Here is a 56,335-nt window from a genome sequence, read left to right as displayed (position 1 = left end):
GCGGGGGCACGAACTTCGCTGTCTTCATTCTCATTCAGGCGATTACGTTTGCTGCTGGTGTGTACATTATTTTAGCAGGGGTACGGATGGCCATTGGCGAGATCGTGCCTGCTTTCAAGGGGATTGCCGATCGATTCGTGAAGGGAGCAAAGCCGGCACTTGATGCGCCAACCGTTTTTCCATTTGCGCCAAATGCGGTCATTATTGGTTTTTTATGCAGCTTTGCAGGAGGCATCGTATCCATTTTTCTTTTACCTTTGTTTGGTTTAACTGTCATTGTCCCTGGTCTTGTCCCGCACTTTTTTTGCGGTGCTACAGCAGGAGTGTATGGCAATGCAACAGGAGGGGTAAGAGGTGCTGTCGCTGGGTCCTTTGTAAATGGGTTGCTTCTTTCCTTTTTACCTGCTTGTTTATTACCTGTGCTCGGAACCCTCGGCTTTGAAGGGACAACGTTTGGAGATACAGACTTTGGTATCATCGGAATCTTAATTGGATTGATCAAGTTTTTATTTCAGCTGTAAAAAGGAGGAGACTGAGATTGACAGCCACTTTTTCACCTTCACTGATGTGCATGGATCTCACGCATTTCCGTGAACAAATTCATCTTCTCAACACGAGAGCAGACCGGTACCATGTCGATGTGATGGATGGGCATTATGTGAAGAATATGACGTTATCACCCTTTTTCATTGAACAGCTTCGGAAACTGACAAATTTACCGATTGATGTTCATCTAATGGCTGAACACCCCCAAGAATTTTTAATCGATGCATGTATTGATGCAGGCGCAACGATGATTTGTTTACACCCAGAAGTCGTGCAGAAAGATGCCTTTCGAATCATACGGCATATTCACCAAAGAAAATGTGAGGTTGGCTTTGTTTTAAACCCCGTCACACCAGTTGCAGCATTAGAGTCCTTTATTCATTTAATAGACCGAGTGACGATCATGACGATCGATCCAGGCTTTGCCGGACAGCCATTTATTAAAGAAATGCTTCAGAAAATTAAACAGGTGAAAGATATCAAAAAACACGGAGGATACTCGTTTTCAATTGAAGTAGACGGCTCTTGTAATGAGAGCACGTTCCGGCTGCTTGCTGAGGCTGGAAATGAGATCTACATCATCGGCACCTCAGGTTTATTTGGACTTCATAAACAACTCGACACTGCTTGGGAAACAATGAAGCAAATATTTTCAAAAGAAACAGCTTCAATCGAATCGCGTTAGTAAAAGAGAGGATGAAACCCATCCTCTTTTTTACGCAATTTTTACTAAAATGATATTTACTCACCAAAACTTACCCAAAAACAAAATAAAAATCGCAAATCTATAATTGAAAGCGCTTTATTAATATGTTATCCTTCAAATATCTTTAGTAAATATTTAGTTAAATAACGATGAGGAGTTTGCCTATGACCACACTCAAAGATATTGCTCATGATGCAAAAGTGTCCGTTTCCACTGTATCCCGTGTGTTAAATGGCGATCAAACACTTGCCGTTTCACACGCAACGAGACAAAACATCCTCGACATTGCAAAGAAGTTAAACTATACCCCAGTGAGAGCAAGAAAAGCCGATCAAGCAGAAGAAAAAAGCCAATCTGAATCCCCAGTCATCGGTATCGTTGTCGCTCAATCCATTGACGAAGAATTAAATGATCCCTTTTTTTCATCGATTCGAAAAGGAATTGAAAAAGAATATGCCAAACAAGGCCTGTCCACTCTCCATACCTTTCGCCTAAGAAGCATGGATAAAGGGGCGATGCTAAAGGATATTGACGGCTTGATCGTCATTGGACGAATCAGCCCCGATACAGTTGAAAAAATGACAAATCGAATGGAACACATTGTTTTTATCAATCATTATGCAGATGAAGATTTGTATGATTGTGTACATGTGGATTTTGTCAGAGCGGCAGATCGCGCCATTCGTCATCTGCAATCACTCGGCTATACACATCTAGGCTATATTGGCGGGAAAGAGCGGGAGCATTATTTCGAAGGCAACGCTGTGATTGAGGACGAAAGACAAACCACGTTTATGAAAAGAATGCAGGAAGCGGGCGCTCTTCATATGGAAGACATCCACATTGGTGAATACTCCATGCAAGAAGGCTATTCGCTTATGCAGCAAGCTATCAAAAAAGGAAAACTGCCGCAGGCCTTTTTCATTGGAAGTGACTCTATGGCCATCGGGGCAATGCGCGCTCTCCATGAAGCCGGTCTACACGTTCCTTCAGATGTATCCATTGTTGGATTTAATGACATTGAAGCCGCATCATTTTCAAGCCCGCCGCTTACGACTGTCAAAGTATATACAGAAGAAATGGGGGAAGTCGGTCTGAAGCTTTTGCTTGAGAGAATAAACGGAAGAAAACTTCCTCTAAAAGTCGTCGTGCCAACAACACTCATCGAGCGAGGCAGTACATGTCTCATCCATGAAAGGGGGTGAACCATCGATTTCAGCAAACAAAAAAGAGACAAAAAAGCAGAAAGCAAGCTGCTTAGCATGATGGCCAGATCATGCTAAGAACAAGGCAGCCTGCCGGTATGCTCTCTTATCTCTTTGAAAAGAATAGAATTCCAGTATAATGGACTTCTTTTGTTTCCGCAACTGCATGAATTCTACCGAGTATCGTCTGAATTTTCAGTGATCAAAAGGAGGAAACCATGAATAAAAAAATCATGCTGCTGACTGCAGCCATATTCTTGACCATGATTTTGTCTGCTTGCGGTAATAACGGTTCTTCTGAAGCAAATGGAAAGGTCACCTTGACGCTATTTTCAACGATGAGCAACAGCGGGGAAAGAAAAGCGTTTGAAGAAGTGATTCGTGAGTTTGAAAAGGAGCATCAACACATTCGAATCGATGCCAATTTCCCAGGCAACAGCTATGAAGATATGATCCGCGTCAAAATGGGGGCAAACGATATGCCAGACCTTTTTGATACACATGGTTGGGCCAAACTACGCTATAGCGAATATGTGGCTGATTTAAAAGAGATGGATTGGGTCAAACAGCTTGATCCTTCACTCGACCAGATTTTAAAAGACCAAGATGGCAAAGTGTACGCCTATCCGCTGAATCAAGCAAAAGACGGGCTTAGCTTTAATGCCAATCTATTAAAAGAATATGGCGTCGAAGTCCCAAAAACACTTGATGAATTAAAATCGGCGTTGCTGACAGTGAAAGAAAAAAGCAAAGGAGATGTTGTGCCGCTCTGGATACCAGGAGGAGATAACTCAAATATTGCCCAAGTCTTTGATGAACTGGCGACGCCTTTATTAATCACCGATCAAAAACATCAATACGGAAAGGAACTTGAAAACGGATCATTTGATTGGTCTCTCTATACACCGCTTGCACAATTCATGAAAGATCTGAAGGATCAAGACCTTTTAAACAAAGATGTCCTGACAGCGAAACTCTCTCAAGCACCGGAACTCATGGCGCAAAACAAAATCGCCTTCACCTTTGTCGGAGGATCGTTAGGACCTGAAGCAACAGAGCTGAATCCATCAATCAAAGTAGGCACGATGCCTGTTCCAGCCATCCATGAAGGAGATAAACAAAGCTGGATTGGCGGAGAACGGTTTACTGTCGCTGCTTGGAAGGATTCTAAGCATTTAAAAGAAGCAAAGCAATTCATCGATTTTTTAGCAAAGCCTGAAAACGCCAAAAAAATCGCAGAGGGCACATCCTCTGAAACAGCTCTAAAACAAGTGAAAGCGAAAAACTATTACTCTACATTTTACGATCAATACGAACAGGTGAAGATTGAACCGTATTTCGATCGAAAATACTTACCAAGCGGAATGTGGGCGGTCATGGCAACAACGGGTCAAGAATTATTAGCAGGCTCGATCACACCAGAACAGTTGTCAAAGAAAATGGAAGAGGAGTATAAGCGTCTGAAAAAACAATAGCCGATGGATGCTGAAACAGGAGTGAAGCCAATGAATGACATCACAAAAGCAAAGCAGCCAGCCGCATTCACCTCTTTACCAAAACAAAAGATACAAAAACGCCACAATTCATCACTTTGGTGGATGTACATGCCAGCTGTTCTCGTCGTCAGTACCTTTATCATTTATCCTTTTTTGAACGGCATTCAGCTTTCTTTTACGAATTGGAACGGTTTCTCACAAACTTATCAATGGATTGGTCTTAAGCAATATGATCGGCTGCTTCAGGATCAAGCGACATGGCTTGTAGTCAAAAACACGCTTCTCTACGGAATTGGGAGCACCATCTTACAAAATATCATCGGACTTGGATATGCGCTCTTATTAAATCAAAGCTTAAAGATGAAAGCCATCACAAGAACGGTCATCTATTTACCTGTCATGATCAGCCCGATTGCGATGGGCTATATTTGGTATTTTGTGTTTGCTTACCAAGGCGGTGCCTTAAATGATGTGGTGACGCTTTTTGGATTTGATCAAATAAATGCGCTCGGCAACCCGCAATTCAACACATGGATCATTGTGCTTGTCAACACATATCAATTCGTCGGGATTGCGATGATCATTTATTTAGCAGGACTTCAAAGTATCCCTAAGGATTATTACGAAGCGGCACAATTAGACGGCGCATCGAGCTTTCAACAATTCAGGCGGATTACATTGCCGCTGCTTATGCCGTCGATCACCATTAATGTTGTGCTGAATGTCATTGGCGGGCTCAAGCTCTTTGATGTCATTGTGGCACTCACGGGCGGCGGACCTGGAGATTCCTCGCAATCCATGTCGACCTTTATGTATGATCTGTATTTCAAACGTCAGGATGCAGGCTATGCAGCGACGCAAGGGGTGTTCATGGCGGTCATCATCCTTATCATTAGTGTCGCAGCGCTGATTTATTTCAAACGAAAGGAGACCGAGGTGTGATGGATAACGCCTATAAACGCAAGAAAAGATGGTACTCCTTCCTCGCACTATTGATTACATTGCTACACCTCATTCCATTTTATATTTTGGTGACGACTTCATTAAAAGGGATAGGAGATTTTAGTTCAAAATGGCTGTTTCCAAAAGCGCTGCACCTTGAAAACTTCCGCACAGCATGGACAGAGGCTCAGCTTGGCCAGTCCTTTTTGAATACAGTGATCATTACGTTCAGCTCCGCTGTATTGCTCATTATATTTGGATCTCTTGCAGCCTATCCGCTTGCAAGAAGGAACACCAAGCTAAATAAAGCAGTCTATGTTTTATTTATTGCCATTATGGTCATTCCACCGCTCACAGCCCTTGTCCCGCTCTATAAAATGGTCGTTCAAATCGGGATGATGAACACCTATCAAATTGCTATTTTAAATAATGTGGCTGCTTTTTTGCCGCTGACGATTTTCTTATACGCAGGCTTTATCAGGTCGACCATTCCAAAGGAGCTTGAAGAAGCTGCCCGTATTGATGGAGCAGGGACACTCAGAGTTTTTTTCACTGTCGTTTTTCCGCTTCTAAAGCCCATTACCGCTTCTGTATTAATCATTGCCTGCGTGTATATTTGGAACGACTATCAATTTGCTATCTTCTTTTTGCAAGATAAAGAGATGCATACACTCACGGTCGCCTTATCCCATTTTTTTGGTCAAAATCAGCATCAGCTCCAGCTCGTTGGTGCAGCTGCCCTCATTGCGATGGTGCCAATGGTTACGATGTTTTTACTTTTACAAAAATATTTTATCGCAGGGCTTTCACAAGGCTCTGTCAAAGGCTAGCCCAATATGGATGTAAAAAGGAGAGTCGTCTATGTCTAAAATTACATTTATCGGTGCAGGGAGTACCGTGTTTGCTAAAAATATATTAGGAGATTGTCTGTTTGTTCCTGCCCTTGCAGGCTTTGAATTCGCATTATATGATATCGACCTCAACCGGCTGAAAGAATCAGAAACGATGCTACGGCATTTAAAAGCAAATTACGGTGCAAATGTGACCATCCAATCCTATCAAAACCGGAAAGAAGCCTTACAGGATGCGAAATATGTCATCAATGCCATCCAAGTTGGAGGCTATCGGCCAAGTACAATCATTGATTTTGAAATACCTAAAAAATATGGATTAAGACAAACGATTGCAGATACGGTAGGGATCGGCGGCATCTTCCGTTCCCTTCGAACCATTCCGGTCATGCTTGACTTTGCAAAGGATATGGAAGAGGTTTGCCCAAGTGCTTTATTGTTAAATTACACAAACCCTATGGCCACATTGACAAGTGCAATGCTGCGCTATACTCAGATTCAAACAGTTGGCCTTTGTCATAGTGTGCAAGTGTGTACAAAGGACCTATTTGAATCTCTTGAAATGGAACATGAAGGCATTGAAGAAAAAATCGCCGGCATTAACCATATGGCATGGTTATTAGAGGTGAAACGGGATGGTAAAGACTTGTATCCAGAAATCAAAAGACGAGCAAAAGAAAAGCAGCAATCGCGGCATCATGATATGGTTCGTTTTGAACTGATGGATAAATTCGGCTACTATGTCACAGAATCCTCAGAGCACAATGCCGAATACCATCCATATTTCATTAAATCACGGTACCCTGAACTAATCGGTCAGTTTAACATTCCGCTCGACGAATACCCAAGGCGCTGCGAGGAACAAATCAACAATTGGAATACAATGAAGCATGACCTTGTAGGAAACACACAGATCACACATACCCGCTCTAAAGAATATGGTTCACGTATCATTGAAGCGATCGAAACGAACGTTCCCTTTAAATTTGGCGGAAATGTTCTGAACACTGGCGGGCTCATTGACAACCTGCCTGAAAAAGCCTGTGTAGAAGTACCATGTGTGGCAGATCGAAGCGGCATCATGCCATGCTATGTCGGAGAGATCCCTGAACAATTGGCTGGACTCAACAGAAGCAATATCAGCTCCCAGCTGATGACAATAGAAGCAGCCATCAGCGGAAAAAAAGAGCACATTTATCAAGCTGCTTTACTTGATCCACACACAAGCGCTGAACTATCAATCGATGACACCATTAAATTATGTGATGAACTCATTGAAGCACATGGAGAGATGCTGCCAAATTATATTGAACCGAATCAATATGCAGGATCAACCAAATAATATCAATGAACCAGCCTCTACCTGATGTGCCGCGCATCAGGTATTTCTTATGAAGCAAAAAGAGGATTGACTGAGGGTCATTTTCATATTATGATTTTTCTGAAGTTAACCAACAGTTAACCAAAAATACATCATGGATTTTTGGCATTCTCGTGTCATATGTCACAAACAAACCAGATGATCACAACGTAAACCAAAACTGCCGTTTGATTTGACAAAGAGTGTATACAGATGAATGCCCGTTAGATGAGACAATGACGATACATACACACCCTTTAAGCATGACATTCTTTAACAAAGAGGAGAGAGGGAACATGACCAAAACAGATGTACAAATGTTGAAAAATTATATTGGCGGACAATGGATTGAGGCAGAAACAAGTCAAACAGAATCAGTGTATAACCCAGCTACTGGCGAAATCATCGCGGAAGTGCCGCTTTCAACAAAAACAGATGTTGAACGTGCGGTACAAGCAGCACAGGAAGCGTTTACTACTTGGTCTAAAACTGCTGTTCCCCGGCGTGCACGCATTTTATTTAAATACCAGCAGTTACTCGTTGAGAACTGGGATGAGCTGGCTGAACTCGTAACGATTGAAAACGGAAAAAGTGTAACAGAGGCAAAAGGAGAAGTGCAGCGCGGGATTGAATGTGTGGAATTTGCTGCGGGCGCACCGACGTTAATGATGGGAAAACAGCTGCCAGATATTGCGACTGGACTTGAATCAGGCATGTACCGCTATCCAATTGGCGTCATCGGCGGCATTACGCCATTTAACTTTCCAATGATGGTTCCATGCTGGATGTTCCCGCTTGCCATTGCCTGCGGAAATACGTTTGTTTTAAAACCTTCAGAACGAACACCTATTCTTGCGGCACGGTTAGCTGAGCTGTTTGAAGAAGCGGGTCTTCCAAAAGGTGTTCTCAACATCGTCAATGGAGCTCACGATGTCGTCAACGGACTGCTTGAACATCAAAAGGTCAAAGCCATATCATTTGTCGGCTCTCAGCCAGTCGCTGAATATGTCTATAAAAAAGGAACGGAGCATGGCAAACGTGTCCAAGCACTTGCAGGCGCAAAGAATCACTCCATTGTCCTCAAAGATGCGGATTTAGACGCGGCAACGAAACAAATCATCGGGGCTGCCTTTGGATCAGCGGGAGAGCGCTGCATGGCTGCAGCCGTTGTCGCAGTGGAAGAAGAAGTGGCTGATGAGTTGATTCAAAAATTAGTGGATGAATCAAACGAGCTCGTCATTGGAAACGGAATTAATGAAGAGGTCTTTCTTGGGCCAGTCATTCGAAAGGAACATAAAGAACGAACGCTTCAATACATCCAGTCAGGGATTGAAGAAGGAGCAAGCCTCATTCGTGATGGCCGGCAAGACCACGAAACAAATGGAGAAGGGTATTTCATCGGACCGACGATCTTTGATCATGTCACAAATCAAATGAAAATTTGGCAGGACGAGATTTTCGCCCCAGTCTTATCAATTGTCCGTGTTTCCTCATTAGCAGAAGCCATCGACCTGTCCAATCAATCAAAATTTGCGAATGGTGCCTGCCTGTATACGGACAGCGCTTCAAGCATAAGAGAATTTCGTGAAAACATCGAAGCGGGCATGCTCGGTGTAAACATCGGTGTACCTGCACCAATGGCATTCTTCCCGTTTTCCGGCTGGAAGGATTCTTTCTACGGAGACTTGCATGCCAATGGAACAGACGGAGTGGAGTTTTACACAAGAAAGAAAATGGTCACCGCTCGTTATATGTAAGCTATATGCAATGAATCATAAGAAGAAAAAATGCAGCCCCAGCATAGGAGACTGCATTTTTTTGTTGTCTTCTAGTCAAAAAGTAAGGGTTTTCAACGTGATTCCAGCAAGGATTTACACTAGAAATCATTCTTTATATTCATTCTTCATCAGTACCTCTCAACATATTTTGAAATTGGGCCTAAACCCCAATATTAGGAAGATGAAAACAGGAGGAAATGAAACGATGAGGACGAGGATGAAGTGCGGCGTTGGTTTATTGATTCTTGCTTTGGTACTGAGCTTTTTACCGGTATATGATGCGAGTGCGGCAAGCACAACAATTGCAAAACGTGTAGGAAATGCCAACCCGCTCATAGACCACCACTTGGGCGCTGATCCATTTGCGCTCACCTATAACGGAAGAGTGTACATTTATATGTCGAGTGATGACTATGAATATCACAGCAACGGAACGATTAAGGATAATTCTTTTGCCAATTTGAATAGGGTCTTTGTCATCTCTTCAGCAGATATGGTGAACTGGACAGATCATGGCGCGATTCCAGTAGCTGGGGCAAATGGCGCAAATGGCGGCAAAGGAATTGCCAAATGGGCAGGTGCTTCCTGGGCTCCATCAGCAGCGGTGAAAAAAATCAATGGGAAGGATAAATTTTTCCTTTATTTCGCGAACAGCGGCGGAGGGATTGGCGTTCTGACATCAGACTCCCCCATCGGTCCATGGACAGATCCTATCGGAAAAGCACTCGTCACGCCAAATACACCAGGGATGTCCGGGGTTGTATGGCTTTTTGATCCTGCCGTTTTTGTAGATGATGACGGCACTGGTTATCTATATGCCGGCGGAGGTGTTCCAGGCGGTTCTAATCCAACGCAGGGACAATGGGCGAATCCTAAAACAGCAAGAGTTCTAAAACTAGGACCTGATATGACAAGTGTGGTAGGCAGCGCATCAACCATTGATGCTCCTTTTATGTTTGAAGATTCGGGGATGCATAAGTATAACGGAACCTATTACTATTCCTATTGCATCAACTTTGGCGGCTCCCACCCAGCAGATAAACCACCTGGTGAGATCGGTTATATGACGAGCTCAAGTCCGATGGGTCCCTTTACGTATAGAGGGCACTTCCTGAAAAATCCGGGTGCATTTTTCGGGGGAGGCGGTAATAACCATCATGCTGTGTTCAATTTTAAAAACGAGTGGTATGTCGTGTATCATACCCAAACGGTCAGCTCTGCTTTATACGGAGCAGGAAAAGGCTACAGATCTCCGCATATTAATAAGCTTGTGCATAATGCTGACGGTTCTCTTCGAGAAGTCGCAGCCAATTTTGAAGGGGTTAAACAGCTTTCCAATTTGAATCCTTATCAGCGGGTAGAAGCTGAAACATTTGCTTGGAATGGACGCATTTTAACAGAGGCATCTTCAGCTCCAGGCGGACCGTTCAATAACCAGCATGTCACAAACATTCAAAACGGAGATTGGGTGGCTGCCAGTAACGTCGATTTCGGATCAAACGGCGCGAGAACATTTAAAGCGAATGTAGCGTCAAATGCAGGTGGGAAGATAGAAGTACGCCTCGGAAGTCCTGACGGCAGACTCGTCGGAACACTGAATGTCCCTTCCACAGGGGGAGCAAATAACTGGCGAGAAGTAGAAACGACAGTAAACGGAGCAGCAGGCGTACACAACGTATTTTTTGTTTTTACTGGAACAGGTGCAAACCTATTTCAATTTGATTCCTGGCAGTTTACTCAAAGGTAACGAAGAAAGACAAGATGATAGGAGAGTGGAAGAATTTGATGTCAATGATCAAAAAACCAATCTGCACTTTATTGATCTGCTTCACCATGCTGTCTGTCATGTTCATCGGACCTGGCGTGACTGAGGTTTCAGCAGCAGATGCCAATATTAATATCAATGCGGAAAGACAAGTGATTCGCGGCTTTGGCGGAATGAACCATCCGGCTTGGATTGGTGATTTGACCGCACCTCAAAGGGAAACCGCCTTTGGCAATGGGCAGAATCAATTAGGATTTTCCATTCTAAGAATTTTTGTAGATGAGAACAGAAATAATTGGCACAGAGAGGTCGCTACTGCCAAAAGAGCAATAGAGCATGGAGCTTTGGTGATCGCTTCACCTTGGAATCCTCCAAGCAATATGGTAGAGACCTTCAACCGGAATGGTACATCTGCAAAGCGACTCAGATACAATCAATACGCCGCATATGCTCAGCATCTGAACGATTTTGTGACGTATATGAAAAATAATGGCGTCAATCTCTATGCTATATCTGTACAAAATGAGCCCGATTATGCACACGAATGGACATGGTGGACTCCTCAGGAAATCCTGCGTTTCATGAGAGAAAATGCTGGCTCCATTAATGCTCGCGTGATCGCACCAGAATCCTTTCAATACCTTAAAAATATATCAGATCCTATCCTAAACGATCCGCAGGCGCTTGGAAACATGGACATTCTCGGAGCCCATTTGTACGGAACCCAAATCAGCCAGCTTCCGTATCCACTTTTCAAACAAAAGGGCGGGGGAAAGGAGCTTTGGATGACAGAGGTCTACTACCCGAATAGCGATAACAATTCAGCGGACCGCTGGCCTGAGGCATTAGGGGTTTCAGAGCATATTCACCATTCGATGGTAGAAGGGGACTTTCAGGCATATGTTTGGTGGTACATCCGCAGATCCTACGGCCCTATGAAGGAAGATGGCCTGATCAGTAAACGCGGTTACAACATGGCGCATTTCTCCAAGTTTGTACGCCCAGGATACATCAGAATTGATGCAACGAAAAGTCCTGAACCGAATGTTTTCGTATCAGCCTATAAAGGAAACAATCAGGTCGTCATTGTCGCGATTAACAAAAACAATACAGGAGTCAATCAGCACTTTGTGATGCAAAACGGAACTGCTTCACAAGCGTCAAGATGGATCACAAGCAGCAACAGCAACCTTCAGCCTGGTACAGACTTAAATATATCAGGTAATCAATTTTGGGCTCATCTCCCGGCTCAAAGTGTGACAACATTTGTGGTCAAACGCTAGAATGAATTGAATCACCAAAAGCCAATTTTCTCATTTCAAAAGAAAATTGGCTTTTTTTATGCAAATAGGAAGTTGATTTTTTCACTATGTACTTACATTGGGTATAATAATGGCAATGACTTCAGGAGAGTGATCAATGTATGCCAAAGCTTCAAAGCAAAGTATTAATGATCGATGACGAAAAAGAAATCTTGGAATTAATTAACACTGTATTAACAAGGGAAGGCATTGATCGCGTCATCACTGCTTCAACTGCCCGTGATGGGCTTGCAAAATTTCATCAAGAACAACCCGATCTTGTCATACTTGATATTATGCTGCCAGACGGTGAAGGCTATGATATTTGCAGACAAATCAGAGAGACCTCCCATGTTCCGATTATCTTTTTATCAGCAAAGGGAGAAGAATCCGACAAAATTGTAGGACTTGCCATCGGCGGAGATGACTACATTACAAAACCATTCAGTCCAAAGGAAGTCGCCTACCGGGTGAAAGCGCAGCTGAGAAGGATCTCATACTTGCAGTCAACTCAAGCCGATCCCGTGATCAAAAAAGGGCCGTTTGAGTTAAACGAGCAGCAAGCAGAACTGACTAAAAATGGAGCGGTCATTGAGCTCACGCCGAAAGAGCTTCTGCTGATGACCTACTTCTTGCAGCATCCGAACCGCGTCATCAGTAAAGAAACGCTTTATCAAACCGTTTGGGGGGAAGACTTCTTCGGTTCTGACAATACGGTAATGGTTCACATCCGAAGACTACGGGAAAAAATAGAGGATTCCCCGTCAACACCAGAGTTTCTCGTCACTGTCAAAGGGCTTGGTTATAAATTTGTTGTAAAGGATGCGTAAAGATGAAATGGCGATTAACAGGCAGATATATGGTCTCTGTCATTATCGTGACCATTATCACGGTCTTTATCAACTTATTCGGATTTATGATTTGGCTCGTACTTCAGGCAAACAGCCAGCATAACGAGGAAAATACACCCGAAACCTTCACAAGATCATTTGAACAATACGTCTCTTTTTCTGATCAAGGCATTACCGTAAACAAAGAAGGGCAGAAAGCCTTAAAACAACAGAATGCATGGATTCAAATTTTAGACGAAAATGGCCAAAACGTGTATCATGCGCAGGCACCTAAAGGACTAAAGAACAAATATACACCGATAGAAATCGTGAACTTACATAAATATAAAGATAAGCAATTATTATCGACCATTTATGCTGGCGGAAAAAAAGTAAAGGGCAAAGAATACAGTTACTTTATCGGATTTAAAGACCCTTCCATTGGAAAGTACCTATTCTCGTTTGACACGAAGGACTTAGTAACAAGATTCAATATCGGGACGATGATTTTATTATCAATTGATGCCATCATAGCGTTACTCATTGGTTACTTATTCAGCCGGCAGCTCACAAAACCGCTTGCCCGTGTCATTCATAGCATCCAGCGGCTGGCAAACGGCGATTACACGACAAATCTGCCTGCTAAAGGAATTTATAAAGATGTCTTCTATAATGTCAATCACTTATCAGAGCAGCTCGCTTCAAGCAAAAAAGAAAAAGACAAACTAGAGCAAATGCGGGAAGAATGGATCAGCCATATTTCTCATGATATTAAAACGCCGCTAGCTTCTATTCAAGGCTATGCAGAAATCATGAAAGACCAAAAGTATCCTCTTTCAAACCAGGACATTAGACATTACGCGGGCATCATTGAGAATAAATCATTGTATATCAAAGATGTCATGGAGGATCTGAATTTAACAACAAGGCTGAAAAATAACGGCGTCATGCTAAATAAAGAGCTGGTCAACATTGTGTCACTGTTGCGGGAAACGTTAATTGATATTTTAAACGATTCAAGATATGCCGATCAGACGATTGAGCTTCAAACGAATGAAGACAAGCTCATGCTGAATATTGATAAAATCCTCATTCGAAGAGCGGTCACCAATCTGATTTTAAATGCCCTCGTTCACAATGATCCTGATGTGACGATTATTGTACAGCTTGAACAAAAAGAAAGAACCCATATTACGATTCAAGACAACGGCAGAGGAATAGAAGAGGCAGAGCTGGAAAAAGTGTTTGACCGCTATTACAGAGGGACGAATACAGGAGTTTCGCATGCAGGCTCTGGTCTTGGGATGGCTATTGCAAAGGATATTATCGTCAAGCACGGCGGGGATATCACGATCCGTAGCAGTGTAGGAAAAGGAACAACAATTGACATCCAACTACCAGCATGAAAACATACAAAAAAAAAACGGTTCTGATCAACAACAGAACCGTTTTTTCATCTATTATTTATTCTGAAAACACTTTGATGCCTTTCACAATGTTCCAAATGAAGAAGTAGATAGCAACAAGGAATGTTACTGCATATGTCGCAATTAAGAAAGGCCCCGCATGGCTGATATCTTTCATACCAAGTAAACCTGAACCAAGGATGCCAATACCAAAAATCAAATAAGGAATAATATGCGTCCATAATGATTTTTTCGCATGATATTTCACGTCGTCCTGACCTAAGAAATAGACGATAATTGGGAACAAAAATGGTGCAAAAAAGATACTAAAGTAACATAATGAAGACAAGATTTTATTTTCTCTCAAAACGTTTCACCTCTATGATTTATTCACTACAAACCCATTGTACTACCTGAACCTTAACCTGTATTAATCCGAACCTTACAGCAACCTTAAACTTATTTACCTTTTAAAATAATTTATAAACGACATACTATAATATAGGTATTTAAATCTATCTTACCGAAAAAAATAGTTGACTTTGGTTTATCCTGTGTTTACAATAAAATCGTAACCGATGCAGGAGTGTTACTGATATCATCAGGCACCACCAAGTCAGGTAAACATGTTGTACATTTGTACGTTGTTTGCTGAGATTTTGGTGTTTTTTTATGCTTTTTTTAGCAGTTTTAGGTAAGGTGGGATGAAGATGTTCACCGTCGTTAAAGTTTTAAACAATAATATCGTATTGGCTCTAACAGACACTCAAAATGAAGTAGTTGTTTTTGGTACAGGAATAGGCTTTAAGAAGAAAAAAGGTGATACTCTTGATGAGAGCGCTGTCAGTAAGACATTTTATTCTGATCAGACGTCTCCATTAGAATCTCAACTTGCCGCTATCCCAACTGATATTCTTTTATTAACTGAAAAAATCATTCATATGGGCGAAGAGATATTGAATAAAAAATTAGGTTCCAGCATGCTGTTTTCGCTATCTGATCATCTTACCTTTTCAATTCAAAGGCATCAAGAAAAAATGGAATATGAAAACCCTATCGTATGGGAAATTCCACATCTATATTTTCAAGAATATCAAATTGGGAAAAAAGCACTTAAAATTATTCAAAAAATGATGGGAATTTCCTTTGAAGATACAGAAGCTTCACTCATTGCCCTTCATTTTGTAAACGCTCAAATAGATGGTCAGTCTATGGGAGATACGATCAAAATGACCCATCTCACGAAGGAAATCGTTAAGATTATTCAAAACATTTTCGAGATGGTATTAGATAAATCATCGATAGATTATTCGAGGTTTATCACTCATTTGAGATATTTTATTGTCAGACAAGAAACAAATCAACCGCCTCAGCAGATGGATGATTCATTAAAAGAATTAATTCAGGATCGTTATATGAAGAGCTATGCATGCGGTTTGATTATTAAAGAAATGTTAAAGCGTGAATTTAATTGGAATGTCACAGAAGACGAACTTGTTTTTCTAGTCATTCATATTGAAAGAATCACAAAGAAACATCAACAGAATACATGATTTCTTTTAGGCGTGTTATGAAAAAGCATTAACCTAAACAAATCTCCATTTAGAAGAATGGTCTTTCTAATGGTGGATTTTGTTTAGGTTTTTTTTGTGAAAATGAAGGGGTGAAGACATGAACAACAAAGAATTGGCGCAAGAAATTATCAAATTAATCGGCGGAACAGGCAATATATCTCAAAGTTGGCATTGTATTACGAGGCTGAGATTTAATATCAACGATGAAAAACAGGTAAAAGTAGATGAACTGAAAACAGTAGATGGAGTGCTCGGAGCGCAATTCCAAAGCGGACAATTCCAAGTCATTATTGGAGCAAAAGTTGCAGAAGTCTATGAGGAAATCGACCATCTGATTGGTGACAGCAGCAATGATTCTTCTCCTGCTAAACATACGTCAAAGATGAATCCAATCGAAGTCGTATTCGATGTCATTAGCGGAATTTTCACACCGATTTTGCCGGCGATTGTTGGTAGTGGATTGATTAAAGGGATCATGGCTTTGTTCGTTAGTTTAGGCTGGCTGACGGAAAAAAGCTCTACCTATGCTGTACTACAAATCTTTTCAAATGCTGTCTTTTACTTTTTACCTTTCCTCATTGCTTATTCTGCAGCGAAGAAATTTAAAACACGAGAATCTCTCGCGATGGCACTCGCTGGGATTTTATTGTATCCCACGATGGTGGAAGGGGCAGCAAAAGGGGCAGATCCACTTAGTTTTTTAGGATTGAGTATTCCATTAAATAATTATACTTCTTCCGTTTTACCGATTATTTTAGGAGTACTGCTACTTAGCTTTATCGATAAGTGGATAACGAAAGTCATTCCAAAATCTTTAAGCATCGTATTTACACCGGTACTGAGCTTAATGATCACAGCGCCTCTTACACTAGCTTTCATAGCGCCTATTGGAAACGTTTTCGGTCAGTATTTAGAGATCTTCTTCACTTCTTTATTCCATTTTGCTGGACCGATTGCAGGTTTATTAATGGGAGGCCTCATGCCTTTAATTGTGCTAACTGGAATGCATTACGCATTCTTCCCAAGCACGTTTGCCAGCTTTGAAAAAGTTGGATACGATGTCATGCTGCTTCCGATGAACTTTATTGCCAATATGGCACAAGCAGGCGCCGTTTTAGGAGTCATCATTCGCACAAAACGAGTAGAAACAAGGTCTTTGGCATTATCAACATTGCTTCCGAGTTTCTTTGGTATCACAGAACCAGCCATTTATGGAGTCACACTGAGATTGAAAAAGCCTTTCTATGCTTCATTAATTGGCGGGGCAGTTGGCGGATGTTTTTATGGTTTATTTTCAGTCAAAACGACAGCATTTTCAATTCCAGGTATTACATCTCTGCCAACTTACATTATGAAAGGCACAAACAATTTCCAGCTCGCTTTAATTGGAATAGCGCTGAGCTTTTTGGTCTCACTGCTTGTCACTATGTTCCTTGGTTTTAAAGAACCTGCCACAAAAGAAGAAGGTCAGCCGCTAAAACAAGGAAAGTCATCTAAAGATTCAGAGCATGCAGTCAATCAACAAGCTGCCAGACAAGTAAATCCTTATGAAGTACAAGCACCTATAACTGGTCAGGTCGTTCCTTTATCTGAAGTCAATGATGCCGTCTTCTCAAGCGAAATGATGGGCAAGGGAGTAGCGATTATGCCTGATAAGGGGGTGGTACAAGCACCGTTTTCCGGAAAAGTAGTGACCGTTACACCTACTAAACATGCAATAGGTTTGGTTTCAGATGATGGGATTGAATTATTAATACATGTAGGGATTGATACCGTCAGCCTAAATGGTCAATTCTTTGAGGTATTGGTGGAAGAAGGAGATGAAATCAACATCGGGGATCATTTATTATCATTTGATATAGAAGGAATTCAATCAAAAGAATTAAATGTTGTGACACCTATTATCGTCACTAATTCCTCGAAGTACCTAGATGTCATCCATACAGGTGACTCTTATGTCAACGCAGGAGAAAATAAACTCTTAATGCTCATTCATTAATCATAAATAGAAGGGATGATTGAAATGAAAGAATTAAAAAAAGGTTTTTCAGATAATTTCCTATGGGGTGGCGCAACAGCTGCCAATCAAATAGAGGGCGCATATTTAGAAGGCGGGAAAGGGCTGTCAACTTCAGACTACGCGGCATATAAAGATCCCTATGCACAAGGAAAAGTAAACAACTTTACATTCGATGTTAGTTCAGCTGAACTAAACAAATACAAGGAAAATCCTGATGCATTTGATTTCCCAAAAAGACGCGGAATTGATTTTTATCATCGTTATGAAGAAGATATCGCACTGTTTGCAGAAATGGGATTTAAAGTCTTTCGTTTGTCCATCTCATGGGCAAGAATCTTTCCAACAGGTTTAGAGGATAAGCCGAATGAAGAAGGATTGGCTTTTTACGATAAAGTATTTGATGAATGTGCGAAATATGGAATTGAACCGCTAGTAACGATGTCTCATTATGAAATGCCGATTACCTTAACAGAGAAATATAATGGATGGATGAGTAGAGAGCTTGTCCCATTGTTCGAAAAATACGCACGGGCGATTTTAGAAAGATATAAAAACAAAGTGAAATATTGGATTACATTTAATGAAATGAATATGAACCTCAATAGTCTTTATACAGGTGCTGGCATTTTAGAGGATTTAGTAGACCATAAATTACAGGCTGCTTACCAAGCATCTCACCATCAATTTGTGGCAAGTGCATTAACAGTGAAGGCAGCGAAGGAAATCATTCCAGATGTCCAAATTGGCTGTATGATTAACCAAATCGAAGCCTATGCAAAAACAACAAAACCAGAGGATCAGCTGCAGGCAGTCAAATCGAATCAATTGAATATGTTCTATCCTGATGTTCAAGCTAGAGGCGAATATCCAACATACATGGTGAAATATTTTGCTGATAATCAAATCAAGCTGGATATTGAAGAGCAGGATGAACAAATTTTGAAAGAGGGCACTGTTGACTTTGTTGCGATCAGCTACTATATGTCACACGTAGCAGAAGCGCGTGAAGATGCCGCTGAGCTAGCGGGTACGTTTGACAGCCCAATTAAAAATGAACACTTGGAATTATCACAATGGGATTGGCCGATCGATCCAATGGGTCTGCGCATTTCATTAATTAAACTGTATGACAGATACCAAAAGCCTTTATTTGTTTGTGAAAATGGACTTGGCGCAAGAGATACATTGACACAAGATGGAAAAATCCACGATGATTATCGAATTGATTATTTGAAAAAACATATTGAACAGATGAAAGAAGCAGTAAAAGAAGGTGTTGACTTAATGGGATACACACCTTGGGGCTGTATTGACTTAATCAGCTGCGGAACATCTCAAATGACTAAACGCTATGGTTTGATCTATGTGGATCAAGACGACCTAGGAAATGGTACACTGAATCGTTACCGGAAAGACTCATTTTTCTGGTACAAAAATGTAATTGCATCAAATGGAGAAGACCTATAAAAGCAGATTGAATGATGAAAAACACCATCTCAGGGCGCCTTAACCGGCTGCATGCGATGGTGTTTTATTTTTCACGAAAACATCTCTTGACCTTGAAGTATAGTTCAACCTTTATAATGTAATTATAGTAAAACAAAATCACAAAAAAGGAGTAACAATGGAGTTGATGACTAGAGGTGAACTGGCCAAACAAACTGGAATAAGCCCTGCCGCAATTCGTTACTATGAAGAACACAACATTTTACCTGTCCCGAGACGCCGTTCGAACGGTTATAGACTATACACAGAAGATTATATTGTGAAAATTCAATTGATCAAAGATGCCAAGTCATTAGGTTATTCACTAAAGGAAATAAAAGAAATATTGGAAATGCTGAGTCAAGACATAGAACTAGATACTTTAAAAAGAATTGTAAAACATAAACATGAAGAAATTGAAAAGAAAATCAAAAGCCTGCGCCTCATTCAAGACCTTTTATCTAACTTATTAAAGACTCCTGAGAAAGAAGTACAAGTGTATCTCAAATCATTTCGTGTGATGAATGAGGATGACGAATAAACATATCTGCTTAAAGGAGAGAAAATACAATGAGTGTCGAAATTTTTAACGGAGAACGTTCTGAAGAAAGTATTCAATTTGAAACATTATTCACGTCCCAAAGTAATAAAGAGAGTTTTGCTAGTGTCGAAAAAACCAAAAACTTTCTATCTCAAATAGAAAATATGAAGCCTTATGCAATCGGAGACGATGTAAAATTAGTGAGTGAAATAAAGGAGCAAATTTTCGAAGGAATGCAGGTTTTCACATTGAATGACCAAATGTCGAAAAAGCAAAAGGTGATTCTCTATATACATGGTGGCGCTTGGGTAAACCAGCCTCTTAATTTCCATTGGTGGTACATGGATAAAATGGCTCAATCCCTTAATGCCAAAGTGGTCGCTCCTATATATCCTAAATTACCTCATTATAGCTACCAAGATACTTATCCAAAAATCTTAAATCTATATAAAGAAATACTAAAAACGGTTGAGAGTACCGATCAATTAACGATTATGGGAGATTCAGCGGGCGGAAATATCTCACTTGGCCTGGCGCATCTCTTAAAGATGGAAAGTCTGCCACAGCCGAAGGATATTATTTTATTATCTGCATGTGTTGATATGAGTTTAAGCAATCCTCTTATATCTGAATATGCCGATAAAGATCCCATTCTAGCGCCAGAAGGAATAGATGTCATTACAAAAATGTGGGCAGCAGATAAAAAGGTAACTGACCCATTAATCAGTCCAATTCACGGAGACTTTCATGGTCTTGGGAAGATCACTCATTTTATTGGAACACATGATATTTTATATCCAGATGCACTAAAGCTTGATGAAAAGCTGACAGAACAAGGAATTAACATGAAAACCTTTGTTTATCCAGAAATGCTGCATGTGTTTGTCGTCATGCCAATCCCTGAGGCACAAGATGCTCAGGAAAAAATCATTCAGGTGATAAATAGTTAGGTCTTTTTCACACATCAAAATGCTCTGACTTAAATATTCGAAAAAATAGGCTGCTTACTGAAAGCAGTCTTTTTCCATTCAACATGAAATACATTTAGATTGTCAATTCACCTCAGATTAAAAATTCCTTAAATTCCAATTTTTGTTTACAACGCACGAATTTCCTATTAATATGATACATATTCGGTTCTTCACCCGTTCATAAAGGAGAGTGACATGATGAGTGTTTTCTTTCTTCATCCTATGGCGCTGATCTTATTTACATTGCCTTTGTTATCTTTGATTTGGGGGATTGTTGGCTACTGCATCTTTAAGCGAGTTTATATCGTTCTTATTATCACATTTGCCATCTCCACTATTTTCATATTTGCCTATACTGGGTTTGACATGTCAAATATGTATTGGGTCGTGTTGATGACCTTTTTATGCATGTGTACCTCTGTCATCACAAAAATCATTCGCTATATGTATGCCCGCTATAAAAGAGCATAACGAAAAAGCTGATATTCACAAAAATCAGCTTTTTCCATATAGAAATACATGGCGAACTAGTCAAAGTGAAAATAGGGGAACTGATTCCACTCAAATATACTCGAAGTTGATGTACGACCTAAACTTAGCAGGAAGAGGGACGCATCAAGCGTTCTCTTCGTTACATTCCAGATAACTGAAAAATCGCTCCACATAATCAGCCCCATGTATTTTCTCCATATGCGCCGTGTTAAAAATATATTGTTCCATATGCTCAAGCTTGCGCATGCTGCGTACTAGTACTTTCCGATCCTCGTCAGAAAGGTGAGGGTCATGATTTATCTTCAGCAATGCCTGTTTGACACGCGCGGAGACCTTTTCAACATATAGATGGTTTTTGGAAGCTGGCGGAATACATTGCGACAGGTCACAGCCTGTAAAGCGAACACCGTCAAGAATGCAGTTTTCAAAGTTGGCGATCAGCTTTTGTTTACCATTTCCCTCAAACGTTATATCCACTAGCTTACCTGTAAAAGTGCAATGAACAATATTCGCTGCTTGTAAAATGCGGTCATTAAACCTACATTGATAAAATGTACAGTTGATAAACACAGCATTCTCCAATGTCATTCCTCCCATATCACAGGAGGAAAATTCGCAATTCGTAAAAACAGCCTCGCCTTTAGCAATCCCAACAGAGCGCAAATCGGAACGAATAAAAGTACAATGCTCAATCGTACTACCTGCAAAAAATCTCGCATTCGTCAGATCACACGTATTAAATACAAGATGACGCAGCTGACAGCTCCAAAATATAGGTGAATGAACATTCGAGTTGCTAATCGTCGATCCGCTTATCGTTTCGTGTTCATACCTGACAATATCAGAAAATATTTCATTGTCTACTGACATACCAGACTCAAGCCTTCTCATTGTGATCACCTATCATTTCTTCAGAATCTTTTACAAGGATGAATACCTTCCAAAAGTTCATTTCTGTTTCACTAAACGGCTGGCATTGACAAGTTATTATATCATAAAGCTCGAAACATAAAGAGAGCGGTCATCATTTTGAGAGCGCTTATCTTGCAATGTGTCTTTCACACTCACTTTAAATCATAAGGGGGACAAAAGAATGAAAAGATATGACGCATTCCCAGAACCAATCGGCGGTTATACTGCCGGACGCACACAGAAAGTCTATCATACGATGGCGTGGACTTAATTAAGAAAACGAGCAGAAAGTGATCTAAAATGAAAAAAGCCTTGAGAATTAGGCTTTTTTTGTTTCTCCATAGTATATATCCGTGACGATTTTTAAAAAAGCCTTCAAAGCACGTGTTTTATATCGACCTTTCTTCACGACAATGCCAATTTTCCAGGGAATATATTGACTACTAATTGGTTTTACACAAATGTCCTCTTTATACATGTCCGTTAAAGGACTTGGAATGATCGCAACTCCTAATTCATCACGAACTAATGTCAAAAGCAAATCCCATTGTGTTGTGCTGTACGCGACATCGGGAACAAAATGTTCCTTACGGCAGCTTTCTAAAATCACTTGACTTAACGCAAATGAAGAATCAAACAATATCCAGTTATCCTCTTTAAGCTGTTCAAGCGAGAGCTGTTGTTCATCTTTTAAAGCGTGATTTTTTGGTAAACAAGCCACAAACGGCGCTTCAAAAATGAGTTGTTCTTCTAATTCATGACTTTGGGCAGGTATGACAATAAAGGCCGCATCTACTTCGCCTTTCTCAACGAGTTTTTCTACATGTAAGCCGCCCTCCTCAATCATTTCGAGCGTCACATCTGGATGCTTTTGAGTAAAAGCTTTTGCCACTTTCGAAAAGAAAAAGGTACCAATTATTTGCGGCAGACCGATCTTTAAATGGCCGCGAATATGCGTGTCGGTATCACCCAGCTCCATTTGCAATTCATTCATTTGCTGCAGTACCGCAATCGCTTTTTCATATACAAGCTGTCCTTCATCCGTTAACTTGAAAATTCGATTTGACCGATCGAAAAGGATGACACCCAGTTTTTTCTCTAATTTTTGAATGGTTTTAGAGAGGGAAGGCTGGGCGATAAAAAGCTTTTCACTTGCTCTTGAAAAACTTCCACAATCCGCAATCGTTTTAAATATTTCAAAGTCCCGTATGTTCATGTTATCCTCCCATTATTCCAAATAGGCATACTTATTATGATCATTATATATTGTACATTATAAATATTTATTTTTACACTTTGATTAAGGAGGGGTTAAGATGTCTACATGTAAAGTTGCTGTTGTTCAAGCTGCTTCTGTCATTATGGATAAAGAAGCAAGTACTGAAAAAGCCATTTCGTTAACACTTGAGGCCGGAGAAAAAGGAGCCAATATTGTTGTGTTTCCTGAAGCTTTTATACCAGCTTATCCAAGAGGACTAGCTTTTGGCGCCACAGTAGGAAGCCGTTCTCCAGAAGGAAGAAAGGACTGGCTTCGTTACTTAGAAAATTCAGTTCCAGTTCCAAGTAGAACGACTGACAGATTAGGAGAAGCAGCCCGCAAAGCTGGTGTCTACCTCGTCATCGGTGTCATTGAAAGAGATGACGAATCAAGTCGCGGGACTTTATATTGTTCCGTATTGTTTTTCGGACCAGATGGAACCTTACTTGGAAAGCACCGTAAACTAAAGCCGACAGGTTCCGAGCGACTCATATGGGGAGAGGGGGATGGCAGCACACTGCCGGTTTTCGATACACCGTACGGTAAAATAGGCGCTTTAATTTGCTGGGAAAACTATATGCCATTAGCTAGAGCAGCGATGTATGCAAAAGGCGTCCAAATCTATATAGCCCCTACGGCAGATTCCAGGGAACTATGGCAATCTACGATTCGCCATATTGCCGCAGAAGGCCGATGCTTCGTTCTATCTTGTAATCAATATGTGAATAAAGAGATGTATCCTAAAGATTTAGCCTGCTATGATGAATTAGCATCTTCTCCTGATGAGATGTGCCGAGGGGGGAGTGCAATAGTCGGTCCTTTAGGCGAATATATAAAAGAACCTGTCTATGGGCAGGAAGAGATACTGCTGGCAGATCTTGATTTGCGTGATATTTCTTCTAGTCAATTCGACTTCGATGTAGTGGGGCATTATTCAAGACCTGATATCTTCCAACTTGTCGTCAATGAAGAGAAAAAAGAAAATGTAAAGTGGATGAATCGATGAAATCACACGAAAAAAAGAGCAGCCATCAGCCGCTCTTTTTTTCGTGTGTCAACCTTGATGAGTTTTTAATGGACCTTTTGTGATATGAGTAAGAGGAGCATTTATGTTAAAGATTTTAGCGTTGATGTCTGTTATTCCAAAGCTAGTGATTCTTTTAGAATGCATCTCAAGATAGTTTTCAGCTGCTTCTTTTGTTTCGAATAAGTAGATTCCGCCAGCCTCATTCTTCTCCGGATTCTCCGTCCATATTTTCCATATGAATCCGTCTTCCTCATTTATACTTTTCGCTAAATCAGCAAACTCTTTTGCCATTTCATCGCCGAAAGGGCCTTTCATCTTAAAATCCACCTGTAATAAATGTGCCATCGTCATTCTCCTTATGTTGAAGTTGTAAAATACAGTTCCCCCAGCACTTCTTTCATTTGATACTGCTGCTGCGGAAGTTCTTTCTTCATAAAAGACCGTACATCTGATTGGTCAACATCGTACATCACTTCAATTTCTTTAGAAAATAGAAGTTTTTCTTTTTCGAGCAGGGTAGAAACAGCTGGGCGTTTTTTCGGTTCAAGTTCTTCAGTGTTTAAAGCTTGCTTTAATCCTTCAACATAGACTTCAAATGAGCGGCCACCCGTGATTTTGACTCCTTTATTTTCTTCGTTGACGAAGATGATCGTTGGGAAACCTCGAGCACCAAGGTCTCGAACTAGAGTAAAATCTTGATTTAATAATTCCTGGCCGCTTGGCAGCTCCGCTTCATGTACAATCACTTCTCCGTTAAGTCCAAGATCGTTGACGATGTCAATTAACACCGTGATATCCGATATATTTTGATTGAATGCAAATAGCGCTTCTCTCGCACGGCGTAAAAAAGTATAGGCTAGTGCATCATCATGATGTTTTTGAATTACTTTGAACACGCGAGAGGGCGGGTAGGAAGATTGAACAGGATTGTCAATCATTAAGGACCCATCAATTGGCATGCGGGAATGTTCACCAACCTCTCTCCAGTGACCAGCCACATCAGCAGGTTTGTAAATTCCGTTTGCAGGATCAATTGGACCGCCATGCCATTTCTCTAACAGTCCACCCAACACAGTCTGGAAATGAAAATAATGTCCATATTGCTCTTTAAATCGACGCAGCACAGGTTCAATTGCCCAGCAATGCGAACAAATCGGATCTGTTACATAATAGAGCGTTATTGTTTTTTTAGGTTGCTGAAAATCAATGACCTGAATATCCTCTTCTTCACCTACACCACATACACCTGTTTCTATATCACAAAACATCTCATTGTTTTTCAATTTCATTTACCTCCTTAAATTTTGTAGGAACGCTATTCCCTATCAGTTTGTTTGAATCAAGCAATGATTTACTTTACAATTAAATCTTAAGACACAATGAGTGAGACCAACACCAATAATTTCTTCAATTTGTTGTTTATCCAACAGATTGATAGATGTGTTGAAAAAGGAGGAGGGATAAGATGCCACAGCCAAAGACAGACCCTCGGGTCCTAAGAACGCGTAAGTTAATCATGGAGTCATTTATTAAACTTTCATCGAAAAAGGAATTTAAGGATATTACGATCAAAGATGTCACGGCAGAAGCCATGATCAACCGCGCGACGTTTTATTATCATTTTGAGGATAAATACGATTTGCTGGATAAAACACTATCAGAAGTATTATCGATTAATTTAGAAAGTATAAATTTCAATCATCGTAAACTAGATGAAGATACGATTATCAATATTTTTAAAGCACTAACGAATTTCCAACAATCTCTGCATAACCGCTGCCAAGTAGAATATGAAACTGAACTTGCTCCTATTGTGAGGGAGCAGCTTGAAATTATTTTTTATCAATTGTTAATCAATCAATATACAAATGTCGAAAAGCAAATTCTGAAGGTCACAGCTGTTTTTTTAAGTTGGGGAATTCACGGAGCTTCTGTTGAGTGGAGAAAAAATAGTTCGCACTTATCCTCAGAGGAGTTTATCAAATCAGCAGTGCCATATATCTTGTCAGGGATTGATTTTAAGCAAGCAGATGGATGATTTGACAATTTTCAAATGCTCCACTAATATAAATGCTATAGCATATAAATTTCATAGAGGGTGTTTATATGGATTTACAAGATTTAATAGGTTATCTCGTTCATCGTACCGATCTCAAAATGACAAATTATTTTACGAACAGGTTAAAGCCTTATGGCGTCACGCCTGAACAATGGAGTATTATTAGCATCCTGAGTAGTGAAAAGGGGACAACTCAAAAAGAATTGGCAGAAGGAATTGATAAAAATCAAACCACTGTCGTCAGAATGATCCAGTCTATGGAACGAAAAGGGCTTGTCAAAAAGATCTATAATGAACAAGACAGGCGCTCACATCACCTGCTTTTAACGGAAAAAGGGGACGAGGTCAAAAAGGCCATTCTTCCTGTCGTCATGGATGCACATCAAACGGTGACAAAGCAATTAAACGATGAAGAGATTCAACAATTAAAATTACTTCTAAACAAATTATTTCATTCACACTATGAATCTTGAAATGTCTAATCTGTAACGAACTGTTTATGTCCGATATATGCTATGACATATAAATTGTATCAGCTGAAATTTTGTCCATTTGGACTTGAGTGTTTCAGTCAAATAACTTAGAAAGATGTGATCACGATTTTCATACTTATTCTGCAAATGATATTGGCTGCTTTCTTTTTTGTAACAGGATCGAAAATTATATCAGGGAAAATGGCAGAAGAGTTCAAACGATTTGGTTTACCTGCTTTTTTTAATGTTTTAACCGGAGCCTTTGAGCTCATAGGCGCAGCTGGAATGCTAATTGGCATATGGATGCCAACAATCGCAATATTATCAGGCTTATTGTTAGGAGGCACGATGCTGGCAGCTGCACTTACTCTGATCGTATTGGCCAAAGATCCCTTTAAAAAAGCAATCCCGGCACTTGTGTTATTCGCTCTCAGTATTGGGATCAGCTTGTACCACATTCTTTAAGTTCATATCAAGGTAAGTCACAAAACCTAAACAAATCTCCACTATTCTAATGGTGGATGATGTTTAGGTTTTTTAGCGATTGAATTGTTTTCGAAGAACTAAGCATGAGACAGCAAATACTGCAAAAGCGCCCGCTGATCCAGCAGCAAACACGAGCTCAGCTTGTTCTAGTTTGGACTTGAATAACAAAGGGACAGAAAGAATGAGAGCGGCACCACTAAAGCTCAATCCTAATATCAACATTGCTAGTAATTTATTCATCGAAACACCTCTTACACTCATAATGAAAACAATCGAAAAGAATCATATTTGGAGTGTATCATATAGTGACGGGCGAGTGCTTTCTTTTCATTAAAGCACTCGTAAAATAAACTTTTTTAAACGAACACTGTTCTTAACGAACGGTGTTCGTTATAATATAAATGAGATGTGACTTTAAACGATTTTCATAAAGAAGAGGAGATGCATACGATGACGGCATTATCTAAGGATCAAAAGCAAATCGCTATCATTGGAGGAGGACCTGGGGGGTTAACGCTCGCCTTAATACTGCAAAATTACGGTATACAAACAACCATCTATGAACGAGAGGTGCATGACAAGAGTCTTGAAAGAGGGGGCTCACTGGATATTCACGAAGAAACAGGCCAAAAAGCTTTAAAAGAAGCGGGAATTTATGAGGAATTTCAAAGGAACGCCCGCTATGAAGGAGAAGATTTCCGATTACTTGATAAGTCAGGAAAAATTTATTTAGATGAAGAAACGGAACCAGATCAAAAAGGCACCCGCCCAGAAATTGACCGTGGTGTTTTGTGCGAACTGCTGTTAGATCAAATTGATGCTGAGAACATCAAATATGGTTATAAACTAGAAAGTTGCGTTTCACTAGAAAACGGCATGACGGAGCTTCATTTTGAAAACGGAGTTGTCGAGACAGTTGATCTTTTAATTGGAGCAGATGGTGCTTTTTCTCGTGTGCGTCCTCTGTTAACAGATATTGATATTGAATACGCCGGACTCACGATGCTGGAACTGAATATCCTCAACGTAGAGGTGAATCACCCTGATTTAGCTGCATTTAATAAACGCGGGAAGATGTTTGCTTTAGCAGACCATAAAGGACTGATTGGTCAGTTAAACGGGGATGGACGAATAAAAGTGTATGCAAGCCTTATGGTAGAACGTAACTGGATTGAGGCTTGTGGTATTCCTTTTCATCAAGCGAAAGAAGCAAAAGAACAATTATTAGAGTTATTTAGTGATTGGGACGATCAGCTGAAAAATTATATTCGTTATGCAGAAGATGCCATCATTCCAAGACGGATTTATACGCTTCCTGTCGGTTTTAAATGGAACCGCCATAAAGGAGTAACGCTTATCGGTGATGCAGCTCATGTCATGTCACCATTCGCAGGGGAGGGCGTAAACATGGCGATGTTTGATGCAATGGAACTCGCACTTGCGATTGTCCGAAATCCTCATCATATCGAAAAGGCTATAGAAGAATACGAAGACATGATGTACGAATATTCATCGGAGAAAGCTCATGAATCAGAAAAAAGTTTAAAACTGTGTTTTTCAAAAAATGCTGCGGTCAAGCTTGCAGATATGATGAATTCTTTTCAAGAAAACGGAGATTGATGCTCAATTTACTATTTGACTTTGACATGTTATAAAGAGAGTATGAACAATTCAAATCGTCGTATTATCAGTCGTCGGTCTCAGCCGGCTAAAGAGCCTTTAAGCCGTGAACTCATTGTGAAAACTGCCTTTGACCTTCTTAAGGAGCAAGGGTTAGAGGGCATGAGTATGCGTAAGGTGGCTAAAGCATTAGATACAGGACCTGCATCCTTGTATGTCTACGTGAACAATTTTCAAGAACTAAGTGCTTACGTATTAGATTATGGTCTCGGCCAAATGGTTTATCCAAATTCAGCGGGTGGCACATGGAAAGAACAGTTATTTGACATATTGCATACTTATTTCCTGCTGCTATACGAAAAGCCAGGTCTTGCTGAAATTTCTCTTTCCACCATCCCGCAAGGAACGAACTTTTTACAGTTGACCGAACATCTTCTCGCTGCACTGCATGAAGGCGGAATCAAATCTACATCCGCTGCATGGGGAGTAGACCTGTTACTGTTATACGTATCTTCCGTAGCATACGAAAAGGTCTCTTGGAAGAAACAAGGCTCTTCGCAAATTTCAGATACAAAAAAAACATTTCATGATGCAGACAAAACGCGGTTTCCTTTTATCCATAGCCTGAAAAAAGAAATGTTTGCAGGTGATACCGTATCACTGGAACGGTTCAGGTGGGGAATTGACGTCATTTTGTCAGGGATCCAGCAAAAAATCAATTAGAAAGGAGCAAAAAAAGCAGTCAAAGGCTGCTTTTTTATATTTTCTCCACTTTTTCAAAACGTATAAAAAAATCTATATATTGTTTTTGCATATAAAAAATTATATAATCTAGTGGAATAAACAAATGAGGTGCTTAGGCATGGAACATATAAAGAATTTATTACAGAGCTATATTCCTTTAGCAAAATCTACTGCAAAAATGTTTGGACCAAATTGTGAAGTCGTGATTCATGATTTAACGAACCCTCAAGCATCTGTCATGTTTACAGTCAATCATCATGTGACGGGAAGAAAAATTGGTCAATCATTTGATCATTTGGTAAAGACTGTTTTACAATCAGAAGATTTTAAAGAAGATTATCTCGCTGGGTATACATTTAAAACCGAAGACAACCGTACCATTCGTTCTTCGACTTCATTAATTCGTGATTCCGAGCAAAAGGTGATTGGTGCATTCTGTATCAATTTTGATGTTGAAGCATTGAATCAAATGCAGCAATTTATGGATACTTTTCTTTCTACAAAAGTTGAAGTTCAAGAGAATGAAACAACAACAACAAATGATGATCTTGAAAATGTGGAAGAAATCGTAGATCAATTGATTCAACAGATCATTCAAAATAGTGTTCACCCAGTCATGAAACGCCATGAAAAAATTGAATTAATAAGGTTCATGGATGAAAAGGGTATTTTTTTAATGAAAGGATCTGTTGAGAAGGTCGCATCTATGTTAGGTATTTCTAAAGTCACCGTCTATAGCTATTTGGATGAGATCAAACATAAAGCGAATGAAGGAGAAAAGAAATGAAAAGCATCCTTGAGGTAGGGAATCTAAAAGCCAACGGACACTATGCATTCGCAACCATTCATCAAAACACGGTCTATGTTTCAGGACAATTTGCCATCAATCCTGAAACGAGAGAAAAAGAATTCGGCCCCATTGAAGAAGAGACATTACAAGCGCTTAAAAATGTCGAGATGATTGTAGAAGCGGCTGGAAGTAAAAAAGAAAAAATTTTGCGTATGACATTATACATTTCTGATATTGAACTATGGGACAAGGTAGATGCGGTTTACACTGAATTTTTCGGTGAACACCAACCAGCACGTACTGTTGTACCAACGAATGAATTACATTTCGGTTTCAAAATTGAAATTGATGCTATTTCTTATATTTAGAATATTTTTTTGCTTATGATATATAAAAAAGTATAATTCGTATAAAAAATTATTCTTATTCGAAGGGGATGATGATCGATGAATCAATTGATTTGTAACGATTGCGGGAAAAAGTATGAGATGACACCAACTCTATGGAAATGTGATTGTAACGGAGTATTAAACCTGGTGAAAGATACCCCTAAAATAGATATAGCGGCTTGGGATCACTATCCAAACTCATTATGGCGTTATGTAGAAACCATGCCATTTTCAAAGGGTTCTAAGACTTGGGAATCTGTGACAATGGGTGAAGGTCAAACTCCGTTAATCCTTTTAGATCCGAATGAGCCAAATACTTATGTAAAAGTTGACTATATGATGCCTACACTCTCCTTTAAAGATCGAGGAGCTGCCGTTTTAATGACAAAGGCAAAGGAATTAGGGGTATCAAAAGTCATTGCGGATAGCAGCGGGAATGCAGGAACAGCGATTGCCGCTTATGCAGCTCGTTGCGAGATTGCATGTGACATCTATTTAAGCGATGAAACTTCACCTAAAAAGGTCGCTCAAATAAAAGCCCATGGAGCAACGATTAAAGAAATTCGTGGTACACGCGAGGACATTGCCGCTGCAGCCCAAAAAGCAGTAGACGACGAAAACGTTTTTTATGCAAGCCATGTGTATCATCCTTATTTTTTTGAGGGAACAAAAACATACGCATATGAAATCTATGAACAAATAAAAGGAGCACCAGATGCTGTAATCATTCCGGTTGGAAACGGCACTCTCCTTCTAGGAGCATATTATGGCTTTAAAGAGTTATTTGAAAATGGTTTGATTCATAAAACACCGAAAATCATTGCCATACAAGCGAAAAACTGTGCACCTCTTGTGAAAGCTTATCAAAACGGGGAGGAATCAGCATCGCTTGTTACGAATACAGGGACCTTAGCAGAAGGGATAGCCATCGCTGCCCCGGCGCGCTCCAAACAAATTCTAGAAGCTGTACAAGATACCAATGGTACATTTATAGATATTGAAGAAAATGAAATATTGAATGCACGCTCTAAACTAAGTGAAAAAGGATTTTATGTGGAAGTGACATCTGCAGTCAATTTTGCCGGCTACTTGAAATATAAAAAGGAATCAAAAGAAACCATCGTCATACCTCTTTGCGGGGCAGGGATTAAGTCAAAATAACCCGTAGAATACAACTTGAAAGATGACATCATCCCATTGCTGGAACAATCCGATTCTGATAGTTACTTATCACCAGAGGTTTGTCAGACCGTTGCTGCGAGATTGCGTCAACTGATCCGCCATTGGCTAGTAGATGATGACATAGATAAAATGAACGCTCTCTATCTAGCAGAAGGTATGGAACTAGCGCATGAACAAAATGAGGTATTGGGATTTATATAGGAAGAGGTCGAAAAATAGTTGTTTCATTATCATTCTAAGAGTATCTCAAGAGAGATGCTCTTTTTCTTGCCTGAATGCACAATCTCTTTTGCCCAAAAGTACAATTTCACTCAACTTCTAACTATTTTTTCATTTGTTCTTCTCCCCAATAACAAATTGCATCTAATACAGGTATCAATGATAATCCCTTTTCCGATAAACTATATTCTACTTTTGGAGGCACTTGAGGATATTCTTTACGATTAATTAATTGATCCGCTTCAAGTTCTTTTAGTGTATTGGTTAATGTTTTAAAAGAGATAGTCCCGAGCATTCGTTTTAACTGATTATAGCGAATAGGACCATTGTTTGCATATAAAGCATACAGTACCGTCATCTTATATTTCCCACCAATTAAAGATAAAGTGTACCCAAATCCAGTTTCTTTTAGGTCAACATTAGCTGGAAAGGATTCTTTCGTCATTTCACACTCTCCTTTAGGTTAGTATCGCACTTTAATTACCGTACTTGTAGTACGTTATAGCATACAATAAAATGAATGTACATCAAAATATGATGAAAATAACAAAAAAGGGTGAATGAATAATGAAAACGATTGTCTATGCACATCCTTGGGACGGAAGCTATAATCATGCCATTTTAACCTCCATTACAGAAAATCTAGAAACAAAGAGAGAACCATTTCAAGTGATCGATTTATATAAAGATGGGTTTAATCCCGTTTTTTCAGCTGAAGAATTGAAGTATTTTATTAAAGGCGAAACACCTTATCAATTAGTTAAGGATTATCAAAAGAAATTAAGTCAGGCAACTGAATTAATATTTATATTTCCTGTCTGGTGGTGGGATTTACCTGCAATTTTAAAAGGATTTATTGATAAAGTCATGTTAAGAGGTTTCGCATTCTTAGAAGATAAAAACACTGGGGCTTTAAAAGGTTTATTGACAAATATTAAAAAAACAACTGTGATCTCAACATCTACAACAGATAAGGATTATATAGAATCTGAAGGCGGGAATGCAATTCAAGGCGTTTTTATTAACAGAACTCTTGCTGACTTGGGACTTAAAAATGAAGACACCCAATGGATTCATTTTTCGAGAGTTAACTTAACAACAGATGAAAAGAGGAAAGTATTTTTAAACGAAATAGCCCAAAGTATTTAATTAACTGTTGCAGCCAATAAGGAAAGGCACAACCTTTACGACCAATCTAATTTATTGAAAAGGTGGTAGAGGTTGTGAAATTAAATATCGATCGATGTATTCTCATTTATTAGTTTACATAATATATATTCTAGGAAGTTAAACAACAAACGAATTTCCTTTGTCTCAAAACTAAGTATACTTATCTTATTGAGACAAAAAAGAAAAAATCAATTTTAAATTGATTCATCTAAATGCTTTGATGATATTCTGACGATTTCATGGCCATAAACATTTCGCTGCAACGTTTTTGTCACAACAACGCCAGATGCTATGAGCTTTGTATCAAGCGTTCATTATAGCTCCAGTTGATGTTCGATTGTGTGTTTACCAAATCAATGCTTTTTTCGTTCTAATATGTCAAAACATCTAGTCCAACATTACACTTGAAACATGCTCATTAATCATTGTGTATCCATCAATTTCACCTCTCACCAATAGAAATTTCTTTTGACTAACATTTTTTCATTACGTTCCTCCCTCCTGTTATTTACGAATCAGCAAGTCTCATTTATAATCGAGTAGATTTGTTCAATAACATATATATCTTTAAATGTGAGGGATTAGATGGAATTAAAGTGGTATAAAGCAATTATTGTGATCTTTACGATGTCTGGAATCTCCATTTCTACATGGTTTTCGCGGACACCGGAAGTTAGAGATTTATTACAAGCAAACACAGGAACAATGGGACTTATTTTACTCGGTTTATCTGTTGGCTCAATTGTTGGGCTTGTTCTTTCAAATGTATTCGTCCGCAAAAAAGGCGGCCGATTGGCGATTGTGATCAGTGCTTTTTTGATGTTCCTTGGATTCACTACTCTTGCCATTGGTTCCACGCTCTCTTCTATCTTTGTCGTCACTTCTGGTCTTTTTCTTTTTGGAGCAGGCTCTGGCATGTGTAATGTAGCGATGAACTTAGAAGGAACAGAGATTGAGTACAGCATCAAGAAAACCATTCTGCCTATATTGCACGCTTCCTTTAGCATTGGGACGTTAATTGGAGCAGGTGCTGGTATTCTTTTTATCCATCTAGGGGTTTCTGTATTGATACACCTTCTCGTTATTGCCCTTCTATTCTTCCTCAGCATATTGATTTGTACACGGTTTATCCCGCATGGGACAGGAAAAGATCAGCATGAGAAGCAGTCAGATACAGTTGAGCCTGCTCAAACAGCATGGCTGAACAAACGTACGATATCTCTTGCGATGATTGCCTTATGTCTTGCGTTTGTCGAAGGCTCGGCCAATGATTGGATTCCACTTGCAATGGTGGATGGCTATCAAGTTTCACATTCCATGAGTACGGTCATCTATGCTTTGTTTTTGTGCGGCATGATTAGCGGCAGACTGATCAGCGGACGATTGATTGATCGCTTTGGCAGAGTGTTATTGCTAAGAGTGGCCATTTTATCAGCAGCTGCCGGACTATTCTTAGTCATTTTAAAGATTTCACTTGTTGTATGTATGATATCGATCTTTTTATGGGGACTTGGCGCATCTTTAGGCTTTCCGCTGACCATTTCTGCAGCTGGCGATGATAGCCGGTACGCTGTCAAACGCGTCAGTATTGTGACCTTATCTGGTTACACAGCCTCCCTTTCCGGCCCTCCTATTTTAGGGCTGCTTGCTAATCAAGTTGGACTGCTTCATGCCTTTATCTTTGTTCTATTTGCCATATGTATTGCAGGAATCTTTACTAAAGCTGTAGCAAAACCACATTCATTACAAGCTCACTAAACGTGTCTGATCCTTGATCATGGCACTTTTTTTAAATTTAAAAAATAAAATTGAAACCTTTCATGAAGTGAAACAGTCCTATAGATGTCCTGATGTTTATCGTTTTTTTAAAGAGGGAAAGTAAAAAAATAAGACTTTTCAAATAACTGAAAACGTGGTAAGATCATGAAAATAACCAGGAAGGGGTGAGAAAAATGAAAAAAAATATGCTATTAAAATTAGGTGTTTTATGTATAGCACTTGCAAGTTTTCATTTGTTCTCAATGCCTCATTCCGTTCAGGTATACCATCATGCGAAGGTGGTTGCCGATCAAGAATCACATGAAATGAAAATCGTCCAGACAATGGGCGATGAAAAGAAACAAAAACATGTGAGCGCAGTATTTGCCGCATTTACAGCACTGCTGATTATTGGCAGTATGACAGCTGGATTTGCGCGCATCACTCATACTGATCGATTTGACCGGAAAAAGAAGCATTTACTTGCAGTGTTCTATCAATCTTCTTATTTCCGACAAGCTCGTGTTTAACCCAACCATCTAAATCAAAACAAAAATTGGGAGGTTTTACACGATGTTATTTTTCTTAAGAATTTTCATTCTAGGTCTATTCTCTGTCACTTCACTTTCTCTTTTCGTTTACCAAGGAATTGAAGTAGTGCACGCCATTACAAGCATGTTTGGCAACCACGAGAGCTAATTGACCTGTATATAAAAAGAACCCCCCTGCCAATCGCAGGGGGTTTTCGTTTGCTTATTTATTGTCATCTGGTGCACGTTCAGGAGTCAGAAGGACATGAGTCACTTCTCCCTGCTCTTCCTCATCTACAATAAATGACCCATTGCTATAGCGGTCATTCGCTCTTAAAGTAGAAATATCTAGTGGAATTGTTGTGCCTTTTTCGGTATCTATCTCAAGTGTATCGTGCAGCGCTGCAGCGATCACAGCCACAATACGGTGCGGGTTTTTCTTTAACTCTCTCAGCATAAGAACTCCGCGTTTCGCTCTTGATGTTTTATCAAATTCAGAGAGGTTCATTCGCTTTACAGCCCCTCTTTGTGTCGTGAGCACAAGGACATCGTTCTTCGGATCAATGATCTGGCCAGAGACTACCTCGTCCCCTTCCTTCAAATTGATTCCTTTGACACCTGCCGCTCTCGGTCCAACAACACTTACTTCTTCTTCATCAAACCATAAACCGTAACCATTTTTCGTTGCAATAAACAATTCCTGCTGTCCTGTTGTGACATGAACATCTACGAGTTCATCGTCACCTTTTAGATTCAAGGCGACAAGCGGTTTCGAATAACGCTGCGCTTTATATTGAAGAAGCTCTGTTTTCTTCACCATTCCACCTTTCGTAAAGAATAAAAGATATGACGTTTCATCAAATTCTTTTATTGGAATGGCTTTTTGGATTGATTCCTCGCGATCAATTGAAATGATGTTTGTAATATGCTGCCCCATGTCTTTCCAGCGTATATCTGGCAGCTGGTGAACAGGACAATAAATGTAGCTTCCTTTATTCGTAAACAGCAGAAGAACATCCGTTGTATTCATTTCAAACTGATGAATCAAACGGTCAGTATCTTTCATGCCAAAGTCTTTACCGTTAGAGGCAGCATAAGAGCGCTGGCTTGTTCGTTTAATGTAACCATCTTTCGTGACTGTCACGTAAACATCCTCTGATGCGATCATCACTTCAAGGTTAATCTTAATTTCTTCGATTTTTTCCTCAATGACGGATCTTCTCTCATCAGCATATGTCTTTTTGAGCTTTTTCAGGCTGTTTGTAATGACCTTCAGTAGCTTTTTCTCGTTCGCTAAAATGTCTTCAAGCTCTGCGATGCGCACATCAAGCTCTCTTGCTTCGTCTCTTAATTGCGTAATATCTGTATTCGTTAAACGATATAACTGGAGTGAAACAATCGCTTCTGATTGTGCTTCTGTAAAATCATATTTCGCCATCAAGTTGTTCTTGGCATCTCGCTTATCATTAGAGGAGCGGATTGTGGCAATGACTTCATCTAAGATGGAAAGTGCCTTAATTAAACCGTCGACAATATGGTGGCGTTCCTTCGCTTTTCGAAGCTCGTACGCTGAGCGGTTCGTCACCACTTCTTTTTGATGGGCAATATATGCATCTAGTACAGTTGTGAGCGTCATTAAGGTAGGTCTTCGATTATGTATCGCTACCATATTAAAGTTATACGGGATTTGCAGATCTGAGTTTTTATATAAGAAATTCAGCACACCATTTGCATCTGCTTCTTTTTTCAGCTCTACTACGATTCGAAGCCCAGTACGGTCTGTTTCATCTCGGACCTCTGAAATACCTTCTACTTTTCTTTCAATTCGAAACTCGTCCATCTTTTTGACAAGGTTGGCTTTATTCACTTCGTAAGGAATTTCTGTGATCACGATTTGCTGGCGTCCGCCGCGGATGGTTTCAATCTCCGCTTTTCCGCGAATCATGATCTTCCCTTTTCCTGTTTCATACGCTTTCTTAATACCGTCTACACCTTGAATGATACCGCCCGTTGGGAAATCCGGCCCTTTGATGACTGTCATTAAATCCTCAACCGTACAATGCGGCTGTTCAATTCGCTTAATGACGCCATCAATGACCTCTCCAAGATGATGCGGCGGGATATCTGTCGCATAACCAGCTGAAATCCCTGTTGATCCATTCACGAGAAGATTTGGGAACATTGCTGGTAATACAACTGGCTCTTTGCTTGTATCATCAAAGTTTGCAACAAATTCGACCGTTTCCTTGTCTAGGTCCTTTAAAAGCTCCGAAGCAATGGCAGACAGTCTTGCTTCCGTATAACGCATGGCAGCAGGCGGATCTCCATCAATACTCCCGTTATTTCCGTGCATCTCAATCAGCACATTTCGTACTTTCCATTCCTGACTCATTCTTACCATCGCTTCATAAACAGATGAGTCCCCGTGCGGATGGTAGTTACCAATCACGTTACCGACTGTTTTAGCGGCTTTACGGAAGTTTTTATCCTGCGTATTTCCTTCTGCGTACATCGCATATAAAATTCTTCGTTGTACGGGTTTTAGACCATCACGTGCATCTGGAAGCGCACGGTCTTGGATAATATATTTACTATAGCGCCCAAACCGGTCGCCGATTACTTCTTCTAATGGTAAATCATGAAATCGTTCTTGTTGTGCCATGTTTAAACCTCCTCAGCTAGCGACAAGTTTTCATTTTCAAGAATGTTGCTTTCCTCATCAAGTCCAAAGGCGACATTCTTTTCAATCCATTTACGGCGTGGTTCTACTTTGTCACCCATTAAAGTTGTGACGCGGCGTTCCACACGTGCAGCATCATCAATTTTGACCCTGACAAGTGTTCTCGATTCTGGATTCATTGTCGTTTCCCATAGCTGGTCGGCATTCATTTCACCTAACCCTTTGTAGCGCTGAATCGTGTACCCTTTTCCAACTTTCTTCAGTACGTCATCCATTTCTTCATCAGACCATGCGTACTCAATAATCTCTTTTTTCCCTGAGCCTTTGCTGACTTTATATAAAGGCGGAAGTGCAATAAACACTTTGCCATGCTCAATCAGCGGCTTCATATAGCGGTAGAAGAATGTTAAGAGAAGCACTTGAATATGCGCTCCATCCGTATCCGCATCTGTCATGATGACGATTTTGTCATAATTGATGTCTTCCACATTAAAATCGACACCGACGCCTCCACCAATTGCATGAATAATGGTGTTGATTTCTTCGTTTTTGAAAATATCAGCAAGCTTTGCTTTTTCAGTATTGATGACCTTTCCGCGCAGCGGCAGAACCGCTTGGAATTTACGGTCACGTCCCTGTTTAGCTGACCCGCCCGCTGAGTCACCCTCTACTAGATATAGTTCGTTTCTTGCTGGGTTTCTAGATTGGGCAGGTGTTAATTTTCCGCTCAGCGTTGCTTCAGACTTTTTCCGTTTCTTGCCGCTCCTCGCTTCTTCACGGGCTTTTCTAGCAGCTTCTCTTGCCTGCTGCGCTTTAATCGCTTTTTTCACAAGAAGAGTGGCTGTTTCCCGGTTTTCTTCAAGGAAATACGCAAGTTTTTCAGAAATAACAGCATCAACAGCTGAACGAGCCTCACTTGTCCCAAGCTTTCCTTTTGTCTGCCCTTCAAATTGAAGCAGCTCTTCAGGAATTCTAACAGAAATAATAGCAGACAGTCCTTCGCGAATATCAGTGCCTTCTAAATTTTTGTCTTTTTCTTTTAAAAGGGCCACTTTGCGTGCATATTCGTTAAAGGCTCTCGTCATGGCCGTTTTGGCACCAGACTCATGTGTTCCGCCATCTTTTGTTCTGACGTTATTGACGAAGGAAAGGATATTCTCCGAGTAGCCATCGTTAAATTGAAAAGCAAAATCTACTTCAATGGACTGATGCTCTCCTTCAAATGAGACGACTTCACTTAGAACATCTTTTTCTTCATTTAGATAAGCAACAAAGGCTTCAATGCCTGTCTCATAATAAAACGTTTCTTGTACATCATGCCGTTCATCGATCAGCTCTATTTTTAATCCTTTTAATAAAAAGGCAGATTCTCTTAAACGCTCTGATAATGTATCGAAATTATAGGTCGTAACACTGAACATGGTTGGGTCCGGCTTAAAATGAATTAGTGTTCCCGTTTTTTTCGATTTTCCGACTTTTTCAAGTGATGTGACAGGTTTACCGCCGTTTTCAAAGCGCTGATGATAAATAAATCCGTCCCGTTCAATCGTGACAGTAAGCCATTCTGACAGCGCGTTCACAACCGATGCCCCAACTCCGTGAAGTCCACCACTTGTTTTATATCCACCTTGACCAAATTTTCCGCCTGCGTGCAGGACCGTTAAAATGATCTCAGGTGTCGGTTTTCCAAGCTTATGCATACCAGTAGGCATTCCTCGCCCTTTATCTTGGACGGAAATGCTGTTATCTTTATGTATTTTGACAATGATATGATCTCCATGGCCAGCGAGCACTTCATCGACAGAGTTGTCTACAATCTCATAGACAAGGTGATGAAGACCGCGGGAATCCGTAGATCCAATATACATCCCTGGACGTTTACGGACCGCTTCAAGCCCCTCTAGCACCTGAATAGAATCATCGTTATAATCTACTTGCTGCTTTTTAACCAAATGCTTAATCCCCTTTCACTAACAAACATAACCGGCTAATCATCAAATGATCTCTCTAGATTTTAATGATGATCATGCTGCTCATTACTGTCCACTTTAATAAGCTGCATCATCACCATGCATGTGGGATTGACCAATACATGCTCTTTTGCACAGCTATGAGAATCATTCTACATTCTGCAATCAGAACTAGAAGTCCATTATAAACAAGACTGTTTCATAAGCCAAATGCAATCATATGATGGTTTTAGCAAAACAGAACAAATGTTCTATATTTATCTTATCGCTCTTTTTCTCGATATGCAAGGCCGCCGATATGTCCCTGTCGCCTTATTTTATCGCTTTCTTCTAGAATCGCAAATATATTTCTGCAACAAAAAAGCAAAAATCCTTGAAAAACCAAGGATTTTTGACGAATTAATGAGTTTTTGTCAACGCATGAGCCACCTTGATACATAAATCCATGATGGCGACCTTGCCATTTTCCTCAATCAGCCTTTTCGCTTCATCGTGATATATGCCTTGCTGCGCCCAAAAAACAGGTGCGTCTATTTGGAGAAACTCTTCTGCCACCTCTGGCAAAAACTCTGAACGTCTAAAGACATTGACGATATCAACAGGCTCTTTTATGTCTTTTAAAGAAGCGACTGCTTTCACACCGAGTGCTTCATCGATCGTTGGATTCACTGGGATAATCTCATACCCGGCATCCTGCATCGCTTTAGACACCATATAAGACGTCCGGTGCGGCTGATCTGATAATCCAACAACAGCAATTCGTTTACTGCTCTTTAATATACGGCCGATTTCTTCTTTCGTAGGATTGTTCATCAAGACACTCCTTTTCCTCTATTTTAGCGAATTTCTGCTTAAAAACAAAGCTGAATCCATCTGCTTTGGATTTTTTCAAAAAAAGTTCCCCATGTTTTTCACAAGATCATGTTAAAATGTAAGACAAGAGGGAGAATATAAAGGAGTTATGCAGATGTTAATTGCTTTGATGTTTATTTTGGCTTATCTTCTCGGCAGTATTCCATCCGGTCTCATTGTCGGGAAAGCTGCAAAGGGTATCGATATCCGTGAACATGGCAGCGGAAACCTGGGTGCGACGAATGCATTTCGTACACTTGGCGTAAAAGCAGGGTCTATTGTGATTACTGCTGATATCCTAAAAGGGACGCTTGCTTCAGCTTTACCGTTTTTCATGCAGCTGGACATCCATCCCTTATTAGCAGGAGTTGCTGCTGTTATCGGTCACAGCTTTCCTGTCTTTGCAAAATTTAAAGGGGGAAAGGCAGTCGCTACATCAGGCGGTGTGCTGCTATTTTACGCCCCATTCCTATTTATCACGATGATCGCTGCTTTTTTCTTATTTTTATACATTAGTAAATATGTTTCACTATCATCTATGCTGACTGGGATCTATACATTCATTTACAGCATATTCACCAAAGACCTATTCTTAATCATTGTTGTTGCCGTTCTTGCTGGCTTTGTGATTTACAGACACATCGCCAACCTCAAACGAATTCTCAACAAAACTGAACCGAAAATCAAATGGCTCTAGCCGTTTCATCCATTTAAATATGTGGTAAAAGTAAAGAAAAGCTGTTTTTGCATCCTGCATTTTAAAAACAGCATGACTTCAAAAAGGGGCGATCACATTGAAATTAACAATAAAAGAAGATGCACTCAATTGGTACAAGGATGAATTAGATTTAGAAAAAGGTGATCAAGTTCGCTTTTTTGTGAGATATGGCGGGTGCAGTAATGTACAAAAAGGCTTTTCTCTCGGCGTCGCAAAAGATGAACCTCAAAATGCCGGCGCAACTGCTGAAATAGAAGGTATTACTTTCTTTATTGAGGAAAGTGATATTTGGTACTTTGACAACCATGATCTGCATATTGATTATAACGAGTCCGTGAAAGAACCAGAATTTCATTATGAATAAACAAAAAAGATACCTCATCCCTCGGGTATCTTTTTTGTTTTAAATCTCAATATACAGCCCATACTCTTGAATGTTTCCTAAAGACCGTTCCTTTTGCAGAATTCTTTTTTGCGGCTCACCGATCAAGTCAAAATGAGGAAACCCTTCGCGGTCATGAATCCATTCTTTTTTTAGTCCATGTCTTTCTCCCCACTCAACTAAACGCTTCATATCCTGACAGGCTGCTTTTGTGACGGTATTGGCATTTGGAAAACGGTCATCGAGCCAGTAGTGTGTTAAAAAAGCAACTTTTCCTTCATGGACAGCTGTTTTCCAAGCGTTTAAATCGCTTCGTTTAATACCAAAAGCCATAAATTAAACCTGCTTCTTCGACTGTTCATATACTTTATGCCAAGCAGGAAAGGCTTTTCTAAATTGAATAGGTCTAAAGGTGTCTTTATCTACACAAATATGTGAGGTTGTCCCTGTAATCGCTGTTTGTCCATCAGGTTTTTGAATTTCATAGCCATACACCGTTTTGACACCATTATATTCTTCAATCCATGTATGAACGGTTGCTGTTTCACCATACAGCAATGGTTTTTTATATTGAACCTGCAAGTCTATAACAGGTGCAAGAGCACCGTCTGCTTCTAGCTGCGCATAGGAAAACCCTAATTCTTTAATCAATGCTGTTCTGCCGACTTCCATCCAGATTAAATAATTGGCATGATATACGATGCCCATTTGATCTGTTTCTGCATAACGGACTTCTATTTCTTTTTTGGATACATACACGTTTTCATCGCTCTCCTATCAAAACCTAAGGTCTGTCTCTGCCATTTTACCACATTCCAAATGGTTCTTCTAAAAAGAGGCAATAAAATAAACCAGGAATCCCTGGTTTATTCAGTATAGCCATTCTTTCTTGCTGCTTCTTCGTCCTTTATCTCAGAACGCATCGCGTCAATACTCATTTTGCGGTTTTCGTTTTTTTGTTTGATCATTTGCTTTTCTGTCTCAGTCGAAACGGACATCGCTGCTTCAGATTCATCGATATTGTCAAGTGTGTTCTCGATCATATCTTGCAGCTTTTCAACATTATCAGATCGATCATCTGGATTGGATTGATATGACTCGTTATTCATGATGATTCCCCTCCTTATTCGCCCTTTGTCTGTATCACATCTGGCTGTTCATTTGATTTATTATGCATCTTTTTACCTTTATTCCGTTTGTATGCTACAGGTTTTGTCCCTAAATGGTCTGGTGTAAACTGCGCTTGTTTATCATGCTCTCTACCCATTATTCATCCCTCCCTCTCCTTTAGGATGAACGAAAACGGATAATTCATGACTTATTTTTGTCTAAATCGTTCTTCCAACTTTTCTTCGAGCTGGTTTAAAAATTCCTCATTGCTTAATAATTCTTTTTTATTTTCAAGCACAAGCTCTTCAAATGTGCGTCGTTTTCTTCTTCTCATTCCACTCACCTCCATATATGTATGATTACATTTTCGCCAAAACATTTGGAAAATAAGCAAAAAGAGCTGAATCATTATAGATCCAGCTCTTTTTCAATTTCTTTTTTTGTCAGCATTTGATGCTTCACAGACATGATGCGTCCTTTTTCATCTAATATGTAGGTCGTTGGGTATGAAAGCACCTGATATCTTGCTTGAATGCCTTTTTGATCCAATAAAACAGGAAAGCTCAGCTTTAATTCTTTTGTGAATGCTGCCACATGATCTACACTCTTTTCAGTGGTTGTCAAATTCACCGCTAGTACTTCAACTTGGTCATTTTCGCTCCTAATTGCGTCTAGATCCGGCATTTCTGTCCTGCATGGCTTACACCATGTCGCCCAGAAATTGACGAGCACCTTTTTCCCTCGGTAATCAGATAACGAGGCGGTTTTGCCATCAAGGGTTTTTAGTTCGAAATCAGGGGCTTGATCCCCTTTTTCAAGACCGATTGCGGGCTCTTTTGGCCCAAATAAATTCCATGCAAGTAAACCAATCAACACAAGTAAAACAGCGCTTGCCATTCCTTTTTTCCACATGATTGATCCTCCACTATTTTAAAAAAGAAGAGAAAGCTGTTGAATCGCCTTCTCTTCTTTGCTGTATTAGTTGCTTGCCAATTTTTCGCGAAGTACCATTTGAAGGATACCGCCATGACGATAGTAGTCAATTTCAACTTCACTGTCAAAGCGAACGACCACTTCAAATGTTTTCTCGTTGCCATCTGTGTCAATTGCTTTCACAGTGACGAGATCACGCGGACGAACTGTTTCGTCAACATGAACTTCAAATGTTTCTGTTCCTGTTAGACCATGAGTTTCTGCACTTTCTCCGTCTTTAAACTGCAAAGGAAGTACGCCCATGAAAACAAGGTTACTTCTGTGGATACGCTCAAAGCTTTCAGCTAGAACAAATTTAATTCCAAGAAGGTTTGTTCCTTTTGCAGCCCAGTCACGTGAAGAACCCATTCCGTAGTCTTTACCTGCTAAGATCGCTAGACCTGTTCCATCTTCTTTATAGCGCATGCATGCATCATAAATGGATGTCACTTCACCAGTTGGCCAGTAAGTTGTATAGCCGCCTTCTGTTCCTGGTGCAATTTGGTTCTTAATACGGATGTTTGCAAAAGTACCTCTCATCATGACATGGTGGTTACCACGGCGAGATCCATATGAGTTAAAGTCTCTAGGCGACACGCCTCTTTCTTGCAAGTATTTGCCCGCAGGTGTGTCCTTACCAATCGCTCCAGCAGGAGAAATATGGTCAGTTGTGACAGAGTCACCGAACTTCGCAACTACGCGCAAGCCTTTAAGCGGTTCAACTTTACCAGGTTCAACTGATAGGTTTTCAAAGAATGGCGGGTTATCAATGTATGTGGAATTTTCATCCCATTTGTACAATGCATCATCCGTCGTTTTAATTTCATTCCAGCGGTCATTGTTGTCAAAAACAGTTTCATACTCTGAACGGAATAGCTCAGGTGTGACAGTGCTTTTAACGACGCTGTTGATTTCGTCCATTGATGGCCAAATGTCATTGAAATAAACGTTTTCGCCATTTTTATCGACACCGATAGGATCTTTTGTTAAATCAATATTCACCGTACCTGCAAGTGCATAAGCCACAACTAATGGTGGAGATGCAAGGTAGTTCCCTTTCACAAGCGGATGGATACGACCTTCAAAGTTACGGTTACCTGATAAAACAGAAGTGATCAGCAGATCATTTTCAGAGACAGCATCTTCAATTTCTTTCTCAAGCGGTCCTGAGTTTCCGATACAAGTTGTACAGCCATACCCTACAATGTTAAATCCGAGGTCTCTTAAATATGGAAGAAGTCCTGAATTCACAAGGTATCCTGTTACAACTTTAGAACCCGGCGCTAGTGACGTTTTCACGTAGTTTGGCACTTTCATACCGAGCTCACTTGCTTTCTTCGCAACAAGACCTGCTCCGATTAACACGTATGGGTTCGATGTATTCGTACAGCTCGTAATCGCTGCAATCGCAATCGCACCTGTCTTCATCACAGCTTTTTCACCGTTTGCAAGATCAAATTCGATTTGTTTATCAAGCTCTGATTTATCTAAGCCAAACCCTTGGTTACCAGCTGGGCTTTCGATGTGTTTATGGAACGTCTCTTTCATTTGAGAAAGTGGAATCAAATCTTGTGGACGTTTAGGACCAGATAAGTTTGACTCAATTTTAGAAAGATCAATTTCCACAACATCAGTAAAAATTGGTTCTTCTGCATCTGGCGTATAGAATAAGCCATTTGCACGAGAATATTCTTCAACGATATTAATTTGCTCTTCATCACGTCCAGTAAGGCGAAGGTAAGCAAGCGCTTCTTCATCTACTGGGAAGAATCCACAAGTAGCACCGTATTCTGGCGCCATGTTCGCAATTGTTGCACGATCTGCTAATGGCAATTGAGCAACACCCGGTCCGAAGAACTCAACGAACTTGTTTACTACGCCTTTTTCACGAAGGACTTGTGTGACTTTTAATGCAAGGTCAGTTGCAGTCGTTCCGTTTGGAAGCTCTCCAACTAATTTAGCACCAATCACTTCTGGTACAGGGAAGTATGAAGGCTGACCAAGCATACCAGCTTCCGCTTCGATACCGCCAACGCCCCATCCAAGTACACCGATACCGTTAATCATCGTTGTATGAGAGTCAGTTCCAACTAATGTATCTGGGTAAGTGATGATCTCGCCATCTTCTTCAATCGCATGAACAACACTTGCAAGATACTCTAAGTTCACTTGGTGAACAATTCCTGTTGCAGGCGGAACAGCTTGGTAGTTGTTAAACGCTTTCTTTGCCCAGCTAAGGAAGTTATAACGCTCTGCGTTACGTTCGAATTCTAAATCCATGTTAATGTTTAATGCATCTTCAGTTCCAGCTTTATCAACTTGTACTGAGTGGTCAATAACAAGGTCAACTGGAATTTCAGGGTTAATTTTATCCGGATCCCCGCCTACATCTGCCATTGCTTTTCTTAAAGAAGCAAGGTCAACGACGGCTGGTACACCCGTGAAGTCTTGTAAAATAACACGAGAAGGTTTAAATGGAACATCAATTTCTTTTACCTCGGCAGTTCCCCATTTTGCCAAGTTTTCAACGTGTTCCTTCTTGATCACTCTACCGTCTACTTGGCGAAGCACTGATTCTAAAAGCACCTTAATGGAATAAGGCAGCTTAGAAACATTTCCGATTCCTTGTTTCTCTAGTGCTTCTAACGAATAATAGTGATACGTTTTCCCATTTGTCGAAAACGTTTTTCTAGATTGAAAAGCGTCTTGTTTAGCGACTTGCTGCTGTTTCGACATGTCCAAAATCCCCCTTTTGATGATCAAGATCAATTTCAATTCTCAGAAAAATCGTCGTATTTCACCACAATTTTCTCACAATTTCATCTTAAAACAAATTCATACATAAGTAAATAACAATGCTTTTATTAAATTCAATAAGTTTAACTTATCATTAGGAAATGTTTACTCTTCATAAACGAAGCGCAGCGGGTTCATACTACAAATGAGGTGAAAGAACATGACAAAACGCAAAGCAAATCATGTCATTGACGGCATGAACTCAGCCAAAAGCCAAGGTAATGGCGCAGGCTATACGGAAGATGATCAACTCGTTTTAACAGAAGAACAAAGACAAAACAATAAAAAACGCAAAAAAAATCAATAAGAAGGAGCCTAACATCATGACGAATAAAAACACAGGGAAAGACATCCGTCAAAACTCTCCTAAGGAGCATCAAGGCGGTCAGCCTGAGCCGTTATCAGGCAGTAAAAAAGTGAAAAACCGCAACCATACAAGACAAAAGCACAATTCTCATCATGATATGTAATCATTCCCCTCTCATCCCGTGACCACACGGGATGTTTTAGGTCTTTCACACATTTCTATTTTCATCATATGATTTATTATGAGATGTGATGGAGGAGTGTTTATGGAGAATGAAAAGCAATCGAATTCCTCTGATTTCCTTGAAATAGATGATTGGCTCAATGTTTTAATGGATGATCCATTTGCCTGGTATGATGAACACCTCCCAATTGATCTTTATGAAACAAGCCGTGATTATATTATTGAAATCGATGTCTCCACCTTATCGATCACTGATGTAAAGCTGACCTTCGCTGGACATGAGCTGACGTTGACTTACACAGTACAAAAGCCAAAAGGTGAAGGCGAACAGGCAATTGAAAAAAGCGTGATGCTTCCTTTTTATTTAAACGACAAAGACATTGCAACAGATTATGAAAACCAAATCATATCGATAAAAATTAAAAAATGTTCCGACCATCCAAGCGGTGCATTTTCCTTTCAAATCCCGCACTTCAAACATTAAGAGCCCACCTTCATATAGGTGGGCTCTCTTCCCGTTCGTTTCAAGTCCATACCTTTTGCGAACCACCATGGCCAAATAGTAGAGTCGCTATATGATAATGTATTCTATTTCTACTAATCGGTTTGGGTCATTCTAGTAAATGGGCGGCTATTAATGAAAAAGGGCGTTTATAGAGATAATAGACATACATTTTTGTTATTTTCTTCTATCCTCTCTTCATGTAATATAAAATAGAGAGATAAGGGGTATAAGGAGTGAGAACATGTTAAGCGGCTGGTTTTTGTGGTTCATTTTATTTTGGGGTACAGTGATGATCGGATTACTCGCAATCGGTGGCTTTTTTATGTTTCGCAAATTTTTTAAACGATTGCCAAAGGAAGATGGGAAATCAGAGCTTGATTGGCAGGATGAATATATTCAAAAGAGCCTTCACCTTTGGCGGGATGAGGACAAACAGCTGTTAAATGAACTCGTATTACCTGTTCCAGAGCTGTTTAGAGATGTTGCCAAAGAAAAAATTGCGGGTAAAATTGGTGAGCTGGCATTAAAAGAACAGGCTGCCAGCATTAATCTAGACTTAATCATTCGCGGCTACATTATGGCTACACCAAAGCGTGATCATAAATTTTTATTGAAGCGCCTTCAAGAAAAAAACATTGATCACTCGCCATATGAATCGTTATTAAAATAACCTCCTTTAAAAAGGAGGTTTAATTCATTTGAATCTGCTGCGGATCTAATTGTTTAGACAGCTTTCTAAACGACAAATACATAGCAACCCGCCAAGGCACGATCATGCCAAAGGCAAGAATCCAAAACATCCCGCTTAATGAGCCATAATCAATAGAAGAACTTAGGATGGTCTTCATCCCGATACGAAGAACAAGAAGTCCAATGAGAATAAACACAAATGCTTTTGACCGCTTTAAGTAAATGTCATTGCCTCTAATTTCAAACTTCGATGTTTTAATTAAAAATATAGAGAAAAACATCCCCACTGTGATCGCTTCTAGAAATTCAGCTCCAGTTACCCGAAACATTGGAACAAAAAACATCAGTGCGCCAGTGCTCATGAAAATAGGAGGTAAAATAATTTTTTTTGCCGTTGCAGGTTTTGCAGATGACTTAATGCGAATAAACATGACGGCCACCGCCATACATACCGCAATTATAGAAGAGATCAAGATCATCATATCAAATCATTCCTTTATTCTTTAAGGTCAGCCTATGTATAATATACTCCAATTGACGAAAAAAAACCATTCGCCGCGACTGTAGAAAACGATTTCAAAAGCCTGTAAAACCGCCAAACAATGATGAAAACATAATGATAATCCATGTCAGAAGATCAAAGAACAGCAAAATCCCTACCACAATCATGATAAACCCGCCCACTCGCATGATGAGCTGCTGGCGCTTTCTGATCCACCCCATTTTCGTAATGAAAAAGGAGAGAATAAAAAACGGGACGGCAAATCCAAATATATACGCAATCATATACATGACAGCCGACTCAGGATTGTTACTCGCCAGTGTGATGACAGCGGATAAAATAGGTCCAGTACAAGGTGTCCATCCAGCGGCAAAGCCCATTCCGATGAGAATGGATCCAAAAAAACCAGCAGGACGATTTTTGAACTGTATTCTCTTTTCGCCCATGAGGAAAGAGGGCTTGAATACGCCAAGAGTCATAAAACCAAAGAAAATAATAAGGATGGCTCCAATTTGACGAATCGCTTGATGATAATCATTAAAAAACTTCCCGACAAACGATGTCCCAAAGCCAATCGCAATAAATATAATAGAGAACCCAACTAAAAAGAATAATGTATGAAGCAGACTTCTTCTTCTCAGCATCACCTTCTCGGATTTCACTTCATCTATACTAACGCCCGTAATATACGATAAAAACGCTGGATAAAGCGGAAGACAGCACGGTGAAATAAAAGAAAGAAATCCTGCTCCAAATGCTAAAAAGTAATTCAAATCTGTCAAAAGAACACCCCCTTCTTACAAATATACAATAAGAGATGACAAAATCATTTCATTTTTTTTACATCACCTCAATAAAGATGGTCTATTCTCTTAAAACCTTATATAATTTAATTTGACATCAAGATAATGAATCCTTTAAATTTGAAAATAAACCTTAAAATGGATATAATAGAATCGATTCTTTTTATCAAGATTTGCATGAAAGGAACATGACTTTGGTAAAAACATCATTATTAACTCAAATCGAAGAAAAAAGAGAAGAGCTGATGAAAGTTGTCTTGCATAATGGGATGACATCAACAGTGACCATCGAGCATAGCCAGCAGCTAGATCATCTCCTCTTACAATATCAACGACACTTACACTCAAACTCAGCCAACTAATTATACTTCATGATATCAAACATGCCGCACCATTGTAGAACAGTTGATATGTGTGACCATAAAAGAAACGAAAACCTCTGATATAGGGGTTTTTTGTTTTTCATGCTGTTTGACGCCATAATAAAAACCACCTTCCCTGCTTCATTCATGCAAGTACAGTGGTTTTAAGCGTCTGATGAAGGTGAATTGAATAAAGAAAGGACAACGCTTGTCCATTCTTTATAACCATGTTCCATCTATGATCATAATATCGTACGTATTATTTCGCTTGGTTGTTCATGGCTTTCATCATTTGATTGATTTTCTTCTGGGACGGTTTCATGCCCATTTGCATCATCATCATTCGAAGCATTTGTTCATTAATCGGTGGATTCTTTTTCAAATAGCTCATCATATACTTACGAGCAATAAAGAATCCGAGTGCAACTCCTGCAAGCAGTGCAACAACGCCTACAAGGATGACAACCCATAAATCCATAATTCTTCCTCCTTCATGTTGTCTCGTATAAAGTGTACTAAACAAAAGGCTATTATACAACATTTCACGTTCAATTTTATTTTTTTAAACAAAATTCCTCACTTTTACTGGATTAAGCCACCCGTGCTTCTTTGAACTAAAGTCCATCGCAAGAAAACAAGGGCTGATTTTTCTCAGCACTTCAAAAAACACCGCTTCTGCCTCATAACTGCCAGTCGCAGACATTTGGATATACCGGTCTTTAATAATAAATGCTGCGGTTCCTTTTCCATCTGGTAAAGAAGCGCTGTAAATCGAGCCTATTTGTGTATAGTGAATGTTCGTTAAGTTATTCATGAGACGCTGGTGCATATGAAAAGCAGGGATTCGCTTCGTCACATAATCCACTTGCTTCACAAGCATAACTAACTCATCGTCGGTGCGATTCGTCCAGTGTAATGACTCAAACAAATGAAACAAAATCGATTCTCTGCCAAAATAGTGATGTGCAAATTCATCCTCAATCCAATAAATATAATAATGGCGTTCCATGTCTATCCCTTCCTTTCACATTTCGTCAATCTCGTTTATTGCTTGTATTATACAAAAATGTGAAAGAAAGAATTGTCTATATATGAAGCAAGAAGAAACTAGTTTTGTCAAAAAAACAAGAAAAAAGAAAAAAGTTTGCAGAGCGGATGAAAATGCTCTGCAAACAGATAGCAAAAAAGCATGATGCTTGGAGTTCGTTTATTTATTCAGCTTCGCTTTCACACGGCTGACTACATTGCTGACAGTAAATCCGTATTTCTCGATAATGGTTTCACCTGGTGCAGATGCGCCAAATTTATCAATTGCAATCACGTCACCGTCAAGGCCAGTGTAACGCTCCCAGCCAAGTGAAGCACCCATTTCAATCGCAATACGTGCACGTACTGCTTTAGGAAGAACGGATTCTTTGTATTCGTCTGACTGCTGATCGAAGCGATCCCATGCAGGAAGGCTGACAACAGATGCGCGGATACCCTCTTTTTCAAGTGCCTTTTGCGCTTCAATGGCTAAACCAACCTCAGATCCTGAAGCGAGTAGAAGTGCTTCTGGCTGTGCATCAGCTGCTTCAACCACAACGTATCCACCCTTTTCTACTCCCTCATATGCCTTCTCTGGTGCCTGGTCAATCGTTGGAAGGTTTTGACGAGTAAGAACTAGTGCAGTCGGTTTATCCGTTGAAGATACAGCTAGTTTCCACGCTGCAGCTGTTTCATTTCCATCTGCTGGGCGAATAACGGAAAGGTTAGGCATCGCACGCAGTGAAGCAAGCTGTTCAACCGGTTCATGTGTTGGACCATCTTCACCAACAGCGATACTATCATGAGTAAAGACGTATGTGACTGGAAGTCCCATTAAGGCAGCAAGACGAATCGCTGGTCTTAAGTAATCTGAGAAAACAAAGAACGTTCCGCCGAATACACGAAGACCGCCGTGAAGCGCCATACCGTTGAGCGCCGCACCCATTGCAAATTCTCTCACACCGAACCAAATGTTTTTGCCAGCATAATTATTTTTTCCGAAATCATCCGTGTTTTTAATCGTTGTTTTGTTTGATCCAGCAAGGTCAGCAGACCCGCCAATAAAGAAAGGTACTTGCTTTGCAATGCCATTTAACACTTCGCCTGAAGAAGCGCGGGAGGCAAGGCTTGAACCTGCTTCATAAACAGGAACCTCTTGGTCCCAATTTTCAGGAAGCTTTCCTTCAATCGCAAGCTTCAGCTGTGCTGCCAGCTCTGGATATTCTTTTTCGTATTGCGCAAACAGCTCATTCCAAGCTGCTTCTTTTTTCTGACCAGCGTCTTTGACAGCTTCTTTGAAATGATCGTACACTTCAGAAGGTACATGGAAATCTTCTTCAAACGTCCAAGAGTAAGCATCCTTCGTCAGCTTAGCTTCCTCGCTGCCAAGAGGTGCACCATGCACACCAGACGTTCCCGCACGGTTTGGCGAACCGAAACCGATTGTTGTTTTCACTTCGATTAAAGTAGGTCTGTCTGTGCTTTGTTTCGCCTTTTCAATAGCAGCTGTTACTTCTTCGATGTTGTTGCCGTCTTTCACGTAAAGAACTTCCCAGTTCATCGCTTCAAAACGATTCTTCACATTTTCAGAGAATGAGCGATCTAAGTCGCCATCTAAAGAAATGTCATTTGAATCGTAAAGAACGATTAAACGGCCTAAGCCTAAATGACCAGCAAGTGAAGCAGCTTCTGAGGAAATCCCCTCCATTAAGTCTCCATCTCCGCAAATGCTGTATGTATAGTGATCTACAACCTGAAAGTTGTCTTTGTTATACGTTTCCGCAAGATGTCTTTCTGCAAGTGCCATCCCTACTGCCATAGCAATTCCCTGGCCTAAAGGACCTGTTGTGGCATCTACGCCTTCTGTGTGTCCAAATTCAGGATGTCCAGGTGTTTTGCTTCCCCATTGGCGGAATTGTTTTAGATCATCGATGCTCAGATTGTATCCGCTTAAATGAAGCATGCTGTATAGAAGCATAGAACCATGTCCCGCAGATAAAACAAAGCGGTCTCTGTTAAACCATTTTGGATTTTGCGGACTTACGTTTAAGTGATTCGTCCATAAAGCGTACGCCATTGGTGCAGCACCCATCGGCATTCCTGGGTGACCGGAATTCGCTTTTTCAATTGCGTCTATGGAGAGAGTACGTATTGTTGCAATAGATTTCAATTCAATCGTTTCCATATAAATCCCCTTCCGTATCTTGTGTACACCATTATCATAAATCTACTGTCCTTTTTTCACAACTATTTCACGCTGAAAAAGAAGGATTTTGTCACATTTAGTTTATCGATCACCTAAAAAGTTATGCAAATATGAAAAAAGACGAGAATAATCTTCCCATCTTTTCAAAATTCAAGAAATCACAGCCTTAATGAAGGTTCTGATCTTTTTCTCTTTTTAATTTTTCTGGTGTGACATCGTTTCCTTCAGGATCAACGATCTTGACAGTTTTAAGTGTATTTTTCATAGAAGAACGAAAAGCTTTCAAATACTCTTCTCTCAACTGCTTTTGTTCTGTTTTTTCAGCGTCTGATAAACCGGTCTCTTTCGACTTTTTTGAAAGCTCATTTATTCTTGCAAGCTGTTCTTTAGAAATCATGACAAACTCCTTTAAAGCATTTTCTCTACATACTACTAAATATCAATCATTTTGACAACAAATCACGCTTTAGGTGGTAAGGTCTTTTTCATATTCTTGATACCTTCTATGCACCGTTGCTTTTGAAATGTCAAAACCTAATGCCTGAAGAGTGGCGGCAATTTCGGCGAATGTCATATTGTTTTTTCTTAATCGAACAATTTCTGAAATCGGCACTTCAATACGCTCACGGCCAGGTGCATGGTCCTGCTGCCTTAAATTCAGTTCAGGCTGATATCCGCGCTCAACTGCCCTTTTCATTCCCCGCTTGATTTTCAGGTTATGAATTTTCCGTTGGTATTCTTCGACGACTCCTACAATCTCAATGACCATTTCATCTGCTTCTGAAAGCTCAAGCTCTCCTCTATGAAACACGCTGTATACCTTTACGTTCTCTTTAAATAAACAATGAAGAAGTGCAATTTTTGCTTGTCCTCTTCCAAGACGAGTTTCATCCTGGATCAAAACGGCATCGATTGACTCTTCCTTCAGTGCAGCAAGCATTTCAAACACACCATCACGATCTAAATCATATCCACTTGCTTTTTCTTTGATGACTTTGACCACATTCATCTTGTGCATGGCAGCTAACGCCAGCAGTTCTTCTTCTTGTCTTTTCAACGAGGTTTCCTGCTCTTCTTTGACAGTGCTTACTCTCGCATAAATGATTGCGTTCATGTCTAAAATCGACCTTTCTACTGTACTGTTGCAAGCTGATATACGACTGGATGCTCTTTTTTGACGGGTATAACAAGAATGTCGCCAGGCTGGATTTCAGTTGAAGCAAGATCATTGTGTTCGGTAACCCAATCAATAAATGCATTTTTGTCGATTGATTTGCTGTCGTTTACTTGATCAGCTAACCCCCAAAGAGTATCACCTGATTGAACCTCTATTTTAACATACTGATTTGTATCATTATGGCTTGTGACTGCAATAAGTGAGAGAAATGTGCCAACGATGAATGAGAATACCCCAATAAAAATAATAGATTCTTTTAACCTCATAATGTCATCTCTCCTAATAGAATATGTGTTCGCTCTTTCTGTCACTCATTATAAATACGAACAAACGTTTCTGTCAAACGTTTTTTTCGAACCTATGTTTGTACTGTTAGGAAAAACATGCTATAATTTCTTTAAAATTGACGTTTTGAGGTGCAAAAGATGACGAAGCTATCAAAAAGACAACTCGATATCCTGAAATTCATCAAAGATGAAGTAAAAAGCAAGGGTTATCCCCCATCCGTCCGTGAAATTGGAGAAGCTGTCGGTCTAGCATCCAGTTCAACGGTCCATGGACATTTAGCTAGACTAGAAACAAAGGGCTTAATTAGAAGAGACCCGACAAAACCTAGAGCGATCGAAGTACTAGATGAAGAGGAAATGAATATTCCAAAGAGTGCTGTAATGAACGTTCCAGTCATCGGAAAAGTAACGGCCGGCCTTCCTATCACTGCTGTTGAAAATGTAGAAGAATACTTCCCCCTTCCAGAGACTTTTGCAGCACCAGATGAACAAGTGTTTATGCTTGAAATTATGGGAGAAAGTATGATTGATGCAGGTATTTTGGACAAGGACTATGTCATCGTGCGTCAGCAAAGCACCGCTAACAATGGTGATATTGTGGTCGCCATGACAGAGGAAGATGAAGCGACAGTCAAACGCTTTTATAAAGAAGATACACACTTTAGATTACAGCCAGAGAACCCATCAATGGAACCGATTATTTTACAGAATGTGAGTATACTAGGTAAAGTGATTGGCGTATTTCGAAATATTCATTAAAAAAAGCCGGTATTTCATCAGCTGCTGATGAGAACCGGCTTTTTCTTATGCACAAGAATAGGCAAGAATACTTGAACTTGGGAAGGAACCAAATGTAAAGTTCGGCCATATAAAACCAGTTGTTCGGCCAAAAGGCTGTGAGGAAAGAACGAACATTAAAAA

General features: G+C 40.0%; 65 protein-coding genes (2 of these 65 only partly in view). 39 read left to right on the top strand and 26 right to left on the bottom strand.

Annotation, left to right across the window (positions count from 1 at the left end):
• From ACN6NB_RS08925 to ACN6NB_RS08870, 12 genes are all read left to right on the top strand, one after another.
• Positions 1-521 carry the end of a PTS ascorbate transporter subunit IIC gene (locus ACN6NB_RS08925; protein WP_039179039.1) on the top strand. The gene continues 742 nt to the left of window position 1, outside the view, so 521 of the gene's 1,263 nt are visible here — the last part of the coding sequence; its start codon lies beyond the left edge, outside the window; it ends in the stop codon at positions 519-521.
• Positions 522-538: 17 nt separating this feature from the next.
• Positions 539-1,231 carry a D-allulose 6-phosphate 3-epimerase gene (gene alsE, locus ACN6NB_RS08920; protein ID WP_126681925.1) on the top strand — a complete coding sequence of 231 codons (693 nt, stop codon included), beginning with the start codon at positions 539-541 and terminating at the stop codon, positions 1,229-1,231.
• A gap of 185 nt (positions 1,232-1,416) precedes the next feature.
• A complete protein-coding gene (locus tag ACN6NB_RS08915; protein ID WP_144464640.1) occupies positions 1,417-2,457 on the top strand; it encodes a LacI family DNA-binding transcriptional regulator in 1,041 nt (346 codons plus the stop codon).
• Between the two features lie 218 nt (positions 2,458-2,675).
• Positions 2,676-3,932 (top strand): ABC transporter substrate-binding protein, encoded by a 1,257-nt coding sequence (locus tag ACN6NB_RS08910; RefSeq protein ID WP_099663317.1) that lies wholly within the window; start codon positions 2,676-2,678, stop codon positions 3,930-3,932.
• Positions 3,933-3,962: 30 nt separating this feature from the next.
• Positions 3,963-4,895 (top strand): carbohydrate ABC transporter permease, encoded by a 933-nt coding sequence (locus ACN6NB_RS08905; protein ID WP_474253318.1) that lies wholly within the window; start codon positions 3,963-3,965, stop codon positions 4,893-4,895.
• Positions 4,895-5,725 carry a carbohydrate ABC transporter permease gene (locus ACN6NB_RS08900; protein ID WP_474253317.1) on the top strand — a complete coding sequence of 277 codons (831 nt, stop codon included), beginning with the start codon at positions 4,895-4,897 and terminating at the stop codon, positions 5,723-5,725. Before ACN6NB_RS08905 ends, ACN6NB_RS08900 begins: the two co-directional genes overlap by 1 nt.
• 31 nt (positions 5,726-5,756) lie before the next feature.
• Positions 5,757-7,088 (top strand): alpha-galactosidase, encoded by a 1,332-nt coding sequence (melA, locus tag ACN6NB_RS08895; RefSeq protein WP_474253316.1) that lies wholly within the window; start codon positions 5,757-5,759, stop codon positions 7,086-7,088.
• Between the two features lie 314 nt (positions 7,089-7,402).
• Entirely contained in the window at positions 7,403-8,863 is a 1,461-nt protein-coding gene (locus tag ACN6NB_RS08890) for a CoA-acylating methylmalonate-semialdehyde dehydrogenase (protein ID WP_126681921.1), read from the top strand.
• Positions 8,864-9,089: 226 nt separating this feature from the next.
• Entirely contained in the window at positions 9,090-10,631 is a 1,542-nt protein-coding gene (locus tag ACN6NB_RS08885) for a glycoside hydrolase family 43 protein (protein WP_474253315.1), read from the top strand.
• Positions 10,632-10,666: 35 nt separating this feature from the next.
• Entirely contained in the window at positions 10,667-11,932 is a 1,266-nt protein-coding gene (gene xynC, locus ACN6NB_RS08880; protein WP_039179020.1) for a glucuronoarabinoxylan endo-1,4-beta-xylanase XynC, read from the top strand.
• A gap of 140 nt (positions 11,933-12,072) precedes the next feature.
• Positions 12,073-12,780 carry a response regulator transcription factor gene (locus tag ACN6NB_RS08875; protein ID WP_047203160.1) on the top strand — a complete coding sequence of 236 codons (708 nt, stop codon included), beginning with the start codon at positions 12,073-12,075 and terminating at the stop codon, positions 12,778-12,780.
• 2 nt (positions 12,781-12,782) lie between these two features.
• Entirely contained in the window at positions 12,783-14,186 is a 1,404-nt protein-coding gene (locus ACN6NB_RS08870) for a sensor histidine kinase (RefSeq protein ID WP_474253314.1), read from the top strand.
• Positions 14,187-14,244: 58 nt separating this feature from the next.
• On the opposite strand, the gene ACN6NB_RS08865 is transcribed toward ACN6NB_RS08870, so the two are convergent.
• Complete coding sequence (locus ACN6NB_RS08865; protein ID WP_039179010.1) at positions 14,245-14,553, bottom strand: magnetosome magnetite crystal formation protein family; 309 nt, start codon at positions 14,551-14,553, stop codon at positions 14,245-14,247.
• A gap of 343 nt (positions 14,554-14,896) precedes the next feature.
• Between ACN6NB_RS08865 and ACN6NB_RS08860 the strand changes: the two genes are divergently transcribed.
• The 6 genes from ACN6NB_RS08860 to ACN6NB_RS08835 all read left to right on the top strand — a co-directional run bounded on the left by ACN6NB_RS08860 (position 14,897) and on the right by ACN6NB_RS08835 (position 21,248).
• A complete protein-coding gene (locus ACN6NB_RS08860; protein WP_144464648.1) occupies positions 14,897-15,739 on the top strand; it encodes a PRD domain-containing protein in 843 nt (280 codons plus the stop codon).
• A 118-nt stretch (positions 15,740-15,857) separates the two neighbouring features.
• Positions 15,858-17,759 carry a beta-glucoside-specific PTS transporter subunit IIABC gene (locus tag ACN6NB_RS08855; RefSeq protein WP_474253313.1) on the top strand — a complete coding sequence of 634 codons (1,902 nt, stop codon included), beginning with the start codon at positions 15,858-15,860 and terminating at the stop codon, positions 17,757-17,759.
• 24 nt (positions 17,760-17,783) lie between these two features.
• On the top strand, positions 17,784-19,247 hold the full coding sequence (locus tag ACN6NB_RS08850; protein WP_180272412.1) for a glycoside hydrolase family 1 protein: 1,464 nt from the start codon (positions 17,784-17,786) through the stop codon (positions 19,245-19,247).
• 157 nt (positions 19,248-19,404) lie between these two features.
• Complete coding sequence (locus ACN6NB_RS08845; RefSeq protein WP_039178999.1) at positions 19,405-19,806, top strand: MerR family transcriptional regulator; 402 nt, start codon at positions 19,405-19,407, stop codon at positions 19,804-19,806.
• A 29-nt stretch (positions 19,807-19,835) separates the two neighbouring features.
• A complete protein-coding gene (locus ACN6NB_RS08840; RefSeq protein WP_126681916.1) occupies positions 19,836-20,756 on the top strand; it encodes an alpha/beta hydrolase fold domain-containing protein in 921 nt (306 codons plus the stop codon).
• A 219-nt stretch (positions 20,757-20,975) separates the two neighbouring features.
• On the top strand, positions 20,976-21,248 hold the full coding sequence (locus tag ACN6NB_RS08835; protein ID WP_058838653.1) for a DUF2651 family protein: 273 nt from the start codon (positions 20,976-20,978) through the stop codon (positions 21,246-21,248).
• A 144-nt stretch (positions 21,249-21,392) separates the two neighbouring features.
• Here the strand turns inward: ACN6NB_RS08835 and ACN6NB_RS08830 are convergent, their stop codons facing one another.
• Both ACN6NB_RS08830 and ACN6NB_RS08825 read right to left on the bottom strand, forming a co-directional pair.
• Positions 21,393-22,160: a pentapeptide repeat-containing protein gene (locus ACN6NB_RS08830; protein WP_144491267.1), complete on the bottom strand. Its 768-nt coding sequence runs from the start codon at positions 22,158-22,160 to the stop codon at positions 21,393-21,395.
• A 340-nt stretch (positions 22,161-22,500) separates the two neighbouring features.
• Entirely contained in the window at positions 22,501-23,397 is an 897-nt protein-coding gene (locus ACN6NB_RS08825; RefSeq protein WP_474253312.1) for a LysR family transcriptional regulator, read from the bottom strand.
• A 100-nt stretch (positions 23,398-23,497) separates the two neighbouring features.
• Between ACN6NB_RS08825 and ACN6NB_RS08820 the strand changes: the two genes are divergently transcribed.
• Positions 23,498-24,445, top strand: a complete 948-nt coding sequence (locus ACN6NB_RS08820) for a carbon-nitrogen hydrolase family protein (RefSeq protein ID WP_058838656.1) — start codon at positions 23,498-23,500, stop codon at positions 24,443-24,445.
• A gap of 48 nt (positions 24,446-24,493) precedes the next feature.
• Here the strand turns inward: ACN6NB_RS08820 and ACN6NB_RS08815 are convergent, their stop codons facing one another.
• Together ACN6NB_RS08815 and ACN6NB_RS08810 are read right to left on the bottom strand one after the other, a co-directional pair.
• Positions 24,494-24,811 (bottom strand): monooxygenase, encoded by a 318-nt coding sequence (locus tag ACN6NB_RS08815; protein WP_099663307.1) that lies wholly within the window; start codon positions 24,809-24,811, stop codon positions 24,494-24,496.
• 11 nt (positions 24,812-24,822) lie between these two features.
• The gene (locus ACN6NB_RS08810) at positions 24,823-25,749 is read right to left on the bottom strand and encodes a DsbA family protein (protein ID WP_058838658.1); all 927 of its coding nucleotides are present in this window, start codon (positions 25,747-25,749) and stop codon (positions 24,823-24,825) included.
• Between the two features lie 182 nt (positions 25,750-25,931).
• On the opposite strand from ACN6NB_RS08810, the gene ACN6NB_RS08805 reads away from it, so the two are divergent.
• The 3 genes from ACN6NB_RS08805 (at position 25,932) to ACN6NB_RS08795 (ending at position 27,463) form a co-directional block, all read left to right on the top strand.
• Positions 25,932-26,504, top strand: coding sequence for a TetR/AcrR family transcriptional regulator (locus tag ACN6NB_RS08805; RefSeq protein WP_058838659.1), 573 nt, complete (start codon positions 25,932-25,934; stop codon positions 26,502-26,504).
• 68 nt (positions 26,505-26,572) lie between these two features.
• Entirely contained in the window at positions 26,573-26,998 is a 426-nt protein-coding gene (locus tag ACN6NB_RS08800) for a MarR family winged helix-turn-helix transcriptional regulator (protein ID WP_041085171.1), read from the top strand.
• Between the two features lie 117 nt (positions 26,999-27,115).
• Positions 27,116-27,463 carry a DoxX family protein gene (locus tag ACN6NB_RS08795; RefSeq protein WP_039178975.1) on the top strand — a complete coding sequence of 116 codons (348 nt, stop codon included), beginning with the start codon at positions 27,116-27,118 and terminating at the stop codon, positions 27,461-27,463.
• A gap of 72 nt (positions 27,464-27,535) precedes the next feature.
• On the opposite strand, the gene ACN6NB_RS08790 is transcribed toward ACN6NB_RS08795, so the two are convergent.
• Positions 27,536-27,724, bottom strand: a complete 189-nt coding sequence (locus ACN6NB_RS08790) for a hypothetical protein (RefSeq protein WP_058838661.1) — start codon at positions 27,722-27,724, stop codon at positions 27,536-27,538.
• A 210-nt stretch (positions 27,725-27,934) separates the two neighbouring features.
• Between ACN6NB_RS08790 and ACN6NB_RS08785 the strand changes: the two genes are divergently transcribed.
• From ACN6NB_RS08785 to ACN6NB_RS08765, 5 genes are all read left to right on the top strand, one after another.
• Positions 27,935-29,104: an FAD-dependent oxidoreductase gene (locus ACN6NB_RS08785; RefSeq protein ID WP_039178969.1), complete on the top strand. Its 1,170-nt coding sequence runs from the start codon at positions 27,935-27,937 to the stop codon at positions 29,102-29,104.
• 42 nt (positions 29,105-29,146) lie between these two features.
• On the top strand, positions 29,147-29,827 hold the full coding sequence (locus tag ACN6NB_RS08780) for a TetR/AcrR family transcriptional regulator (protein ID WP_039178966.1): 681 nt from the start codon (positions 29,147-29,149) through the stop codon (positions 29,825-29,827).
• Between the two features lie 139 nt (positions 29,828-29,966).
• The gene (locus ACN6NB_RS08775; RefSeq protein ID WP_058838663.1) at positions 29,967-30,635 is read left to right on the top strand and encodes a helix-turn-helix transcriptional regulator; all 669 of its coding nucleotides are present in this window, start codon (positions 29,967-29,969) and stop codon (positions 30,633-30,635) included.
• Positions 30,632-31,006: a RidA family protein gene (locus ACN6NB_RS08770; RefSeq protein ID WP_041085166.1), complete on the top strand. Its 375-nt coding sequence runs from the start codon at positions 30,632-30,634 to the stop codon at positions 31,004-31,006. The genes ACN6NB_RS08775 and ACN6NB_RS08770 overlap by 4 nt, the downstream gene beginning before the upstream one ends.
• A 78-nt stretch (positions 31,007-31,084) precedes the next feature.
• The gene (locus tag ACN6NB_RS08765) at positions 31,085-32,188 is read left to right on the top strand and encodes a threonine synthase (RefSeq protein ID WP_144491264.1); all 1,104 of its coding nucleotides are present in this window, start codon (positions 31,085-31,087) and stop codon (positions 32,186-32,188) included.
• A gap of 343 nt (positions 32,189-32,531) precedes the next feature.
• Here ACN6NB_RS08765 and ACN6NB_RS08760 read toward each other — a convergent pair whose 3' ends face one another.
• Positions 32,532-32,873 carry a winged helix-turn-helix transcriptional regulator gene (locus tag ACN6NB_RS08760; protein ID WP_126681907.1) on the bottom strand — a complete coding sequence of 114 codons (342 nt, stop codon included), beginning with the start codon at positions 32,871-32,873 and terminating at the stop codon, positions 32,532-32,534.
• Positions 32,874-32,995: 122 nt separating this feature from the next.
• Here ACN6NB_RS08760 and ACN6NB_RS08755 point away from each other — a divergent pair, with 122 nt between their 5' ends.
• From ACN6NB_RS08755 to ACN6NB_RS08740, 4 genes are all read left to right on the top strand, one after another.
• Positions 32,996-33,577, top strand: coding sequence for an NAD(P)H-dependent oxidoreductase (locus tag ACN6NB_RS08755; protein WP_144494777.1), 582 nt, complete (start codon positions 32,996-32,998; stop codon positions 33,575-33,577).
• A 606-nt stretch (positions 33,578-34,183) separates the two neighbouring features.
• Positions 34,184-35,356, top strand: a complete 1,173-nt coding sequence (locus tag ACN6NB_RS08750) for an MFS transporter (RefSeq protein WP_059375375.1) — start codon at positions 34,184-34,186, stop codon at positions 35,354-35,356.
• 194 nt (positions 35,357-35,550) lie between these two features.
• Positions 35,551-35,886, top strand: a complete 336-nt coding sequence (locus tag ACN6NB_RS08745; RefSeq protein WP_039178946.1) for a hypothetical protein — start codon at positions 35,551-35,553, stop codon at positions 35,884-35,886.
• Between the two features lie 43 nt (positions 35,887-35,929).
• Complete coding sequence (locus ACN6NB_RS08740) at positions 35,930-36,055, top strand: hypothetical protein (RefSeq protein ID WP_254966705.1); 126 nt, start codon at positions 35,930-35,932, stop codon at positions 36,053-36,055.
• Between the two features lie 54 nt (positions 36,056-36,109).
• Here ACN6NB_RS08740 and parC read toward each other — a convergent pair whose 3' ends face one another.
• The 3 genes from parC to ACN6NB_RS08725 form a co-directional block, all read right to left on the bottom strand.
• Complete coding sequence (parC, locus tag ACN6NB_RS08735; protein ID WP_059375377.1) at positions 36,110-38,548, bottom strand: DNA topoisomerase IV subunit A; 2,439 nt, start codon at positions 38,546-38,548, stop codon at positions 36,110-36,112.
• A 2-nt stretch (positions 38,549-38,550) separates the two neighbouring features.
• Positions 38,551-40,518, bottom strand: coding sequence for a DNA topoisomerase IV subunit B (gene parE / locus ACN6NB_RS08730; RefSeq protein WP_039178939.1), 1,968 nt, complete (start codon positions 40,516-40,518; stop codon positions 38,551-38,553).
• A gap of 417 nt (positions 40,519-40,935) precedes the next feature.
• Complete coding sequence (locus ACN6NB_RS08725) at positions 40,936-41,349, bottom strand: CoA-binding protein (RefSeq protein ID WP_039178937.1); 414 nt, start codon at positions 41,347-41,349, stop codon at positions 40,936-40,938.
• 154 nt (positions 41,350-41,503) lie between these two features.
• Between ACN6NB_RS08725 and plsY the strand changes: the two genes are divergently transcribed.
• Both plsY and ACN6NB_RS08715 read left to right on the top strand, forming a co-directional pair.
• Positions 41,504-42,085, top strand: coding sequence for a glycerol-3-phosphate 1-O-acyltransferase PlsY (plsY, locus tag ACN6NB_RS08720; protein ID WP_024425146.1), 582 nt, complete (start codon positions 41,504-41,506; stop codon positions 42,083-42,085).
• Between the two features lie 97 nt (positions 42,086-42,182).
• Complete coding sequence (locus tag ACN6NB_RS08715) at positions 42,183-42,470, top strand: HesB/YadR/YfhF family protein (RefSeq protein WP_024425145.1); 288 nt, start codon at positions 42,183-42,185, stop codon at positions 42,468-42,470.
• A 39-nt stretch (positions 42,471-42,509) separates the two neighbouring features.
• Here ACN6NB_RS08715 and ACN6NB_RS08710 read toward each other — a convergent pair whose 3' ends face one another.
• From ACN6NB_RS08710 to acnA, 7 genes are all read right to left on the bottom strand, one after another.
• A complete protein-coding gene (locus ACN6NB_RS08710) occupies positions 42,510-42,821 on the bottom strand; it encodes a hypothetical protein (RefSeq protein ID WP_144490481.1) in 312 nt (103 codons plus the stop codon).
• A 3-nt stretch (positions 42,822-42,824) separates the two neighbouring features.
• On the bottom strand, positions 42,825-43,247 hold the full coding sequence (locus ACN6NB_RS08705; RefSeq protein ID WP_024425143.1) for an acyl-CoA thioesterase: 423 nt from the start codon (positions 43,245-43,247) through the stop codon (positions 42,825-42,827).
• A gap of 107 nt (positions 43,248-43,354) precedes the next feature.
• The gene (gene tlp / locus ACN6NB_RS08700) at positions 43,355-43,597 is read right to left on the bottom strand and encodes a small acid-soluble spore protein Tlp (protein ID WP_024427090.1); all 243 of its coding nucleotides are present in this window, start codon (positions 43,595-43,597) and stop codon (positions 43,355-43,357) included.
• 14 nt (positions 43,598-43,611) lie between these two features.
• Positions 43,612-43,755 (bottom strand): acid-soluble spore protein N, encoded by a 144-nt coding sequence (locus ACN6NB_RS08695; protein ID WP_008357830.1) that lies wholly within the window; start codon positions 43,753-43,755, stop codon positions 43,612-43,614.
• A gap of 51 nt (positions 43,756-43,806) precedes the next feature.
• Complete coding sequence (locus ACN6NB_RS08690; RefSeq protein WP_003211002.1) at positions 43,807-43,932, bottom strand: FbpB family small basic protein; 126 nt, start codon at positions 43,930-43,932, stop codon at positions 43,807-43,809.
• 74 nt (positions 43,933-44,006) lie between these two features.
• Positions 44,007-44,510, bottom strand: coding sequence for a TlpA family protein disulfide reductase (locus tag ACN6NB_RS08685; RefSeq protein ID WP_047203113.1), 504 nt, complete (start codon positions 44,508-44,510; stop codon positions 44,007-44,009).
• 66 nt (positions 44,511-44,576) lie between these two features.
• Positions 44,577-47,306: an aconitate hydratase AcnA gene (acnA, locus tag ACN6NB_RS08680; RefSeq protein ID WP_039178925.1), complete on the bottom strand. Its 2,730-nt coding sequence runs from the start codon at positions 47,304-47,306 to the stop codon at positions 44,577-44,579.
• A 220-nt stretch (positions 47,307-47,526) separates the two neighbouring features.
• Between acnA and sspO the strand changes: the two genes are divergently transcribed.
• The 4 genes from sspO to ACN6NB_RS08660 all read left to right on the top strand — a co-directional run bounded on the left by sspO (position 47,527) and on the right by ACN6NB_RS08660 (position 49,031).
• Positions 47,527-47,673: a small acid-soluble spore protein O gene (sspO, locus tag ACN6NB_RS08675; RefSeq protein WP_106025114.1), complete on the top strand. Its 147-nt coding sequence runs from the start codon at positions 47,527-47,529 to the stop codon at positions 47,671-47,673.
• Positions 47,674-47,689: 16 nt separating this feature from the next.
• Positions 47,690-47,836, top strand: a complete 147-nt coding sequence (locus tag ACN6NB_RS08670) for a small acid-soluble spore protein P (protein ID WP_003211331.1) — start codon at positions 47,690-47,692, stop codon at positions 47,834-47,836.
• 102 nt (positions 47,837-47,938) lie between these two features.
• Complete coding sequence (locus ACN6NB_RS08665; RefSeq protein WP_144491263.1) at positions 47,939-48,340, top strand: Hsp20/alpha crystallin family protein; 402 nt, start codon at positions 47,939-47,941, stop codon at positions 48,338-48,340.
• Positions 48,341-48,602: 262 nt separating this feature from the next.
• Positions 48,603-49,031: a DUF2621 family protein gene (locus ACN6NB_RS08660; RefSeq protein WP_474253311.1), complete on the top strand. Its 429-nt coding sequence runs from the start codon at positions 48,603-48,605 to the stop codon at positions 49,029-49,031.
• A 19-nt stretch (positions 49,032-49,050) separates the two neighbouring features.
• Here ACN6NB_RS08660 and ACN6NB_RS08655 read toward each other — a convergent pair whose 3' ends face one another.
• Together ACN6NB_RS08655 and ACN6NB_RS08650 are read right to left on the bottom strand one after the other, a co-directional pair.
• Positions 49,051-49,533, bottom strand: a complete 483-nt coding sequence (locus ACN6NB_RS08655; protein WP_024425136.1) for a CcdC family protein — start codon at positions 49,531-49,533, stop codon at positions 49,051-49,053.
• 94 nt (positions 49,534-49,627) lie between these two features.
• Positions 49,628-50,335, bottom strand: coding sequence for a cytochrome c biogenesis protein CcdA (locus tag ACN6NB_RS08650; RefSeq protein ID WP_059375393.1), 708 nt, complete (start codon positions 50,333-50,335; stop codon positions 49,628-49,630).
• Positions 50,336-50,544: 209 nt separating this feature from the next.
• Here ACN6NB_RS08650 and ACN6NB_RS08645 point away from each other — a divergent pair, with 209 nt between their 5' ends.
• A complete protein-coding gene (locus ACN6NB_RS08645) occupies positions 50,545-50,718 on the top strand; it encodes an aspartyl-phosphate phosphatase Spo0E family protein (protein ID WP_369810454.1) in 174 nt (57 codons plus the stop codon).
• Between the two features lie 259 nt (positions 50,719-50,977).
• On the opposite strand, the gene ACN6NB_RS08640 is transcribed toward ACN6NB_RS08645, so the two are convergent.
• The 6 genes from ACN6NB_RS08640 to yneA form a co-directional block, all read right to left on the bottom strand.
• Positions 50,978-51,196, bottom strand: a complete 219-nt coding sequence (locus ACN6NB_RS08640; protein ID WP_003212379.1) for a YneF family protein — start codon at positions 51,194-51,196, stop codon at positions 50,978-50,980.
• A gap of 84 nt (positions 51,197-51,280) precedes the next feature.
• Positions 51,281-51,727 (bottom strand): sporulation inhibitor of replication protein SirA, encoded by a 447-nt coding sequence (sirA, locus tag ACN6NB_RS08635; RefSeq protein WP_024425134.1) that lies wholly within the window; start codon positions 51,725-51,727, stop codon positions 51,281-51,283.
• A 198-nt stretch (positions 51,728-51,925) separates the two neighbouring features.
• Complete coding sequence (tkt, locus tag ACN6NB_RS08630) at positions 51,926-53,929, bottom strand: transketolase (RefSeq protein WP_059375396.1); 2,004 nt, start codon at positions 53,927-53,929, stop codon at positions 51,926-51,928.
• A 187-nt stretch (positions 53,930-54,116) separates the two neighbouring features.
• Positions 54,117-54,347, bottom strand: coding sequence for a DUF896 domain-containing protein (locus tag ACN6NB_RS08625; protein WP_024425132.1), 231 nt, complete (start codon positions 54,345-54,347; stop codon positions 54,117-54,119).
• A gap of 69 nt (positions 54,348-54,416) precedes the next feature.
• The gene (locus tag ACN6NB_RS08620; RefSeq protein WP_041085133.1) at positions 54,417-55,064 is read right to left on the bottom strand and encodes a YneB family resolvase-like protein; all 648 of its coding nucleotides are present in this window, start codon (positions 55,062-55,064) and stop codon (positions 54,417-54,419) included.
• A gap of 17 nt (positions 55,065-55,081) precedes the next feature.
• Positions 55,082-55,393: a cell division suppressor protein YneA gene (gene yneA, locus ACN6NB_RS08615; protein ID WP_144491262.1), complete on the bottom strand. Its 312-nt coding sequence runs from the start codon at positions 55,391-55,393 to the stop codon at positions 55,082-55,084.
• Between the two features lie 159 nt (positions 55,394-55,552).
• On the opposite strand from yneA, the gene lexA reads away from it, so the two are divergent.
• The gene (gene lexA / locus ACN6NB_RS08610; protein WP_024425129.1) at positions 55,553-56,173 is read left to right on the top strand and encodes a transcriptional repressor LexA; all 621 of its coding nucleotides are present in this window, start codon (positions 55,553-55,555) and stop codon (positions 56,171-56,173) included.
• Positions 56,174-56,218: 45 nt separating this feature from the next.
• Here lexA and ACN6NB_RS08605 read toward each other — a convergent pair whose 3' ends face one another.
• Positions 56,219-56,335 carry the 3' portion of a hypothetical protein gene (locus tag ACN6NB_RS08605; RefSeq protein WP_039178904.1) on the bottom strand. It continues 330 nt past the right edge of the window, so the window shows 117 of its 447 coding nt (coding positions 331-447); its start codon lies off the right edge, out of view; the stop codon is at positions 56,219-56,221.

Source organism: Bacillus sp. 11B20 (genome assembly GCF_056098985.1).
The sequence above is the reverse complement of the archived record's forward strand: the minus strand, read 5'-3'. Positions and strand labels throughout refer to the sequence as shown.

Coding starts and splice junctions, on each gene's coding strand:
- ACN6NB_RS08760 (WP_126681907.1), bottom strand. CDS start 32,873: ATGACGAAAGAATCCTTTCCAGCTAATGTTGACCTAAAAGAAACTGGA.
- acnA (WP_039178925.1), bottom strand. CDS start 47,306: ATGTCGAAACAGCAGCAAGTCGCTAAACAAGACGCTTTTCAATCTAGA.
- sirA (WP_024425134.1), bottom strand. CDS start 51,727: ATGGAACGCCATTATTATATTTATTGGATTGAGGATGAATTTGCACAT.
- ACN6NB_RS08750 (WP_059375375.1), top strand. CDS start 34,184: ATGGAATTAAAGTGGTATAAAGCAATTATTGTGATCTTTACGATGTCT.
- ACN6NB_RS08660 (WP_474253311.1), top strand. CDS start 48,603: ATGTTAAGCGGCTGGTTTTTGTGGTTCATTTTATTTTGGGGTACAGTG.
- ACN6NB_RS08840 (WP_126681916.1), top strand. CDS start 19,836: ATGAGTGTCGAAATTTTTAACGGAGAACGTTCTGAAGAAAGTATTCAA.
- ACN6NB_RS08800 (WP_041085171.1), top strand. CDS start 26,573: ATGGATTTACAAGATTTAATAGGTTATCTCGTTCATCGTACCGATCTC.
- ACN6NB_RS08830 (WP_144491267.1), bottom strand. CDS start 22,160: ATGAGAAGGCTTGAGTCTGGTATGTCAGTAGACAATGAAATATTTTCT.
- ACN6NB_RS08875 (WP_047203160.1), top strand. CDS start 12,073: ATGCCAAAGCTTCAAAGCAAAGTATTAATGATCGATGACGAAAAAGAA.
- ACN6NB_RS08905 (WP_474253318.1), top strand. CDS start 3,963: ATGAATGACATCACAAAAGCAAAGCAGCCAGCCGCATTCACCTCTTTA.
- ACN6NB_RS08665 (WP_144491263.1), top strand. CDS start 47,939: ATGGAGAATGAAAAGCAATCGAATTCCTCTGATTTCCTTGAAATAGAT.
- plsY (WP_024425146.1), top strand. CDS start 41,504: ATGTTAATTGCTTTGATGTTTATTTTGGCTTATCTTCTCGGCAGTATT.
- sspO (WP_106025114.1), top strand. CDS start 47,527: ATGACAAAACGCAAAGCAAATCATGTCATTGACGGCATGAACTCAGCC.
- ACN6NB_RS08900 (WP_474253317.1), top strand. CDS start 4,895: ATGGATAACGCCTATAAACGCAAGAAAAGATGGTACTCCTTCCTCGCA.
- ACN6NB_RS08845 (WP_039178999.1), top strand. CDS start 19,405: ATGGAGTTGATGACTAGAGGTGAACTGGCCAAACAAACTGGAATAAGC.
- parC (WP_059375377.1), bottom strand. CDS start 38,548: ATGGCACAACAAGAACGATTTCATGATTTACCATTAGAAGAAGTAATC.
- lexA (WP_024425129.1), top strand. CDS start 55,553: ATGACGAAGCTATCAAAAAGACAACTCGATATCCTGAAATTCATCAAA.
- ACN6NB_RS08775 (WP_058838663.1), top strand. CDS start 29,967: ATGGAACATATAAAGAATTTATTACAGAGCTATATTCCTTTAGCAAAA.
- ACN6NB_RS08620 (WP_041085133.1), bottom strand. CDS start 55,064: ATGAACGCAATCATTTATGCGAGAGTAAGCACTGTCAAAGAAGAGCAG.
- ACN6NB_RS08770 (WP_041085166.1), top strand. CDS start 30,632: ATGAAAAGCATCCTTGAGGTAGGGAATCTAAAAGCCAACGGACACTAT.
- ACN6NB_RS08670 (WP_003211331.1), top strand. CDS start 47,690: ATGACGAATAAAAACACAGGGAAAGACATCCGTCAAAACTCTCCTAAG.
- ACN6NB_RS08885 (WP_474253315.1), top strand. CDS start 9,090: ATGAGGACGAGGATGAAGTGCGGCGTTGGTTTATTGATTCTTGCTTTG.
- ACN6NB_RS08740 (WP_254966705.1), top strand. CDS start 35,930: ATGTTATTTTTCTTAAGAATTTTCATTCTAGGTCTATTCTCTGTCACT.
- tkt (WP_059375396.1), bottom strand. CDS start 53,929: ATGGAAACGATTGAATTGAAATCTATTGCAACAATACGTACTCTCTCC.
- yneA (WP_144491262.1), bottom strand. CDS start 55,393: ATGAGGTTAAAAGAATCTATTATTTTTATTGGGGTATTCTCATTCATC.
- ACN6NB_RS08860 (WP_144464648.1), top strand. CDS start 14,897: ATGTTCACCGTCGTTAAAGTTTTAAACAATAATATCGTATTGGCTCTA.
- ACN6NB_RS08870 (WP_474253314.1), top strand. CDS start 12,783: ATGAAATGGCGATTAACAGGCAGATATATGGTCTCTGTCATTATCGTG.
- ACN6NB_RS08685 (WP_047203113.1), bottom strand. CDS start 44,510: ATGTGGAAAAAAGGAATGGCAAGCGCTGTTTTACTTGTGTTGATTGGT.
- ACN6NB_RS08850 (WP_180272412.1), top strand. CDS start 17,784: ATGAAAGAATTAAAAAAAGGTTTTTCAGATAATTTCCTATGGGGTGGC.
- melA (WP_474253316.1), top strand. CDS start 5,757: ATGTCTAAAATTACATTTATCGGTGCAGGGAGTACCGTGTTTGCTAAA.
- ACN6NB_RS08820 (WP_058838656.1), top strand. CDS start 23,498: ATGTCTACATGTAAAGTTGCTGTTGTTCAAGCTGCTTCTGTCATTATG.
- ACN6NB_RS08640 (WP_003212379.1), bottom strand. CDS start 51,196: ATGGATTTATGGGTTGTCATCCTTGTAGGCGTTGTTGCACTGCTTGCA.
- ACN6NB_RS08725 (WP_039178937.1), bottom strand. CDS start 41,349: ATGAACAATCCTACGAAAGAAGAAATCGGCCGTATATTAAAGAGCAGT.
- ACN6NB_RS08710 (WP_144490481.1), bottom strand. CDS start 42,821: ATGGCTTTTGGTATTAAACGAAGCGATTTAAACGCTTGGAAAACAGCT.
- ACN6NB_RS08815 (WP_099663307.1), bottom strand. CDS start 24,811: ATGGCACATTTATTACAGGTGGATTTTAAGATGAAAGGCCCTTTCGGC.
- ACN6NB_RS08765 (WP_144491264.1), top strand. CDS start 31,085: ATGAATCAATTGATTTGTAACGATTGCGGGAAAAAGTATGAGATGACA.
- ACN6NB_RS08890 (WP_126681921.1), top strand. CDS start 7,403: ATGACCAAAACAGATGTACAAATGTTGAAAAATTATATTGGCGGACAA.
- ACN6NB_RS08695 (WP_008357830.1), bottom strand. CDS start 43,755: ATGGGTAGAGAGCATGATAAACAAGCGCAGTTTACACCAGACCATTTA.
- ACN6NB_RS08755 (WP_144494777.1), top strand. CDS start 32,996: ATGAAAACGATTGTCTATGCACATCCTTGGGACGGAAGCTATAATCAT.
- ACN6NB_RS08645 (WP_369810454.1), top strand. CDS start 50,545: ATGACTTTGGTAAAAACATCATTATTAACTCAAATCGAAGAAAAAAGA.
- ACN6NB_RS08805 (WP_058838659.1), top strand. CDS start 25,932: ATGCCACAGCCAAAGACAGACCCTCGGGTCCTAAGAACGCGTAAGTTA.
- ACN6NB_RS08625 (WP_024425132.1), bottom strand. CDS start 54,347: ATGATTTCTAAAGAACAGCTTGCAAGAATAAATGAGCTTTCAAAAAAG.
- tlp (WP_024427090.1), bottom strand. CDS start 43,597: ATGAATAACGAGTCATATCAATCCAATCCAGATGATCGATCTGATAAT.
- ACN6NB_RS08655 (WP_024425136.1), bottom strand. CDS start 49,533: ATGATGATCTTGATCTCTTCTATAATTGCGGTATGTATGGCGGTGGCC.
- ACN6NB_RS08910 (WP_099663317.1), top strand. CDS start 2,676: ATGAATAAAAAAATCATGCTGCTGACTGCAGCCATATTCTTGACCATG.
- ACN6NB_RS08855 (WP_474253313.1), top strand. CDS start 15,858: ATGAACAACAAAGAATTGGCGCAAGAAATTATCAAATTAATCGGCGGA.
- ACN6NB_RS08780 (WP_039178966.1), top strand. CDS start 29,147: ATGAACAATTCAAATCGTCGTATTATCAGTCGTCGGTCTCAGCCGGCT.
- ACN6NB_RS08690 (WP_003211002.1), bottom strand. CDS start 43,932: ATGAGAAGAAGAAAACGACGCACATTTGAAGAGCTTGTGCTTGAAAAT.
- ACN6NB_RS08915 (WP_144464640.1), top strand. CDS start 1,417: ATGACCACACTCAAAGATATTGCTCATGATGCAAAAGTGTCCGTTTCC.
- ACN6NB_RS08835 (WP_058838653.1), top strand. CDS start 20,976: ATGAGTGTTTTCTTTCTTCATCCTATGGCGCTGATCTTATTTACATTG.
- ACN6NB_RS08790 (WP_058838661.1), bottom strand. CDS start 27,724: ATGAATAAATTACTAGCAATGTTGATATTAGGATTGAGCTTTAGTGGT.
- ACN6NB_RS08745 (WP_039178946.1), top strand. CDS start 35,551: ATGAAAAAAAATATGCTATTAAAATTAGGTGTTTTATGTATAGCACTT.
- ACN6NB_RS08825 (WP_474253312.1), bottom strand. CDS start 23,397: ATGAACATACGGGACTTTGAAATATTTAAAACGATTGCGGATTGTGGA.
- ACN6NB_RS08785 (WP_039178969.1), top strand. CDS start 27,935: ATGACGGCATTATCTAAGGATCAAAAGCAAATCGCTATCATTGGAGGA.